This is a genomic window from Sphaerisporangium corydalis (assembly GCF_025506355.1).
Taxonomy (GTDB): Bacteria; Actinomycetota; Actinomycetes; order Streptosporangiales; family Streptosporangiaceae; genus Sphaerisporangium; species Sphaerisporangium corydalis.
This window is the reverse complement of sequence record NZ_JANZYP010000074.1, coordinates 1-50,917: the sequence shown is the minus strand read 5'-3', so window position 1 is coordinate 50,917 and position 50,917 is coordinate 1. Positions and strand designations below refer to the sequence as shown.

Below are 50,917 nucleotides of genomic sequence, written 5' to 3'. Positions count from 1 at the left end.
CCCACCCCACCGGCCCCCGCCGCCTCGCGACGAGGGGACGGGACCTCACGTTCGTCCCCGGGTCCACTGACCACCCCCACCCACCACCGGCGTCTTGTGATGGGGGATCGGGGTCTCGCGTCCGTCCCCGGGTCCGCTGACCCGCACCCCGCCAATGCCGGCCGCCTCGCGGTGGGGGGTTCAGGGGGAGGTGAGGAGGGTTAGGAGGTGGGTTACTTCTTGGGTGACGGCGTCTCGGGCGGGGGTTAGGTATTTGCGGGAGTCGACGGTTTTGGGGTCGGCGGTCAGGTAGGCGCGTACGGCGCCGGTGAAGGCCTTGTTGAGGTGCGTGGCGATGTTGATCTTCTTCATGCCGCGCCGCACGGCCTCGCGGAGGACGTCGTCCGGGACGCCCGACGATCCGTGCAGCACCAGCGGCACCGGCACCGCGCCGCGCAGCTCGCCGATCAGGTCAAGGTCGAGCACGGCGTCCTTGGTCGTCATGGCGTGCGAGCTGCCCACGGCCACGGCCAGGGCGTCCACTCCCGTCGCGGACACGTAGGAGACGGCCTCCGACGGCTTGGTGCGCGCGCCAGGAGCGTGCACGCCGTCCTTGCCGCCGATCTCGCCCAGCTCTGCCTCGACCCAGACGCCCCGCTCGTGGCACCAGGCCGCCACGTCGGCGGTCGCCGCCACGTTCGCGGCGTCCGACAGCGCCGAGGCGTCGAACATCACCGAGCCGAGGCCCAGGCGCACCGCCTCCTCGACCAGGTCCCGGTCGGTGGCGTGGTCGAGATGCACGGCCACCGGGACGGCCGACGCCTCCGCGACGGCCAGGCACGCGAGGGCGAGCGGCTTCAGCGCCCGGTGGTACCGGACGCAGTTCTCGCTGATCTGCAGGACCACGGGCACGCCCGCCGCCTCGGCACCGGTCACGATGGCCTCGGCGTGCTCCAACTGGATCACGTTGAAGGCCCCCACGGCCGCGGGGGCCTGGTGCACGATGGCGCCGGTGGTCACGACGGGCATGGTTCCAACTCCGATCTCAGTACGGACGCCGCGCCGGGGAGGCGGCCACGGCGGGGTGGTCCAGGGTCCGTGGTGTTCGACGTGGCGGGGAGGCGGTCATGGGGAGGTGAGCCAGGAGCCGTGGCGCATGACGCCCTGGAGGGTGAGGTCGTCGTTGAGGACGAGCAGGTCGGCGGTTTTGCCGACCGTGATCGAGCCCACGCGGTCGTCCACGCCGAGGACACGGGCGGGGGTGAGCGAGGCCATCTCGGCGGCCACGGCCACCGGCAGCCCCGCGTCGAGCACGGCGCGCCGGAAGGCGACGTCCATGGTCAGCGTGCTGCCCGCGATGGCGCCGCCTTCGGTGAGCCGGGCGGTGCCGCCGGTCACGGTGACCTCCATGGACCCCAGCCGGTAGGTCCCGTCGCCCATCCCGGCCGCCCCCATCGCGTCGGTGATCAGCGCCGTGCGGGCGGGGCCGGCGACGGCGGTCGCCAGCCGAACCATCGCCGGGTGGACGTGCACCCCGTCGTTGATCAGCTCGACGGTCACCCGCTCGTCCTCCAGCAGCGCGGCCATCGGCCCGGGCTCGCGGTGGTGCAGCGGGGGCAGGGCGTTGTACAGGTGGGTGGCGACGGTGCAGCCCGCCTCGATGGCCTCGATGGCCTGCTCGTAGGTGGCGTCGCTGTGCCCGAGGGCCGCGATCACGCCTTCGGCGGCGGCCGCGCGCACGGTGTCCAGGCCGCCGGGCAGCTCGGACGCGACGGTGACCATCCGCACGTGCCCGCGCCCGGCCTTGAGCAGGCCGGACAGCTCGCCGGGGGAGGGGTCGCGCAGCTTGGCCGGGTCGTGCGCGCCGCAGCGCGACCGGGCGATGTAGGGCCCCTCGAAGTGGATCCCGGCGAGCAGCCCGTCGTCGCACAGGTCCGCGAGTGAGGCCGTGGCGCGGGCCAGGTCGGGCAGCGACGCGGTGACGAGGCTCGCCATGATCGTCGTGGTGCCGTGCGCGGCGTGGAAGGCCGCGGCCCTGCGAGCCTGGTCCTGGTCGCCCGAGGGGAACGAACCCCCGGCCCCGCCGTGGGTGTGGATGTCGACGAAGCCGGGGACGACGTACCGCCCGGCCAGCCCGTGCCCGTCGCGGGGGGCCTGGCCCTGGCCGATGTGGGTGAACCGGCCGTCCTCGATGGTGATCCAGCCCTCGTGCACACCATCGGGGGTCACGATGCGGGCGTCGGCGAGTGTGATGCTCATGGGGACAGGATCACAGGTCGCACCGGACTGGTCCCCGGGACGGCCCCCACCACGCGCACGCGGAGTGGGGAGTCGCCACCCACGTCCCCACTACGTGCGTGGGCGGGGGTGGCGACCGTGTGTGGGTGGGGGGTGGTCATGAGGAGAGGATCACTGAGCGGGTCAGGTGGAGGGGGTGGTCGGGGTCCAGGTTCCGGGCGTGGGCGCGGGCCACGGCGAGCCGCTGTACCCGGACCAGTTCGGCCATCGGGTCGGCGCCGCCGGCGACGAACGTGCCCCCGGTGTCGCGCACGTCCTCGGCCAGGCCCTCGGGGGCGGTGCCGAGCGCCCACGTGACGCGGCCGGGGCCGGCGATGCTGATCGGGCCGTGGCGATACTCCATGGCCGGGTACGCCTCGGTCCACGAGCGCGAGGCCTCGCGCATCTTCAGCGCCGCCTCCTGGGCCAGGCCGTACGTCCAGCCCCGGCCGAGGAAGGAGAACTGCTCGGCGCCGATCAGCTCCGCGGGGACCGGCTCGGAGATCGCCGCCGTCACGTCGGCGACGGCCCGGGTCAGGTCCTCGCCGAGGTGGGCGCGGAGCAGCGCGAGCTGCGTGGTGGCGAAGCGGGTCTGCACCACGGACCTCTCGTCGGCGAAGTCGAGCACGACGACCTCGTCCGCGAGCGCCATGACGGGCGTGTGCGGGTCGGCGGTGACGGCCGTGGTCCTGGTGCCCTCGACGCGGCGCAGCACGTCCAGCACCTCGGTCGTGGTCCCTGAGCGGGTCAGCGCCAGCACCCGGTCGTACGCGCGGCCGAGCGGGAACTCCGAGGCGGCGAACGCGTCGGTCTCGCCGTGCCCCGCGGCCTCGCGCAGGGCGGCGTAGGACTGGGCGATGAACCAGGAGGTGCCGCAGCCGATCACGGCCACGCGCTCGCCCGGCCGGGGGAGCGCCGCGGTGCCGGCCAGCTCCGCCGCGCGGCTCCAGCAGGCCGGCTGAGAAGCGATCTCGGTCTCGGTGTGCGTCGTCACGGGCCGGTTCCTCCTGTTTGATTTGTTCTGCACTTTTTATAGCAGAACTGAGCACGATTGTGCATCGAGTGGCCGATGCGTTGGTGTACGGGGCCGGGGACTGTGCCACGCTTTGGGACCATGAGCCGGTATGAACGGTGGAACACCCTGCTGGAGCTGCTGGCTCAGCACGGACGCCTGACGGTCGAGGAGGCCGCCGAGACGCTCGAGGTCTCGACGGCGACCATCCGCCGCGACTTCGACGAGCTCTCCCAGCAGCAGATGCTCATGCGCACGCGCGGCGGGGCCGTCGCCCAGAGTGTCAGCTACGACCTGCCGCTCCGCTACAAGACCGCGAGGCACGCCGGGGAGAAGCAGCGCATCGCCGAGGCGGCGGCCGAACTGGTCCCGCCCGGGGCCATCGTCGGCATGAACGGCGGCACGACGACGTCCGAGGTGGCCCGGACGCTGGCCCTGCGAGCCGACCCCGGCACCCGGCTGACCGTCGTGACCAACGCGCTCAACATCGCCGCCGAGCTGACCGTGCGGCAGAACGTGAAGCTGGTCGTGACCGGCGGCGTCGCCCGGCCGCAGTCGTACGAGCTGATCGGCCCGCTCGCCAACGGGGTGCTGGAACAGGTCACCCTGGACATCGCCTTCCTCGGGGTCGACGGCATCGACGCCGCGGCGGGCGCGTCCGCCAACCACGAGGGCGAGGCCAGCGTGAACGACCTGCTGATCGGCCGGGCCGCCCGCGTCGTGGCCGTGGCGGACGCGTCCAAGGCCGGGCGCCGCGCCTTCGCCAAGATCTGCGACATCCAGCGCATCGGCATGCTGATCACCGACGTCGGCCTGTCCGACGACGCGGCGGCGGAGTTCACGGCCGCGGGCGTCGAGGTGGTCCGCGTCTGAGGCCGGATGGTCTTGCGAACCTGGATGGTCTTGCGAACCTGGATGGCCCTGAGCGCCTGGGTGGTCCGGTGCCGGATCTCCATGGTCCGCGACATCCTCGCCGACCGGCCACCCCCCGACCGGCGCCCCCTGGCGGGCCGGAAAGATCTCCGGTTCGGTGGGCGTGGCGAAAATCTACCTCGGCCGGCCGGTGAAGCCGGTGACGGAGGGGCACCCCTGTGACGGCGCGCGGCACGTGAGTCGACGGCCGTGCGGAGCGTGGTCCCCGGCCCGGTCCGCTCAGGGCATGCGGCTATCTACTCGCGGGTAGAAATAGGACACAATGCGACAAGCCAACCCGAGGGGGGTCACGATGCCGGTTCACGCGGTCAACGGGGTTGGACCGGGCGACACCGGTCAGGGGACCCGGCGGGTCAGGTCCGGGGATGAGGCGCTCAGGCCTCAGGATGAGCCCGGGACCGCGAAGAGGCGGACACGGTGATGGCGATGGCGGTTTCAGGCGGGACGGTGTGATCGTGGACATCCAGCACGGTGACGGTCAGGTTCGGGATGGCGCCGACGCGGAGTCCCGAGGCGGTGGGATGCATTCGGCACGCATCGGACCCGCCCAGCGGGCCGCGGCGCTCGCCCGGATGTCCGCCCCCGACCACGAGCTCGACGTGATCGTGGTCGGCGGCGGGGTGGTCGGCTCGGGCGTCGCGCTCGACGCCGTGACCCGGGGGCTCTCCGTCGGCCTGGTCGAGGCGCGCGACTTCGCCTCAGGGACCTCCTCACGCTCCTCCAAGCTGATCCACGGCGGCCTCCGCTACCTGGAGCAGCTCAACTTCGACCTCGTACGCGAGGCGCTCCAGGAGCGGGCGCTGCTCCTGCAACGGCTCGCCCCGCACCTCGTGCGCCCGGTCCCGTTCCTGTTCCCGCTCACCCACCACATCTGGGAACGGCCGTACGTCGGCGCGGGACTCACGCTGTACGACTCGCTGGGCTTCTCGACCGGCCTGTCCAGGGGCGTACCCGGGCACCGGCACCTGTCGCGGCGGCGCGCCCTGCGGCTGGCCCCCGCGCTGCGCCGGTCCTCGCTCACCGGCGCGGTGCAGTACTGGGACGCCCAGGTGGACGACGCGCGGCACGTCACGACGATGCTGCGGACCGCCGCCGCCTACGGGGCGCACGTCGTGTCGCGCACCAAGGTCGTCAGCTTCCTGCGCGAGGGCGAGCGGGTGACCGGCGTGCGGGTGCGTGACCTGGAGACCGGCGCGGAGTTCGACATCCGCGCCCGCCAGGTCGTCAACGCCACCGGCGTGTGGACCGACGAGATCCAGGAGATGGTCGGCGGGCGCGGGCAGATCCACGTGCGCGCGTCCAAGGGCGTCCACCTCGTCGTGCCGCGCGACCGCATCCACTCGCTCACCGGCATCATCCTGCGCACCGAGAAGTCGGTGCTGTTCGTGATCCCGTGGGGGCGCCACTGGATCGTCGGCACCACCGACACGCAGTGGTCGCTCGACAAGGCGCACCCGGCCGCCTCGCGCCAGGACATCGACTACGTCCTCGACCACGTCAACGCGGTCCTGTCGGTGCCGCTGACCCGTGACGACGTGGAGGGCGTGTACGCGGGGCTGCGCCCGCTGCTGGCCGGCGAGTCCGAGGAGACCTCCAAGCTGTCGCGCGAGCACGTCGTCACCCACCCGGTCCCGGGCCTGGTGATGATCGCGGGCGGGAAGTACACGACGTACCGCCTCATGGCCAAGGACGCGGTCGACGCGGTCGCGCACGGCCTGGACCAGCGCGTGCCGCCGTCCTGCACCGACAGGATCCCGCTGGTGGGCGCCGAGGGCTACCAGGCGCTGTGGAACTCGCGCCACCGGCTGGCCCGCTCCTCGGGCCTGCACGTCGCCCGCATCGAGCACCTGCTGCAGAGGTACGGGTCGCTGATCGACGAGGTGCTGGCGCTGATCGAGCGCGACCCGTCGCTGGCCCGCCCGCTGACCGGCGCCGACGACTACCTGCGGGCCGAGATCGTCTACGCGGCCACGCACGAGGGGGCGCGTCATCTCAACGACGCGCTCACCCGCCGCACGCGCATCTCGATCGAGACCTTCCACCGGGGCACGGCCGTCGCCCAGGAGGCCGCCGAGCTGATGGCCGGGCCGCTCGGATGGGACGCCGAGCAGGTCAAGCGCGAGGTCGAGTACTACGCCAAGCGGGTCGAGGCCGAGCGGGCCTCACAGGAGCAGGACACCGACCAGGAGGCGGACGCCATCCGCCTCGGCGCCCCCGAGATCGTCCCGGTGGGGGAACCCGAGACGATCTGACCCCGCGCCCGGCGGACGTTCAGACGCCGAGCCCGGACCCGTGCGCGCGGGTCCGGGCTCGGCGTGTCCGTGGGGCGTCCGTCCCGGCCTTTCGCCGAGGCTCGTACGGACGCCCGGGAGGCGGGCGGGCTCAGGTGGTGAAGGGGACCCAGCCCTGGTCGTCCAGGGAGGTCGCGTCACTGGCCTTGAGCCCCTGGTCGGAGACCGTCCACAGCGTGCCGCCGATGACCAGGCTGCGGCGGATCATCGAGTCGTCCGGCGCGAAGCCTCCGCCACCGCCGCCGTCCTGCTTGGGATGGGTGATCAGCCCGGTCCTGGTGATCGAGGTGTCCCCGACCTTCAGCACCAGCGCGGCCGACTCCGGGCTGTCGGTCCTGCCGCCGTAGCTGTTGAGCGGTACCACCGCGATGCCGGCCGAGGGCCAGTACAGGAACGCGTGCGGGTCCCACTCGGCCTCGGAACCGGCGTCCTTCTGGTGGAACCGGGACAGCCGGGCCGGCTTGGCCGGGTCGCTGACGTCGAACAGCGAGACCTGGGTGCCCTGCGTCCTGCCCTCCTCGCTCGCCTCCTGCCCGATGCCGATGAGCCGCCCGTCGCCGGCCGGGTGCAGGTAGGCGGAGTAGCCGGTGATCTTCAGCTCGCCGGTGACCTTCGGCCGGGCCGGGTCGCGCAGGTCCAGCGTGTACAGCGGGTCCACCTGCCGGAACGTCACGACGTACCCCACCGGGCCGATGAAGCGCACCGAGTAGATCCGCTCCCCGGAGCCGAGGCCGGAGACCTCGCCGACCTTCGCGAGCGTGTCGGCGTTCAGCACGTAGACGGCGCTCGAAGCCTTGGCCTGGTCGAGCTTCTCACCCAGGGAGGTCGTGGCGACCCTCAGGTTCCCCTCGTAGTCCGACAGGGAGTACTGGTTGAGCAGGCGTCCGGGGACCGCCCCGGAGGCGACGTACCTGGGCGCGCCCGGCTTGGTGATGTCGAACCGGTGCACTTCGGTACGCTCCGGCGGCGAGGGCTCGGCCGTCGGGGTCCCGGCCGGGCTCGGCGGTACGGCCGTCGGGGTGTCCACCGCGCTCGGCGGCACGACTGTCGGGGTGTCCACCGGCGCCGGGGACTCGGGCAGCAGGGACGGCATCGCCGGGTCGTCGCTCGGCTCGACCTTCTCGGCGGGCGCCGAGCTGACCGGGTCCTTGGGCGCGACGACCGTGGCGCTCGGGGACGCCTCGGTGTTCCCCGCGGCCGGGCCGGTGCTCGTGGCTGACGCACTCGCCACCGGCGTGGAGATGGGGTCGGTCAGCGTCGGCGTGGGGGAGGTGATGGCGGGGGTCGTCTCCGTCGTGGGCGTGTCGTCGATCATGCGCCGGAACCACCAGCGGGGGTTGCTGGTGACGTACAGGCTGGACGGGGTGGCGTACACGGTGTCGCCGTCGGCGGCCACGCTGATCGGGTCACCGGCGTCGAGCGTGCCCTCGAGGTCGATCGTGTGCACGGTCAGCATCGAGGTCCCGGTGTACTCCTCGGGATGGCTGACCTGCTCGCACTTCACCTTCTCCTTGTGGGGCGCCCCGTCGGGCCCGGTGACCTCGTAGGAGGGGAGCCAGGCGTCGACCGGCGCGGCGCGCACGACGTCCTGGTTGCGCTTGAGGAGGATCTTCTCGGTGTCGCCGTCGCGGCCAGGGGGGAAGGTGATCTCGGGCTGCGACCTGACGACGATGCGCACGGTGGAGCCGACGAGGCGGGCGTCGACGTGCGAGCCCATCGGGATGATCGATCCCAGCGACTTCATGTCCTTCAGGTCGACCAGCACGTACTTCGGGCCGGGGCTCGCGGCGCGCTTGGCCGTCGCGCCCAGCGGCAGGATGCCGCCGCCGCCGAAGATCACCAGGGCCCGGTCGCCGTGCACCAGCAGTTCGCCGGGGGCCCACCGCTGCTGGGACGGCACGAGCCGCAGGCTGCCGGTGACCTTCTTGGACGCCACGTCCACGACGCGCAGCACGCCCCGGCTGTAGCTGATGATCCGTTTTCCGTCGGTCTTGACCAGGTCGGGCTCGTCGACGCCGGCCTCGTTCACGTTCGTCGTGGAGTAGGCGGGCTCGGAGGTCTGCCCGACGGATTTCGCCACGGCGTCGCGCCGCGAGCCGAGGTCGGTGTAGATCATGTCCCCGCCGAGGCCCCACGGGCCGACGTTGCGCGCCGTGGCCCCGCGCAGGGCCTCCAGCATGTCGTCGCATCCGGAGTAGGAGACCAGCTTGATGTCACCCAGCGTCACGGGCTCGCCGGCCTTGGGCACGGTGGCGACGCCGCCACCGTCCGTGCACGCCGTCGCCACCAGCCCAGCGGCGAGCGCGACGAGCGCGGCCGTACCGATCGAAGTCCTCATGCCCCTACGACGCATCTCAGGAGGCCGAGGTTCATCCCCGCCGGTAGATCAACACGCGGCGTCCCGCCGTACGCGGGCGCCGATAGACTGGGGGACCGCGGCAGCTCTTGGGGGGTCTTTTCGGTGTCAGAGTTCGACACGGTCCTGGTCGTCGACTTCGGCGCGCAATACGCGCAGTTGATCGCCCGGCGGGTCCGTGAGTGCCACGTGTACTCCGAGATCGTCCCCTCCAGCATGCCGGTGAGCGAGATGCTCGCCCGGAACCCGAAGGCGATCATCCTGTCCGGCGGCCCCGCGTCGGTGTACGCCGAGGGTGCCCCGGCCGCCCCCGAGGGGCTGTTCGACACCGGCGTGCCGACCTTCGGCATCTGCTACGGGTTCCAGGAGATGGCCCGCGTCCTCGGCGGCCAGGTCGCCCAGACGGGCATCGCCGAGTACGGCGGCACACCGCTCGCGGTCGGGAGCGAGGGCGTGCTCTTCGCCGGCCTCCCCGCCGCCCAGTCGGTCTGGATGTCCCACGGTGACAGCGTGGCCGCCGCCCCTCCGGGCTTCGAGGTCACCGCCTGGACGCGCGACACCCCGGTCGCGGCGATGGAGTGCCGCGAGCGGGGCCTGTACGGGGTGCAGTTCCACCCCGAGGTGATGCACTCCGAGCACGGCCAGGCCGTCATGCGCCACTTCCTGGACGCCGCCGGCTGCCTCCCCACCTGGACCATGCTCAACATCGTCGAGGACGCCGTCGAGGCGGTGCGCCAGCAGGTCGGGCCCGAGGGGCGGGCGATCTGCGGGCTGTCGGGCGGCGTCGACTCCGCCGTGGCCGCCGCGATCGTCCAGCGGGCGATCGGCGACCGCCTCACCTGCGTCTTCGTGGACCACGGGCTGCTGCGCAAGGGCGAGGCCGAGCAGGTCGAGCGCGACTTCGTGGCCGCCACGGGCGTCAAGCTGCGGGTGGTGGACGCGGCCGAGCGGTTCCTCAAGGCCCTGAACGGGGTGTCCGACCCCGAGGAGAAGCGCAAGATCATCGGCCGGGAGTTCATCCGGGTCTTCGAGGACGAGCAGCGGGCGATCCTGGCCGCCGGGCCCGTCGACTTCCTGGTCCAGGGCACGCTCTACCCCGACGTCGTCGAGTCCGGCGGCGGCACGGGCACCGCCAACATCAAGTCACACCACAACGTGGGCGGCCTGCCGGACGACCTGAAGTTCTCCCTGGTCGAGCCGCTGCGCACCCTGTTCAAGGACGAGGTGCGCCGCGCGGGCGAGGAGCTCGGCCTGCCGGCGGCGATGGTGTGGCGCCAGCCGTTCCCCGGCCCCGGCCTCGCCATCCGCATCGTCGGCGAGGTCACCCAGGACCGGCTGACCGTCCTGCGCGAGGCCGACGCCATCGCCCGCGAGGAGCTGTCCAGGGCCGGGCTCGACCGCGAGATCTGGCAGTGCCCGGTGGTGCTGCTGTCGGAGGTCCGCTCGGTCGGCGTCCAGGGCGACGGCCGCACCTACGGTCACCCCGTCGTGCTCCGCCCGGTCACCAGCGAGGACGCGATGACCGCCGACTGGGCCCGCGTCCCCTACGACGTGCTGGCCCGCATCTCCACGCGCATCACCAACGAGGTCCGGGACATCAACCGCGTGACCCTCGACATCACCAGCAAGCCCCCCGGCACCATCGAGTGGGAGTGACCGGGGCCGTCCACGGCTGAGACCCGCGATCGGGTGGGTTGAGCCGCCGGCGGGTGCGGCCGTGATCCGGCCGGGCCGGGCGGTCGGGGTGATCGGGCAAACCCAGTGAAAAGTCTGGTTCACGGTTTTGAAAGCCGGGAGCCGGTAAGTTTTGTCGAATGCTTACGACCTCGACGGTCGACCCGGCGACGACGGCGTCCTCCGATTCCCCCGGCCCGAGGCTGGCCTGGCTGGACGCCGTCCGGGGAGTGGGGTCGACGGCGGTCCTGATGGAGCACATGCTCTACCGGTTCCTGCCGGGGTTACGGCCCTACTGGTTCAACCTCGGCATGTACGGGGTGCTGGTGTTCTTCCTGGTCAGCGGGTACATCATCCCGGCCTCGCTGGAGCACCGCGGTGACGTCAGGGCGTTCTGGGTCGGCCGGTTCTTCCGCCTCTACCCGCTGTACCTCCTGGTCGTCGCGCTCGTCCTCGGGTTGGTCGCGCTCGTGCCGCTGCGCGAGGCGGTCGTGCCCGACCTCGGCACCGCCGCCGCGCACGCCACGATGCTCGTCGACGTGGTCGGGGCCGCGGGGGTGGCCGACACGATGTGGACCCTGTCGTACGAGATGGTGTTCTACCTGCTGGTCACGGCGCTGTTCGTGGCCGGGTTCCACCGGCGCAGCGGCGCCTGGGCGGTCGGGTTCGCCCTCGCCTCGCTGGCCGTCGGGCTGCTGCTCGCGGCCCCCGCCCTCACCCGCGCCCCGGCCGCGTTCGTCGCCCTCGGCGTCTTCGTCGCCGGCCTCGGCTGCGTGGTCGCCGGTTCCGGGCGGGTGCGCATGGCGGGCGCACTGCTCATCGGGGGCCTCGCGGTGACGCTCGTGCTCCTCGGCAGCCGCACGCCCTGGCTGGGCCCGGCGATCCTGTCGGTGATGTTCACCGGGACCGTGCTGTACCGCTGGGAGCGGGGGCAGATCTCCGGCCTGCGGACGGTGGCGGTCGTGACCGTCGTGCTGGCGCTCGTCCCCGTCTTCGCCTTCCCCTCAGGCTGGTGGGCGTACCCGCGCGTGTGGATCACCACGATCGCGCTGGCCGGGGCGACGTTCGCGATCGGCATGGTCTTCCGCCGCCGGGAGATGCCGCGCGTGCTGGTCTGGCTGGGCGTGATCAGCTACTCCGTCTACCTGCTGCACCACCCGCTGCTGAAGCTCTACCTCACCCTGTTCGGCGACCCCCGGGAGCGGCCCCTGGCCGCCCAGGCGCTGCTCGCCGCCGCGTTCGTGTCCGTGGTGCTCGGGGTGAGCTGGCTGACCTACCGGTATGTGGAGTGCCCGATGCGGCGCCTGGGCCGCCGCGTCGCCCACGCCCTGCCGTCGTCCGCCCGGTAGCCCGCCCGCGCCACCCCTCCGAGGAGGTCCCGGCCGTCGCGGGGTGGGTCAGTCGTCGAACTCGCCGTCCCGGACGCCTAGGACGAAGGCTTCCCACTCGGCGGCGGTGTAGCGCAGCACGGTGCCGTTGGGGTCGGCCGGGTTGCGGAGCGCGACCGCGCCACCGGGGAGGTAGGCGATCTCGATGCGGTCCTCCGAGTTGCTCCCGGGCGCGCTGAGCCAGGTCACGTCCGAGATGTCAAGCGCGTACAGTTCGGCCTTTTCGTGCACGTCGCTCATCTTCCTCGTCTTCTTAATGGGCCTTGTGAGGGTCATCGGCGAGTAACCTTGTCGGGAGCCGTGGACAACGTTAGCAGCCCTCCCGCCTGCGACGGGATGGGAATCCGGCGGAGCCGGGCTACCGGCGAGAATGCGCCCCATACGGGGAAATCAGAGGGAATTGCCGGAATTGTCCGAGTCCCGGGGAATTTCAAGTTCGTCGCGAATGGAGTAGCCGGGATCGCGCGGTCGTGGTTCCTTGTAGCATCGCCATCGGCGGGTCACCACCCTCACCGAGAGCACCATCTGGGACTCGGCTCCGGCCGGCACCGAAGGCATCACCTGGGACTGGACGAGGACACGACACAATGCTGGTCGAGCTCACGATGCACACCACTCCGTCGCACCCGTCGGCCGACTCGCCGATCGACGGCATCCGGATCCTCGCCCTGCTGCCCGAGCAGTGGCGCAAGGACCTCAGCCAGGCCAACGGAGAGATCATCATCCGCGTCGACACCCAGGACGACACCACCGGCGAGCAGGTCGAGGAGACCATCACGGCGGTGCTCGACGACCCGGCCATCAGTCACTGGAGCCTGCGCGCCTGCCAGACCCTCTCGCCGAGCCCGCCCGAGCCGCCGGCGCAGGACCCGCCGGGGTCACCAGGTCAGGAACCGCCGGGTCAGTTCCAGCCGCCGACCGGGTAGACCTCGCCCGCGCCGAGCTCCCGGCCGCGCAGCAGCTTGCTGACCGGTACGACGTGATACCCGCGCTTCTCCAGCGTGGCCAGGATCTTCGGCATGGCCTTGACCGTCTCGGGCCAGACGTCGTGCATCAGCACGACGCGGTCCCGCTTGGCCAGCCCGAGCACCTTCTTGGTGACGGCCACGGTGTTTCGCAGCTCCCAGTCGCGCGAGGTCCCGTTCCACACGATCTGCGCCAGCCCCATCTCGGCCGCGACGGACCCCACGCGGTCGTCGGTGTCGCCGTACGGCGGGCGCAGGAGGCCGGGGGCCTTGCCGGTGGCGTGCTCGATGGCGTCCTGGGTCCGGCCGATCTCCTCGCGGATCTCGTCGTCGGAGAGCGAGGTCAGGTGCGGGTGCGACCAGGTGTGGTTGCCGATCTCGTGGCCCTCGCGGGCCATCCTGAGCGCGGTCTTGCGGTACTTCTCCACGCGCGCGCCGACCAGGAAGAACGTCACCTTCGTGTGGTGCTTGCGCAGCAGGTCGAGCAGCTTTCCGGTGTAGGGGCCGGGGCCGTCGTCGAAGGTCAGGGCGATGCATTTCACCTTCGCGCAGTTCACGGCGCGGCTCGTACGGGCCGAGGCCGGCGGCGCCGCCACCAGCGTCACCATGACCGCCGCGAGCACGATCGGAATCCATCGCCGCATCGTCCGTCTCCTTTACCGTCAGCGCCGCGCCACCTTATCCCAACCCCCCTATAGACGGATAAATCGTGCAATATCGGTATCGAATTGGGGTGGCATGGCGAACGGACGGTCCCCGGAGAATCACGGGCCGTCAGACGATCGGCCGGTGCTCCGCCGGAAACAGGGTGGCCATGGTCCGCGGATTCCGTACCCGGATCGCCAGCTCGTCGGCCGCGGTCCGGTACAGCGTGATCTCACGGTCCTTGGTGGTGTAACGCGCCCTGGCCTTCGGGCCGGCCATCGTGACCGCGATCGGCTCGGATATCGCGTCCCCCACCACATGCGCCCGCCATTCGGACGGACGCCCGGTCACGCTCCGCCGTAACGGGCCGGCCGGGACCCGGACGCCGAACGTGCCCGGCCGCTCGCCAGGGACGAGCGGATGGTGGTGGGCGACGCCGCCCGGGCGGGGGGTCAGCCGCAGCCGGGCCCCGCCGCCGAGCCGGACCGGCACCGCGAGCGACAGCTCCAGGTCGTCGCCGGCCAGGCGGTGGCCGCTCAGGCGGGCCTGGGACGGGCCGACCGTGATGCGCAGCGTCTTCTGGTCCGACCAGTGCGGGCGCGCCCACACCCCCTCCTCGACCTGCCTGCTCACCAGGCCGCGCGCCTTGACGTTGGACGGCGGCCCGAGCTCGGCCCGGTGGAAGACGCCGTGGTTGTGCACCCACAGCTCGACCGTCCACGTCGCCGGCCCGGACGCCCGCCGGGGGCGCAGCCGCCGAGGGTCGACGGTGAACCGGTAGCGGCCCCGCGACCCGAGGACGATGCCCAGCGGCAGGCGGCGCAACGTCCCCTTCCGCACCAGCCAGGCCACCATCTGCTGGTCGCGGCGCCGCGCCGCGCGCAGGTGGAGCACGCGGGCCCGCCCCGACAACTGGAGGTTGCCTGCGCTCCAGGTCACCGACCGCACCTCCTGGGCCAGCACGAGGTCCTCCCGCATCCGGTACACCTCCCTCGGCACCGCGTAGCGGGGGTCGTCGAGGAAGGGGAGCCTGCCGTAGTGGCGCAGCCCGTGCCGGACGGCCCGCGCGTGGTCGTCCTGGGTCGTCCGCTCGAAGCCCAGCGTCTCGAGCAGCTCCGGCAGCATCCGGTTGCCCGCGAGGTGCCACTGGAGCCGCCGTACGGCGGTGAGGCGGTCGGTCGAGGCGCGGTGGACGCGGGCGAGGTAGCCGCCCGCGAGATCGAGGAAGCGTTCCTGGAACGGCTCGTCCGCCCGGTCGAGCAGGTGCATGAAGATCCGCAGGTCGGAGTCGAGCGCCACGCGGTCCCATTCGCGAAGGTGCCGCCGGGAACCGTGCTCCGCCAGGAAGCGGCGGACGGACTCCACCGCCGCGAAGCGGTCCTCCATACTCCTGATGTTCACCCGGTTGCGGGTGATGGAGCTGGCGTGCCGCCGCCACACGTACACCGGGGCCGCCAGCACGTCGACCTTCCCGGCCAGGAAATGGGCCGGGATCGCCACCTGGATGTCCTCGTACAGGACGCCTTCGGGGAAGCGCAGGCCGTGGCGGTCCCAGAAGGACCGGCGCCACACCTTGTTCGTCACGAGCCGGTCGTACAGCAGCACCGGCCGGCGGGTCACGTGGGTCCCGGCCGCCGACCCCCGGAAGATCGGGCGGTGCATCGGGGACCGCTTGCGTCCCCGCGAGGTCAGCACGTCGACGTTGCCGGTCGCGAAGTCCGAGCCGGTCGCGCGCAGGCTCGCCAGGAGGTACTCCAGGGCGTACTCCGGGACGAGGTCGTCGCTGTCCACGAAGGCCAGGTACTCTCCTCGGGCGTGCAGGACGCCGGTGTTGCGCGCGGCGCCGAGGCCGGCGTTCGGCTGCCTGACCAGCCGGAACCTCCGATCGCGCGCGGCGAAGCGCTCGGCGATGGCGGCGCTGCCGTCGGGGGAGCCGTCGTCGACCATGACGACCTCGATGTCGCGCCAGGTCTGCGACGCCAGCGAGTCCAGGCACGCCGCGAGGTACGGCTCGACGTTGTAGATCGGGACGACGACGCTGAGTTCCGTCACGTGCCCCCTCCCGCACGGGTCATGACCACTACGATAGGCGCCCGGCCGTGTGCGAAGCGTGGTCGTCGCCTCCGGCGGCGGGTCACGGGCCCTCGCGGCGGCCGGCGTCGCGAGGGCGCTGGTCAAGACGCCCGAGGAGAGTCGCCAAGGCCGGTCAAGAAAGCGCCTAGAGATCTCATGTTAGTTACAGACGGTGAGTTTTCGGTGGCTTCACGTGGCCATGCTGGCAGCTATGAGGTCCTATTCGCTGGATGACGTCCGCGCGACGCGCAAACGCAGAGACTCATGGTGGACGGTGTTCATGGTCGACCCGGTGGCCTGCCGGGTGGCACTGTTCGTAGCGAATCGCACCGAGATCACGCCGAACGCCCTGACCCGCTTCTCGCTGATCCTCGGCATGGTGTCGGCGGCCTGCTTCGCGGCGAACCGGCTCGTGCTGGGCGCGGTGGTGTTCTACGTCAGCTTCATGATCGACTGCGTGGACGGCAAGATCGCCCGCCTCAAGGGCACCGGGACGCCGTTCGGGCTCTGGCTCGACTACGTGGGCGACCGGTTCCGCGTCGTCTGCTGCGCGTTCGGCCTCGCCTACGGCCAGTACGTCGCGACCGGGCGCATGGCCTACGTCCTGCTCGGCGCCGGGATCGCCATCCTCGACCTGTTCCGCTACGTCAACGCCCCGCAGATGAAGCGGGTGCGCCAGACGGTGAAGTCGCGCAGGCGGGCCGCGCGCCGCGAGGAGCTCGCGGCGGTCCGGGACGCCATGGCCGTCGAGTCGCTGGACCAGGGCGCCGGGTACGCCATGTGCGGCTCGCTGCTCCCCGAGCCGCACGACTTCCCCGACTACACCTCGCGGGCCCACGAGCCGCCCGACCACGGGTACGGGTCCGGCGAGCCCTTCGACCAGATGGCCGAGGCGTACGACCAGGCCGGCGAGGAGGGGGGCTTCGACTCCGCCACCCGCAGGGACGCCGCCCACGGCCAGGCGGCCCACCAGCCTGGTGACCGGGAGGCGGCCCCCTGGCCCACGGACCCGGACGCGGCCCACTGGCCCATCGGCCAGGACGCGGCCCCCTGGCCCGTTGGCCAGGACGCGGCCCGCCGGCCCGGGGAGCGGGAGGCCGCCGACCGGCAGGGCGAGCGGGAGACCGACGGCGCGCGGCCCGGCGACCGGGACGACACCGGCCCCCTGCTGCGCGACTACGGGGCCACGATCCCGAGGCAGGGGTCGATCCCCGGCGACTCCCTCGCCTTCACCCGGCCCCTCACCCCCGAGAGCCTCTCCTACGCGCCGCCCTCGCCGTCCTCGGGCCCGTACGACCAGGCGGCGGCCTGGGAGGCCGAGGCCCCGGTGGGCGCGCGGCAGCGCCTCGGCCACTTCCTCGCCCGGCACCGGGTGCGCACCCACCTGATGAGTGGGATCGAGTTCCACGCGGCCGTGTTCGTGATCGCGCCGCTGGGCGGGCCCGCCGCGCTGCTGCCCGTCACGACCTGCGCCGGCGCCCTGCTGGTCCTCAACGAGATCTTCCTCGTCTACCGCATGTGGCTGTCCACCCGCGCGCTCGCGGGCCGCGCCGAGCCGAGGACCGCCGGCGCGGACGACCAGCACGTGCGGACCGACCCGTTCTTCACAGGGGTGTAGGGCGATGGGACACGGAGGTGCAGGACGATGAGTCCAGACAGGCCGATCTTCGTCATCGGGTGCCCCCGATCGGGCACCACACTGCTCCAGCTCATGCTGCACTCGCACCCGAGGATCGCGGTGCCGCCGGAGACCCGCTTCCTGCTCGCCGCCTACCTGCGCAGGCGCGCGTACGGGGACATGCGCGACGCCGAGAACCGGCGGCGGCTGGCCGAATGGATCGCGACCGACCGGGCGACCCGGTTCCGCGAGCTGGGCGTCGACCGCGTGACCTACGTCCGCAGGGCCGTCGAGGGGCCCGGGTCGCTGGGCTCGGTGCTCGGCGAGGCGTTCCGGGCGTACGCCGAGCGGTTCGGCAAGCCGCGCTGGGGCGACAAGCGGCCCGCCTACGTCAAGCACGTCGGGACGCTGCTCCGGCTGTTCCCCGACGCGCAGTTCGTCCACCTCGTGCGGGACGGGCGCGACTGCGTGGCCTCGCTCAAGGAGATGCCGTGGTTCCGGCTCGACGTGTACCACGCCATCTCCGTCTGGGCCGACTCGGTCGACCGTGGGCGGCGGTACGCCAGGCGCCTGCCCGCCGGCAGTTACCACGAGATGCGCTACGAGGACCTGACCGCCGACCCCGAGGCGGAGCTCACCAAGCTGTGCGAATTCATCGGCGAGGAGTTCGACCCGGCGATGTGCGACCCCCGGCGGGTGGCGACGGTGGCGGTGCCCGCGCGCAAGGTCTGGCACGGCAACACCCACAAGGACATCACCCGGGCGCGGGTGGGGAGCTGGGCCACCCGGCTCGCGCCCTGGGAGATCGCGCTCTGCGAGGAGGTGCTGGGCGACCGTCTCCAGGCGCGCGGCTACGAGCTGTCCGGCGGGCCCGGGGCCTCGGCCGAGCACCTGCTCACCTACCGGGGGACGGCCGCGCGGCGCGGGCTGTCCTGGAGCAAACAGCGGGGACGCGAGTGGCTCGACCGGCTGCGCGAGCCCGGCCCGCTCCCGGCGATGCTCACCTCCGGCCAGCTCTCGCTCGCCCGCGTCCCGAGGCCACGCGAGTCGTCCCAGCTCATCAAGGGCTGACCACCCGGGCGTCCCAGCTCATCTGGAGCTGACACCCGGGCGGCCCGTCCCGTCAAGGGCTGACACCCGGGCGTCCCGGCTCGTCCAAGGGCACGCCGTCCAGGGCGGGCGGCCGGGGTTCAGCGGCGGGTGCGGGCGAACAGGTCCTCCCAGCGGTCGAGGACCCGGTCGGCGCGGAACGACTCCGCGTGCACACGCCCCGCCGCCCCGAGCCGCCGCCGCCGTGCCGGGTCCGCCATCAGGCCGCCCAGCGCGCCGGTGAACGCGTCCACGTCCGAGGGCGGCACGAGCACGCCCGTCGTCCCGTCCAGGACCAGCGAGCGCACGCCGCCGGACACGTCGAAGGCGACCGACGGCATGCCGTACGAGGCGGCCTCGCCCACGACCAGCGGGAACCCCTCGTGCTCGCTGGACAGGCCGAGGATCGAGCCGTTCAGGTACTCCTGGCCGATCTCCGCCGCCGGGACCCGGCCGCGGAACACCACGCGGCCGGCCACACCCGCGGACGCGGCGTGCGTGCGCAGGCGGGACAGCTCGGGGCCGTCGCCGATCAGGTGGAGCTCCCACTGCGTCTGCGTGCGGGACGCGCGGGCGAAGGCCGTGATCAGCCGGTCGAACCGCTTGACGGCGGCCAGGCGGCCGATCCCGAGCACGCGCGGCACGTCCAGGAAGGACGTGCGCTCCGGCCACGCCCGCAGCGGGTTGGGCAGGTCGGTGACGTTCGGCAGCAGCGCCTCCTCGGCGAACCGCCACGCGTCCTCGGGGCTGAGGAAGACGGCCTGGTCCAGGTGCCGGTAGTCGCGGCGCACGGCCGCGAAGTGCGGGGTGCCCCGGGCGTGGTCGAACGAGCCGTGGTACTGGCCGATCGCGCGCAGCCGGGGCGGCAGCAGGTCCGCGACCCACGACACCACCCCGGGCGAGGTCAGCACCGCGTACCCGGGCCCGAGGGAGGAGAGCAGCCGGGACACCCCCCGCCGCGCGGCCCGCCGGCTGCCGTCGCCGAGGTGGCGCCGTTGCACCACGTGGTGCTCGTACAGGGGCCGTTCGACGTATTTGAACGGGTCGGGGGCCCGGTGCAGGCCGACCACGTGGACCTCGTGGCCGCGCAGGGCGAGACCCTGGGCGACCGTGTGGGTCACCTGCTGGATGCCGCCGAGCGTGTCGGCGTCCATGCAGGCGAAGACGACCGTGTTCACGCGTCCCATCCCGTCGTCATGCGCGAGGCCCCGCGCTCGGCGGCGCGCATGACCCCGCTGTGGGTCCCGGCGTCACGGACGTGCGGCCCGGTTCCGGCGTCACGGGTGCGTTCCCAGGCCGTGGAAGAAGGCGTCGACCACCCGGGGGGCGGCCTTGCCGCTCTCCTCCGAGCAGAACAGGCCGGCGAAGTCGGCGTACCGCTCGGCGTACTCCTCGGTGACCGCCGCCAGCCCGCGCACGGCCGCGACCAGCTCGCCGGTCGTCGACAGCATCGGGCCGGGGGCGATCTCCCGAAGGTCGTAGTTGAGACCGCGCTCCACCCGGACGTACTCGTCGTAGTCGTCGGCGTACAGCAGGATGGGCCGCCCGGTGCAGGCGTAGTCGCAGATGATCGACGAGTAGTCGCTGAGCAGGGCGTCCGAGGCCAGGATGAGATCGTTGACCTCGGGATAGGACCCGGCGGGCCGGACGAAGTGCCGCATCCGCTGGGGCACTTTGTACCGTTCGGCCGGGTGGGTGCGCAGTACCACGACCCACTCGTCCGCGAGCGCGGCGGCCAGCGCGTCCAGGTCGACCCGCACCGAGGCGCCGCTCCGTTTGGACCGGTCGCGGTAGGTGGGCGCGTACAGCATGATCTTTCGGTCCTCGGGGATCTCCAGGGCCGCCCGCACGCGGGCCAGGGCGCCAGGGTCGCCGTTGACGAGCACGTCGCAGCGCGGCGAGCCGAAGCCCAGCACCGCGCCGGTGTACTCGTTCGACGGGACGAAGACCCGCTCGAACTCCGGCCCCGGCGACACCAGGGCGTCCCACCGGGCCACCGCCGACCGCCACTGCTCCCGGGGGCCGGGGAAGTCGCCGCGCAGGTCGGGGGAGTCGAACCCCACCGTCTTGAGCGTCTGCCCGTGCCAGGTCTGCAGGTAGCGCGTCCCCTTGGGCTTGGGGAAGTCCAGCGGGAAGCCGTGCGTGTCCACCCAGTACCCGGCTCTGGCCAGCGTCCAGACGTACCGCCAGCTCATCCGCCGGACGAGCGGCACGCTCGCCGGGAAGCCCCTGCGGTCGCCGCGCACCGACCAGCGCACCTGGAGCGGCAGCCCGCGCCGCAGGATCTCCTCGTGGATGTACTTCGGGTTGCCGGTGTAGGCGGCGCCGATGTCGGACTCGAACAACGCCAGGTCACGGCGCTGCGGGACGATCTTGATCAGCCGCCGGTACACCCACAGCTTAAGGTCGGTGCGGGCGACCAGCGTGCGGAGCCGGCGCAATCGCGACATCCGGCGCAGCGTGCTCGCCGGCCGCCAGCGGACCCGCAGGAACGCGCTGTCCCCCTCGGGGCCGACCATGACCTCGTGCCGGCCGATCGTGAACGTCAGCGGGGGCGTGGCCGGGTCGATCAGCAGCCGGTCGCTCGTCCGGTGCCCGTCGGGGCGGGTGAACCCGATGCGCACGTCGCGGCGGCCGTCGAAGCCCAGGCGGCCGAGGCTCGCCCCGGCGAGGTCCATCTCGATCTGGGTGAGGTAGCTGCCGTCCGCCTGGCGTCGCGGCGTCAGCGGCACCTTCAGCCCCTTGACCGTCAGGTCGGCCACCGTCTTCCAGCGGCGCAGCACCGCGAACGGGTCGTAGGTGCGCACGGTCATCGACACGACCGTCCCCTCGGCCGACATCTCGCAGATCTCGTGCCGGATCCTGGTCGCGGTGTACGGCAGCTCGGCCAGGCGCAGCTCGGTGATCTCCATCCCGGGGTCGGCGCGCGTCCCCCAGTACGTCCGGCCGTCCACCAGCATGGCGTGACGCGGGGCGGCCTTCGGGGCGGTCAGCGACCGGGCCGCGACCACCAGGTCCTCGAACCGGTCGGTGCGGATGAGATGGCAGCACACCCTGGTCATCGGCTCGGCGCGGGCGAGCACGCCCGGTTCGAGCTCGTCGAGGTACGGGCGCACCACCGACGCGAAGTCCTTGGTCCAGACCGAGGTGTGGTGCGGCAGCTTGTTCAGGTAGACGCGCAGGTCCTGGACCAGGAAACGCTGCTGCCGGTCGCCGACCAGGTCCGAGCAGCCGTTGTCCCGCAGGATCGCGTCACTGGTCTGCGCCGCGCGCACCCGGTGCCGGATGTTCTCCATCTCCCGCAGGTTCAGCGAGATGGACGTCGACTCGACCGCGCGGTGCCACAGGTAGACCACCCACGGCACGACGGCGAAGCGGCGGGACGCGCAGAACAGGGCGGCGGTGAAGACGTGGTCCTCGTAATGGATGTTCTCGGCGAAACGCAGGCCGTGGTCGCGCAGGAAGGCGGTACGGAACAGCTTGTTGGTGGCGAAGCCGTCGAGGAACAGGCGGGGCTCGGTACGGATCCCCTCGACCACCCGGCGCGGCTGGTACAGGGACGGGTAGTACCGCTGCACGCGCCCGGTGGCCTCGAACAGGCGGGCGATCTGACCGGCGGCGAAGTCCGCGTCGGTCCCCTCCACCTCGCTCAGCAGGCTCTTGCAGGCGTGCTTGGTCAGCTCGTCGTCGCTGTCCAGGAACATGATGTACGGGGCGCGGGCCGCGTCCATCCCGGTGTTGCGCGGCGCCCCGCAGCCTCCGCTGTTGGTCTCCCTGCGTATGTACCTGAGCCGTGGATCATCGAAGCGGGCGAGGACACGGGCGGTGTCGTCGGTGCTCGCGTCGTCCACGACGATCACTTCGAGGTTGCGGAGCGACTGGTTCAGCACGGAGGCGAGAGCGCGTGGCAACCGGGCGGAATCGTTGAACGTTATGAGCACAACGCTGACATCCGGCTGCATACTTCATCCCCTGAGTCGGCATTGGCGCTGACTCGGGTATTCCCCCGCATCCCACCATCCCGCCGCCCCCAGCCGACTGCTGACCCTCTCTTGCCCGACTTTTACGCTTATCCCCAACCCCCACCGGCAACCAAGGACGTGGCCAGGCCCTGACGGCGGGTGAGGAGCGACCGAGCCTCAGCGGCGGGTGAGGAGTGGCCGAGGCTCAGCGGCGGGTGAGGAGTGGCCGAGGCTCAGCGGCGGGTGAGGAAGCGGCGGAGGAACCAGGCGGCGACGATCAGGGCGGCGATGCCGGCGACGATGGGGGCGGCACGCTTGAGCAGAGGCAGTCCGGCGATCTCCAGCAGGTCGAGCGCCTCCTCCTCGGGGCTCCTGGACGTACGAGCGGTCCCGGCAGGGTGCGCCTCCCGCCCGGCGGCCTCCTCCGAGATCGGCGCGTCGTAGTCATCCGGCACGGCACTCAGATGCCGCGCGGCATGCCCCACATGCGCCGGCGCCCCACCGGCCCCGGCCCCGTCCCCACCACCCGGCAAAACCTGCGTAGGCCCTCCCCGCACCCCAGACCCCTCCGCCTGATCCGGCTCAACCGAAGCGGGTCCCCCCACTGGGCCCGACCCGGCCGTACCTCGCTGCGGAACCTCCTCTTCAGGGGGCCCCACCAGGGAGGGTTCGTCTCCCTTGCCCACGGAACCGTCGGCCTGATCCGGCTCGGCCGAAATGGCACCCCCCGCTGGAACCGACCCGGCCGCTGGAACTAGGCCGCCCGCCCGTTGCGGGCTTCCCTCCGCATGGGGCCCAGCCAGGGAGGGTTCGTCTCCCTTGAGGGGGACTTCCGGTTCCGCGGGCAATGTCTCCAGAGGGGGTTCCGGCTGGAGGGGGGAGTCGAGGGTGGGGGTGCCTGTTTCGCTCAGGGGGCTGGTGGCGGGCTGGTTGAAGGGGGTGGCGGCGGGTTCGCCGGACAGCGGCGGGATGGACCCCTCCGCCCTGGCGGCCGGGGTGACCTCCTCCGGTGCCTCGCGCAGCAGCGCCGAAAGATTGGCGGCGAAGCGGTCGATGAGCTTGGCTCCCACCTCGGCCATCACCCCCCGCCCGAACTGCGCCGGACGCCCGGTCACGGTGAACGTGGTCTCGACCGTGACCTTGGTCTGGGCGCCATCACCGGACAGCTTCGCGCTGACGACCGCCTTGGCGGTGCCCGTCCCGCGCGCCTCCTTGCCCGAGGCGACCAGGCTCAGGGAGTGGGCGTCCTTGTCGACGGCCTCGAAAGAGGCCTTCCCCCGGTAGGTGACCGTGATGGGCCCGACCTTCACCTTCATCCGCCCGGAGAAGACGTCGCCGTCGACGGTGTCGACCGTCGCCCCCGGAAGGCAGGGAGCCACCCGCTCGACGTCGAGAAGCACCGACCACGCCTGCTCGATCGGCACGGGGACCGTGAAGTCGTGCTCGAACCGCATCGTCATCGATCCGCTCCTCCTCCAGGGTGACGACCCACCGAGTGAACGGCTGGGCGGCCCTTGTCGCTCTTGCGACACTATGACCGCTCAGGGTGCCCTCGCTACCCTCGTACCCCTCATGCGAGGGTCATGCGGATCCCTTTCAGGGGGATGTGCCGTCAGGTCCGGGTGCCTTCTTTGATCACCCGGTACGTGAGGTGCTGGGCGGCCGACGTCGAAACCGACTCCAGGAGCTCCAGCCGCACCGCGGCGGACGCCGCCGCCGGGAACAGCCGGGTGCCCTCCCCAAGGACCATGGGGGCGAGATGGATCAGCAGGACGTCGGCCAGCCCCGCCTCCAGGAACTCGTGCGCGACGTTCCCGCCCCCCATGACCACGACGTCCCTGCCGCCCGCCGCCGCCCGGGCCTGGGCCAGCGCGCTGTGCGGCCCGTCGGTGACGAAGGCGAATCTTCCGGTCAGCCGCACCTTCTCCGGCACAGAGTGGGTCAGCACGAAGATCGGCGGCGCGTCGGACTGGTCGCGCTCCGCGCCGTACCCCAGCTCGTCGTTCCACCCGTTCGGCCCGTCGACCACGTCGAAGAGGTTCCTTCCCATGATCACGGCCCCGGACCGGGCGTAGGAGGCTTCCAGGATCTCGGCGTTTCGCGGGTCCTCGCCGCTGAAGACCCATTCGTGCAGGGGCTCCCCGCCCACACCGAGCCCGGCGTCGGGACCGGCGCCCGCAGCCGTGACGTACCCGTCCAGCGACATGGTGATGTCGACGAACACCTGTCCCGACCTCTGCGTCTCACCCCCGGCGGCGAGCACCTCCGACAGCCGGTCCATCGAGTCGTTGAGGCCGTGCTCCATGCCGCTGGCGAGCATCGCGTCCCGCGCCTCCACGGACGGGTACACGGTGTGGCCGTGCACCCGGGTGCGCCCGCCCAGGTCCTCGAAGGTCGTGGACTCCAGGCTGACCACGCCGGGACTGCCCTCGTACTCGAAGGTCTGGATGATCCGCGCCCCGGCGGCGACGGTGTGGAAGACGCCGCGGAAGCCGTATTCCCCGCCGTCGGGGCTGCGGTGGATGTACCGGTATGCCCCGCCGGGCCGGGCGTCGTACTCGAGCAGGTCCATCTCGACCTCACGCGGCCCGAGCCACTGGGGGACCAGACCAGGATCGGTCATGGCCCGGAACACCTTCGCGGGCGGCGCGTCGAACTCGCGGACGATCTCGATGAACGGGCTACCCGAAGGCGCCGTGATGACCGTGGGATTGATGCGATCGCTCATATCTCCTGCTCTCCTTCTGACGTGCTCCTACTTGTCCCGAACGTGCTCCTACTTGTCCCGAACGTGCTCGTACTCATCCCGGACGTGCTCGTACCTGTCCCGGCCGGCTCGTCCGCCATGGTCTCCAGCACGGCGTCCAACCGGCGGTGGCGTCGCTCGGCGGCCAGCCGGTAGCCGTCGATCCAGCTCGTCAGCGCTTCGAGCGCCGCCGGGTCGAGATGGCACGGACGACGCTGGCCGTCGCGGCTACGGGTGATCAGCCCGGCGGCCTCCAGCACCTGGATGTGCCGCGACACCGCCTGCTTGGTGATCGGAAACGGCTCGGCGAGCTCGTTCACGGTCGCCTCGCCCCGCGACAGCCGCGCCACCATCGCCCGCCGCACCGGATCCCCCAGCGCCGCGAACGCCCGATCCAGCCACTCCTCGGCCTCGCCGTCCATCATCAACCAATCTCTTTATAAACCATTTGGTTGACTATAGGAACCCACCCCAGTCGCCGTCAAGAGGCCGACGTCTCCTCCACCGCCGGGCCCCCGAACAACGCCCACACGAGATGGCCACCGTCCGGGCTTCCCCGGTACCCGACTCGCGTGGCCAGCAGCCTGACGATCTCCAGCCCACGGCCGTACTCGCGAAGCGCCTCGTCCGGACGACCCTCCGATGCCCTCATCTGCGGATCATCGAGACCGGGTGCGCCACCTCCGCCGAGGTCGTACACCCCGACGCGTACGCTGCGCGGGCATCTCGTGACCTCGACCACGAAGTAGCCGCCGGGGTCGCCCGAACGGCTGTGGAACAGGGCGTTGTTGACGAGCTCCGCGACGGCGAGTTCGGCGTCGTCCATCCAGCGGGTGCCGGCCAGCAGGCACCGCACGAAGGCACGGGCGCTGGGGGCCTCCTCGGCGAGCCCGGCGAACGCTCGCCGCCACACCATCCTCCCCACCGGCACCAGGCCGCTTTTCGTCCCCTCCACCAAGCCGGGACGATCATCTGTGGCGGGGCGGCCTTCTGGAACACCCGCTCCTTGGCCGTCGCCGGGACGCCCGATGCCGGGCAGGATGTCGGTGCTGGGATCGGCCATCGGGCCACCTCCTCGACGCTGGGCACGGGGCCGTCCCGCGCTGAGCAGTACTGTCACCCGGCGCGCGACCAGGCCCCACCCCCGCGACCTCGGACGGGAGGACGCGAGTGGCGGTCTTCCCACCTGGCCGCACTCCTCGCCACGAGTCGCGGATCACCATCGCCTCCACCTGGCAATGACCCCCCGGACCCCGGAAATCGTCACCGTGCGGGCACTCTGCGTGAGTAGGGTGGCCGTGTCATGTGAGGTCGTGAGCGCTGTGCTCGATCTTCATGGAGGGGGTTGGTCGTGACGGAGGGGCATCGGATTCTGGTCGTCTGCCGCAGGCGCGGGGCGGCGTTGCGAGCGAAGGGGTTCACGTTCGAGCAGATCGCCGACGTGATGAGCCTCGATCTGGACGACAGCCCGCTGCTGCTGCACCGGTACGCGCATGGGTTGACGGCCGCGCAGGTGGTGGCGGTGTTCAACGATCTGGACCCTGCGGGCACGGCCTCGATGCGTACGGCCCGGTTGTACGACCTGGAGGGGTGGCCGCAGGGCAGGCGTCGTCCCTCGCCGCGTGTGCTCGATCTGCTGGCCCGTATCTACCAGACCACCGCGCGCCGCCTGGTCACCGACACCACATACGCCACCTACGGCCCCTACGACCGCGAACTGATCGACGCCACCGACCATCGTCACCTTGACCCCTGCCAGCACACCCATCTCATGCCTGCCATATCCGGAATTCCGCATGCGAGCATGGAATCGGCGGCGGGCAGTGGGTGGCCGGTGACGGACGCGCCCTCGGCCGGGAACGCCGGGTTGCGGCCCGGCGACTGTGCTGCTTTGTTTCGCGCCCTCACCGCCGAGGAGGCCGATGTGAAGCGACGTGAGTTGCTCTTCCAGTTGGCCGTGGCGCTCGGCGGGGTCCCGGCCCTGCGCCTGCTGCGTCACCTCACCCCGGACGAAGAGGTCCACCTCGCCCAGGCCGTCCAGGGCTCCGGCCGCGTCGACGCCCACACCGTCACCGCGATCGAGAAGCTCATCGCCCACTGCTGGCAGCTCGACGAGTCGCTCGGCCCCCAGAGACTGCTTCCCATCGCGGACGCTCACCGAGACCTGGTGGGCCGGCTTCTCCACCGCGAATCGCTCACACCCGCTCTGCGCGACCGCCTTCTCCGCGCCTACTGGGCGGTGTCACACCTGGGCGGCTGGCTGCACTACGACGTACTGGACCACGAGGGCGCCGTCACCCGCTACGAGGACGGCCTTAAAGCCGCCCACCAGTTAGAGGACGCGACCCTCCTCGCCCACATGCACGGACTCCTCGCCGAAGCGGCCGGTTTCAAGGGGGAGCACTCCAGAGCGCGTGATCACGCATTCGCCGCGCAAGGATGGGTGAGAAGTAGCCTCAGCCCGCTCCAGCATGCCGCTACGTCGCTGGTCCTGGCGCGTGTGCTCGCCCACTCGGGAGACGGCAACGCCAGCTTGCGGGCTATTGATCACGCATACGACATCGCCGGGAAACCGCGCAGTGAGACCGACCCCGCCCACCTTTACTGGTGTACGCCTGCTCGGGTACAACGCCATTCGCTCTACTGCTACGTCACGCTCAAAAGGCCGGATCAAGCGCTCGCGGCAGCGGAGAAGTCACTCACCCTTGACGAGAACTGGGTACGCCAACGCGGCTTCGTCCTCGTCGAGTACGCGAGTGCCCTGACCCAGAAGCGGGAGATCCCGGAGGTCGCCCGCCAGTTGGGCGAAGTCGCGATCATCGCCACCCGCCACAGCTCGGCCCGCCTGCTCCACACCCTCCGAACCGCCCGCCAAGCCCTCCACCCCTGGTCCACCAACACCCACATCCGCACCCTGGACGAAAAACTCCACCCTCTCGGCCTCGCCACCACCCCGACGTCGGCCCAGAGGTAGCAAACGATCTACCAGTGTGGCGCCAAATGGCAGCAACTGGCAGTTGCGTCGCTCCGCTGGTGCCGGAGACGCATGGTCATGTCCCTGGGCGGCGTTAGCCGGTTGGTCTGGTGCTTGTTCGTACTGTGGTGGTCCAGGTGGGTTCGGGGGGTGGGGCGGGGTCGCCGAGGGCGATCTGGGCGCAGGTTCGGCCCTGGTCGTGGAGGGACTGGGCGATCGTGGTGAGGCCCTTCCGGCTCGCGTCCGGGTCGTCGTCCCAGCCGGCGACCGCGACGTCGCCGGGCACGCGGAGGCCTCGGCGGCGGGCGGCATCGAGGGCGGCGAAGGCCAGTTGGTCGCTCATGGCGACCACCGCGTCGGTTTCGCAGGAGTCGAGCAGCACGTCGGCCATGGCCGCGGCCTCGTCGCGGTCGTTGCGGGCCACGACGGCCACGGGCAGGTGGCGCGGGTCGAGACCCGTTTCCCGGCAGTGGTCGTAGATGCCGAGGAGGCGGTCGCGGGTGACCGGGAACTCCACGAGGCCGGGGTCCGGTCCGGTCTCCAGCCGAGGCCGGCGGTCGCGGCCGAAGGGAAAGCTGAGCACGGTGGGACGGCGGGCCCCGGGGAAGGTGTGTGCGGCCAGATCGCGGGCGGAGGCGCGGTTGTCGATGCCGACCACCTGGGCGCCGGGGACGGCGGGACCGCCGTGTACGGCGACGGGCCTGCCGATCCCGCTCAGGACGGCGAGCACCGGGTCGGAGTCGACGGTGGTCCAGACGATGTAGCCGTCGACGGACGCCGACCTCACGCGGTCGACGTCCCTGTCCGCACCGGTGGTCGGAATGAGGTTCAGCCCGATCCCGCGCTCGCGGCAGACCTCGGCGACGCCGGCCAGGAAGCGGCGGGCCTGCGGGTCCTCGAAGGCGTAAGCGAGGTGCTCGCCGAGCACGACGCCGATCGCGTCGTTGTGACGACGGCGCAGGGACCGTGCGGTCGGGTCCGGTCCTCGGTAGCCCAGCTCGGCGGCGACCTCCCGTACGCGGCGCAACGTGTCCGGGGCGACCCGATCCGGCTGGTTGTAGCAGTACGACACCGTCATCAGTGAGACGCCGCAGCGGTGCGCCACCTTGGCCATGGTGACGCGCGAAGACCCGGGGCCGGACATGGGCCAAGCCTATCTGTGTATCGTTACACAATGCTCCTTCGGAGGTCATCTCGCACGGGCTTGGCCCTCGGGGCGCTCAGCGCCGCCTGCTTCGTGTCTGTGACATCGGAGAACCTTCCGGTCGCCCTGCTGCCCCAGCTCGCGCCCGGCTTCGGCGTGTCCGAGCAGGCCATCGGCCTTCTGGTCACCGGCTACGCGGTCGTCGTCGCGGTCACCGTGGTGCCGCTGGTCGCCGTGACGGCTCGCTGGGACCGTCGTACGACCGCACTGGCCACGGTGGCGGCGATCGCGGTGTCCAACCTGCTGCTGGCCGCCGCGCCCGGTTACGGCGTCGCCGTGGTCGCCCGGCTGGTCTCGGCCGTCGGCCACGGGGTGTTCTGGTCGGTCGTCGCGCCGATGGCCGCACGACTGCTCGGACCACAGCGGGTCGGCCGTGCCACCGCGGTGGTCTTCGCCGGGAACTCACTCGCCTTCCTCCTCGGGCTGCCGCTGAGCTCATGGCTCGGCGCGACGGTCGGCTGGCGACCCGCCGTCCTCGCCATGGCCGGCGTCGCGGCGCTGTCGGCAGTGGTGATCCGCCTCACGATCCATCCAATGCCACCCGAGCACTCGGCGCGACGGCAAGGACGGTCAGCGGTCCGGCGCGTCGTGACCGACCGGTCCCTCGCCGCGGTCAACCTGGTCACGGTGATCGTGGTGTCAGGTCATTTCGCGGCGTTCACCTACATCACCGCGATCATCGCCGACTACGTCCACCTCACCGGCCCCGCGACATCGAGTCTTCTCCTCGCGTACGGGGCGGCGGGGCTGGTCGGCCTGACGCTGATCGGCCGGCAGGTGGACGGTCGTCCACAGGCCACCGCCCTGGTCGTCACCGGAGGAACCGCCGCGTGCATGCTCGTGCTGCTGGTCGCCGGCCCGGGTTCCGGTTCCATCGCGGGAGCCGCCGTAGTGCTGTGGGCCGTACCGGCCGGCGGGCTGGCCGTGGTGCTGCAGGCCGCGGTCCTGCGCGTCGCGGGCGCCCAGCAGGACCTCGCGTCCGCCGTCTACATCGTCGCCTTCCAACTCGGCATCGCCCTCGGAGCCTGGATCGGAGGCGCCTGTCTCGACCACGGCACCCTGCCCGTCGCGGTGGCGACCGCGATGACCTGCGGCCTCATCGCCGCCACCATCGTCCGCCGAACCACCGCCTTCACATCCCCCGACAACGTCCCGGCCGCCGCGGCCCCAACACATGGGGCGCGGCGGCCGGGGCGGGGGTCAGGGGGTGGTGGCGGCGGTGAGGAGGGCTCGGTGGGTTAGGACTTGGGCCAGGTGGCGGCGGTAGTCGGGGGCGGCGTGGAGGTCGGAGGGGGGTGAGGTGTTCTCGTCCGCCCTGGCGGCGGCCTCACGTACGGGGTCGGTGCCGGGCGGGCCGTGGGGGTCGGGGAGGTCGGTGCCCTGGATGGCGGATTCGACGGCGGTGGCGCGGATGGGGGTCGGGCCCATGTTGGTCAGGGCGACGCGGGCCTCCTCGATGCGGCGGGTGCCGCCGTTCGCGCCGGAGACCCGGACGGCCGCCGCGACGCCGACGGTCGCCCAGGCCTGGGCGGTGCGGTGGAACTTCTCGTAGTGGTAGCCCCATCCCGGGCCGAGCTTGGGCACCCGGATCCCGGTGAGGATCTCGCCGGGCCCGAGGGCCGTCTCCAGGTAGTCGAGGAAGAAGTCGCGCGCCGCCACGACCCGCTCGCCGGACGTGGAGTAGATCACGAACTCCATGTCCAGCGCGACGGCCACCGCCGGCAGGTCGCCGGCCGGGTCGGCGTGCGCGAGCGAGCCGCCGAGCGTGCCCCGGTGCCGTACGGCCGGGTCGGCGACGGTCGCGGTGGCGAGCGCCAGCAGCGGGCACTCGGCGTTGACGAGCGGCGACCTGACCACCTCGTCGTGCGTGGTGGTGGCACCGATGTGCAGGTGGCCGCCCTCGTCGCGGATGCCGTGCAGCTCGCCCAGCCGGCCGACGTCGACGAGCAGGCTCGGGTAGGCGAGCCGCAGCCGGAGCAGCGGCAGCAGCGACTGCCCTCCGGACAGCACCTTCGCCTCCTCCCCGCCCTGCGTGAGCACCTGGACGGCCTCGGCGAGCGACGCCGGGCGGACATAGTCGAAGGACGCCGGGATCATGAGGTGGTCTCCTGGATCGCTCGCCACACCCGCTCGGGGGTGCAGGGCATTCGCACGTCGTGCACGCCGTAGGGACGGAGCGCGTCGACGACCGCGTTGACCACGGCGGGCGTCGAGGCGATCGTCCCGGCCTCGCCGACGCCCTTGACGCCGAGCCGGTTGGAGGTGGCCGCGGTCTCGGTGCGGTCGGTCACGAAGTCGGGCAGGTCGGCCGCCGAGGGCACCAGGTAGTCGGCCATGGTCGTGGTCAGCAGGTTGCCCTCGGGGTCGTAGACGGCCTCCTCGAACAGCGCCTGCGCGATGCCCTGGGCGAGCCCGCCGTGGACCTGGCCCTCCACGATCAGCGGGTTGACCACCTTGCCCACGTCGTCGACCGCGACGTACGACCTGATCCTGGTGGCGCCGGTCTCGGTGTCGACCTCGATCGCGCACAGGTGCGTCCCGTGGGGGAAGGAGAAGTTGTCGGGGTCGTAGGTGGCGTCGGAGTCCAGGCTCGCCTCCACCCCGTCGGGCAGGTCGTGGGCGGCGAACGTCGCGAGCGCGATCTCCTGGATCGTCTTGCCCGCGCCGGTGCCGCGCACGGTGAACGAGCCCCCGGTGAACTCGATGTCGTCGGGGGAGGCCTCCAGCAGGTGCGCGGCGATGTGCCTGGCCTTCTCCTGGACCTTGTCGCACGCCTGGAGCACGGCGATCCCGCCGACGACCAGCGACCGGGAGCCGTAGGTGTCCATGCCCTTGTGCGAGACGGCCGTGTCGCCGTGGACGACCGAGATGTCGTCGAACGGCACGCCGAGGGCGTCGGCGACGATCTGGCTCCAGGCCGTCTCGTGGCCCTGCCCGTGCGGGCTTGAGCCCGTGACCACCTCCACCTTCCCGGTCGGCAGCATCCGCACGGACGCGTGCTCCCACCCGCCGGCGCCGTAGCTGAGCGAGCCGAGCACCCGGCTGGGCGCCAGGCCGCACATCTCGGTGAAGGTCGAGACACCGATCCCGAGCTGGACGGGGTCGCCCCGATCGCGCCGGTCGGACTGTTCGGCCCTGAGCTTGTCGTACCCGAACAGCGACAGCGCCCTGTCGGTGGCCGCCTCGTAGTTGCCCGAGTCGTAGGTCAGGTTGGCGATCGTGGTGTACGGGAACTCCTCGTGGGCGATCCAGTTGCGCCGCCGCACCTCGATCGGGTCCAGGGACAGCTCGTGCGCCAGTTCGTCCATGAGCCGCTCGATCGCGAACGTCGCCTCGGGACGGCCCGCGCCACGGTAGGCGTCGGTGGGCATCTTGGTGGTGAACACGCCCGTACAGGTGAAGTCGTAGGCGTCCATCTTGTAGATGCCGTTGTACATGAAGGCGCCGAGGATCGGGATGCCCGGCGTGACCAGCATCAGGTAGGCGCCCATGTCGGCCAGCAGGTCGACCCGCAGCCCCTTGACGTGCCCTTCGGCGTCGGCGGCCAGCGAGAGGCGCTGGAGCTGGTCGCGGCCGTGGTGCACCGTCAGGTTGCCCTCCGAGCGGGACTCGGTCCACTTGACCGGCTTGCCGAGCCGCCTGGTCAGCAGGAGCAGCAGCACCTCCTCGGCGGTCACCTGCAGCTTGGAGCCGAACCCGCCGCCCACGTCGGGCGCGATCACGCGCAGCTTGTGCTCGGGGATCCCGGTGACCTGCGCGAGCATGATCCGCAGGATGTGCGGGATCTGCGTGGCGGAGTGCAGCGTGAACGACTCGCCGTCGGTCTGCGCGACCACCGATCGCGGCTCCATCGCCGTCGGGATGAGCCGCTGCTGGACGTAGGTCCGCTCGATGACCACGGGCGCTTCGCGGAAGGCCGCGTCGATGTCGCCCTCGGCGAACTTCCAGACGTACGCCTGGTTGCCCGCCTCGTGGACCTTCGGGCCGTCCTCCTTGAGCGCCTCGGTCATGTCGAGCACGGCGGGCAGGGGGTCGTAGTCGACCTCGATGGCCTCCAGCGCGTCGATGGCCTTGTACCGGTCGGTGGAGACGACGCAGGCCACGGCCTCGCCCACGTACCGGACCATGTCCACCGCCATCGGCGGGTGCTCGGGGATGACCATGCCGTCGTTGACGGGCCACGCGCACGGCAGGCTGCCCTGCTCGGCGGCCAGGTCCGCGCCGGAGAACGCCGCGACGATCCCCGGACGGCGCAGCGCGGCGGAGACGTCGACGCGGGTGACGCGGGCGTGCGCCATCGGGCTGCGCAGGAAGGCGACGTGCAGCATGCCGGGGAGCTGGATGTTGTCGGTCCACTGGGTGCGGCCGGTGACCAGCCGCGCGTCCTCCTTGCGCCTGCGGGCGGCGCCCACCTCGTGCCCGCCGGGGGCCGGCTCTCCGGTCACGACGCGGTCACCTCCTGGTGGCCGCTCATCTCGGCCGCGCCGCGCCGTACGGCCCTGACGATGTTGCAGTAGCCGGTGCACCGGCACAGGTTGCCCTCCAGGCCGTGCCGGATCGCCTCGTCGGAGGGGTCGGGGTCGTCCTTCAGCAGGTCGATGGCGGCCATGATCATGCCGGGGGTGCAGTAGCCGCACTGGAGCGCGTGCTCCTCGTGGAAGGCCCGCTGCATGGGGTGCCATCCACCGCCGCCCGCCAGGCCCTCGACGGTGAGGACGTCGCCCTCGTCGGCCTGGACGGCGAGCACGGAGCAGCTCTTCACGCTGGTGCCGTCCAGCATGACCGTGCAGGCGCCGCAGTTGCTGGTGTCGCAGCCGATCGGTGTGCCCGTCTTGCCCAGTCGTTCACGGAGGAGATGGACGAGGAGCAGGCGTGGCTCCACCTCCTCCTCGTACGTGACGCCGTCGACGGTGACGGTGATACGGGTCATTGGCCCTCCATGCGCGCAGGCTGGCAGCTATGGCCGTGCGCCGACCAGACGACCAGACGACCAGTGCGGACCTCGTTGGAGGTGACCTCCGGCAGGGTGACGGTGATGTGGCGAGCGCACTAACGGTGAGTGGAGTGGATGGAGTGAGAACCGACAAATGCGAAAGTACGCCCCTGGTCGGCCGGGTCAACCCCCCGTGGCGGCAGAACACGCGCCGGAGACCTCCCGCACCCCACCCGTCTCGCCGGACCCACGCCCGCCGGGCCCGTCACGCGAGGGGGAACGGGACGCCGTGCTCCTCGCGGGGGCGTGATCCGAAGATCCGCCGATCGCGCTCGTCGATCGGCAGGTCGTTGATGCTGGCCTCGCGCCGCCGCATCAGGCCGTCCTCGTCGAACTCCCACAGCTCGTTGCCGTAGCTGCGCCACCACTGGCCGTCGAGGTCGCGGCACTCGTACTGGAAACGCACCGCGATGTGGTCGCCGGTGAAGGCCCACAGCTCCTTGCGCAGCGCGTAGTCGAGCTCCTTGGCCCACTTGCGGGTGAGGAACTCGGTGATCTGGTCGCGCCCGGTCACGAACTCCGACCGGTTGCGCCAGACCGAGCCGGGCGTGTAGGCGAGGGCCACGTGGTGCGGGTCGCGGGTGTTCCACGCGTCCTCGGCCCCCTGGACCTTCACCCGTGCGGTGTCCTCCGTGAACGGTGGTACCGGCGGTGCCATGGAGATCCCTTTCCTCGGTATCGGTATCGGTATCGGTATCGGTCCGGGCGCGGGACGGAATCCCGCCGGGGACCGACACCGGTCCAGGTGCGTGGGCGAACGTCCCCCAGGAAGATCGATACCGGTCCGGGCGCGCTACGAAACCTCGCGCGAGCGATCCACCGGCGGGTTGACCGGCGAGAACTCCAGGAACCGCCAGTGCGCCGGCAGCTCTCCGGCCACCTCGACGACCTCGTCCACGTCGAACGTCACCCCGTCGCCGCCGATCTCCGCGCGGCCGGTGAGGTGCAGGCCCCGGCCGTTCTCCCAGTCGGGGAACAGCAGACCGCAGGCGGGGTTGAGCAGCAGGTTCCCGAGGGTCATGAACATGAAGTTGCCGGGGTACTCCGGCCACTCCAGGCGCCGCTCGCCGGTGACCCGGACGAACCCCGGGTTCCCGCCACGATGGGAGACGTCGGTGCCAGCGCCGTCCACGTGGGTGGCGACGAAGAACGTGTCCGCCTCGCGGATCCAGTTGCGCTGGGCCTGGGTGAGGGCGGTCCCCGTCGTGACCTCGCCCCCGGCCGCCGCGCCGCCGGTGGACGGCTCGCGCCTCTGGATGTACTTCGGGCAGTTGGAGTAGACCTGCTCGGTGTGGACGAGCAGGCGGTCGCCGTCGCGGCGCGCCCGGCCGTTCACCCGCATGCGGCGGCGGGTCGCGGGCTCGATGGCCAGGATCCCGATGTCGTGGTCCTCCTCGAACAGGCCCGCGAGCGGCGCGCCGGGCAGGGCGGCGATGGCGATCGTGCGCTCGCCGATCGGGTCGGCGAACCCCTCGGGCCCGGTGAGGGCGCCCGCCCAGACCCTGCCCCCGTCGCCGGGGGCGCCGATGACCAGCATGCGCTGGGCCCGCAGGAACTCGGCCGCCACGGGAGGGATCTCCGCTCGCGCGCGGGCCGAGCCGAGCGGCCTGGTCATCCCGGCGCGGCGTTGCAGCAGGGCCTCCCCTGGGTGCTCCATCAGAAGAACCCGCAGGTCGGGGCGTCGCTCACCGGCGCCGTGAGCGACTCGGCGCCGGAGGGGGCGAAGATCTCCACCCGGATGCCGTCGGGGTCGGTGAAGAAGACGCCGCCGGAGGTCCGGTCCTTCCCGTGCGGGACGATGCCCTCGTAGGCGAACTCGACGCCGATCTCCTTGAGCGTGGCCTCGGCCCGCCGTACGGCGTCCAGGTCGGCGACGCGGAACGCGAAGTGGTGCAGGCCGGGCACGGCGCCGGAGAAGCGGCCCTCGCTCTGCTGCCAGAGGGTCACCATGGTGGCGCCGTCGTACCCGAGGGAGGCGTACCGGCGGTCGCCGTCCGCCGACTCGTGGTGGACGGCGAAGCCGAAGACGCGCTGGTAGAACCGCTTGCTCTGGTCGAGGTCGGTCACATTGAGGCCGACGTGCCCGATCTGGAAAGCCATGCCGCCACCCTTCGCCACTCACTTATAACGGAATCAAGGCCGATGGTCCGTTAGAACTCCTGGCGAGCTTAACCTAACGGGTGGCTCCGAATCAATCCGTTAGAAGTTCTGTGGGGCGGCGGGTCCGGATCGGCGGCAGGCTGGTGGGATCGGACCGCCGGGGGAGGGGTCAGCCGGCGCGGTGCTGCCGGTAGTGGCGGGCGGCGCGTGCCCGGTTGCCGCAGGTGACCGAGCACCACTCCTGCCGGGTGTGCTCCTTGACGAAATAGATGACGCAGCGCGGCGCCGGGCAGGCCCGCAGCCGCTCCCGGTCGGGGCCGGCCAGGAACTCCACCGCCGCCGAAGCCAGCGCCGCACGCAGCCGCGCCGACCCGCTCACCGCGACGGCCGGCTCGCTCGTCGCCACCGGGCCCGAGTCCGCCGGCCAGTCGAGCCGCGGGGCCGTCGGGACGGCCATCGCCGTCGCGTTCACGGCGGCGAGCGCCTCGGTGAACCTCGGGAGGCGGGCCGCGTCGGCCGAACTGGGCTCTCCGGGGGCGACCGCCCTGGCGAACAGTGCCCGTACGGCCTGGCGGAGCGCGACGACCTCCTCGCGCAGGGACTCGCTAGGGGTGAACGTGGCGGCGTCCACGCCGAGGTCCCCGGCGTTGGCGGCGACCCAGGCGGCCAGGCCGGCCGTGTCGGCGAGGGCGTCGGCGGGCCCGTCGCGGCTCGCGCGGACGGTCTGGGTGAACCGCAGGGCCAAGGGGTCGGACATCACGCCATTCTAACGCCATTTCCATCGCACTGCCGTTAGAAGCGGGCCGGGTGATCCCGCCGGCCCGGGTCAGCGTTTGCGTACGGCCTTGGCGATGATGCCGACGAATCCGGCGAAGCCGATCCCGAAGACCAGGACCAGGGCCATGATCAGCGTGTCCGGCTCGGGCCGGACCAGGTAGCGGATGCCGATGCCGATGAACAGCAGGCCCGCGAGCAGCGACAGCCAGTCCGTCCTATGCCGCACGGTTCACCTCCACGTCGCCGATGCCCGCCTTGACGTGCAGCTCGATCACGGGCGTGCTCCCGGAGGAGGCGACGTCCGGTTCGAGGACCTTGTCGTGGTGGACGTCCGCGCCACCCTGGACGGTGTGCTCGATCTTCACGTCGCCCAGCCTGGTGTACCCGAACACCTCCACCCGGGCCGTGCGCGGCACGATGATCTTGAGTTCGCCGATGGACACCGAGGCGTCGAACCGGGTGCGCGACCCGGGCACGAGCTTGGTGCCCGTCAGGTCGAGCGTTCCGTCCCCGATGCCCACGGAGTACGAGCGGATGGTCTGGGAGCTGTCCAGCGGCTCCCACGTGTAGCTGCCGATCTTTCTCGGAATACCGTTCACCGTCGACCCCGCCACCAGAAGAAGAGACATGATCGTGCCTGTCGCCACCAGCCCCGCGCCCCGGCCGAACCAGGTCGTGACGAGCAGGCCCGCGCCGATCGTGATCAGAACCACCCCGCCGATCAACGGCAGGTTTCCGGGCGTCCCTGAGGGTGACTGCGCGGCGAACATGATCCCCCCGGTCAGGAGCGCGACGAACATCGTGACCGCGCCCACGTAGGACTTCGGCCGTTTGGGACGGGCCGCGCGGGCGGCGCCCGCGCCTCCCCTGCCGTAGCCCCAGTCGTGGGGCTCGTAGGCGCGGGACGGCGTGTACCGGCTGTACGGCCCGTGCGGGGCGAAGGGCTCGCCCGACGAGTCGAACCCGGTCGAACCGGATCCCGTGCCACTGCGGCGCACCGGCCCGTAGCGCGAGGAGACCGCGCCCCCGGGCGCCACGCGAGGCGGTCCCGCCGACTCGGGCGAGGCGCCGCGCGCCTCCCTGGCGAGGTCGGCCAGGCGGCGGTACTCCTGCGCGACGCCGGCCCCCGCCGGCGCCTCCGCGCCGCTCCCCGCCCCCGCGACGGGAGCGTCCGCGACGGGTACGTCCGCCACCGGAACCCCTGAAACCCCTGGGACCGCGCCCGGCACCGCGCCCGGCACCGTGCCCCCGTCCCTGACCGGCGCCGCGTCCGCGACCTGCTCGGTCACGGCCCCCGTGGCGCGCTCGGTCACCGGCCCCGCGTCCGGTGCCCGATCGGCGAGCGGCACCGCCCCCGCCCACGTCTCCTGGACCGGTGCCGCTCCCGCGTTCGGGCCGGTGACGGTCTCGGCGGCCGCGGCCGGCATGCCGTCCGGCCTCGCGTCGGCGAAGGGGCCGGCGGGAGTGTCGCGCAGAGGGGAGAAGGGGCGGGCGCCCGGCGGGTAGCCCGCCCACTGCTCGGGGACCGGCCGGGTGCCGCGCCGTCCCCTGGCCCGCTCGGGCAGGGTCCTCGCCAGGCCCAGCAGGTCGACGCCACGGGCGTGCGCCGCGAGGAGCGCGATCGCCAGCAGCGTGCCGACGACGACCGTCGAGGTGCTGATGCCGTCGGCCGCCAGGTTGATGATCAGCCCGAGCGCGAAGATCGCGGCCAGCAGCGCCATCACGGTCTCGGTGTCGAAGACCCTGCGGCTCCACTGCTCGGCGTACCCCGGCCCGCCGTTCGGGCTCCTCATCAGCAGGAACGCCCCGACGTACAGCATGATGCCGATGCCGGAGCCGACGACGAGCGCGGCGAAGCCCACCCGGAAGATCACGGGGTCCATCCCCGTGTACCGGCCGAGCCCGGCGCACACGCCGGTGAGCATGCGTCCCTCGTCACTGCGCTTGAGCACACGCTCTTCGTCCACGGGTGCGAAGCTACCTGGCTCCTGCGTCGTGTCGGGAATGCCTGCTTCGGTCATGGGTCCATCGTGGCCGGACGACCGCCCGCTCACCATCCGGGACACCCCTGACTCGTCCCCGAGCCCTCAGGGGAGGAGTCAGGGGGCGCCCTGATGCACGGAGGGCCCTCGACGTGTGACGATGCTCGGGAGATGTCTGAGACCCCCACCATTCCCGAGGCGTACCCGCGCATGGTCCGGCCCATGAAAGGCCGGCTCGTGGCGGGCGTCGCCCAAGGCGCCGCCGCCCAGTTACGGCTCGACCCGGTCGTGCTGCGACTGGCCTTCGTGCTGCTCAGTGTCCTGGACGGGCTGGGCGTCCTCGCCTACGCCGCCCTGTGGATGTTCACTCCGCGCGAACAGTACGAGGGGGAGCCGCCCGGTCGCGACTGGGGCCAGGCCGCCGCGTACGGCGCGCTCGGCATGGCGCTGACGGCGTTCGGCTGGATCACCGGCGCGTCGACCGGCGGCGTCGGCACCTGGTCGATCGCCGTGGGCGGCATCGGCACCCTGATCCTGTGGCAGCAGGCGGAACCCGGGCGCCGCCAGCGCTGGATGACCGACGCGGTCCGCCAGGTACGGCGATCATGGATACGCACCGCCATCGGCCTCCTTCTGGTGGTCACCGGCGCGATCGGCTTCCTGGCCGCCCAGGGCAAGCTCGCCGAGGCCCGTCCCGGCCTGGTGTTCACCGCTGTCGTGGTCGGCGGCATCGCGCTGATCGCGGCGCCCTGGCTGACCGGGCTGTGGAAGGAACTGCAGAAGGAGCGCCGGGAGCGCATCCGGCAGGAGGAGCGCGCCGAGATGGCCGCGCACGTCCACGACTCGGTGCTGCACACCCTCACGCTCATCCAGCGCAACTCGGGCGATCCGTTCGAGGTCACCCGGCTGGCCCGGTCGCAGGAACGCGAGCTCCGCAACTGGCTGTACCAGCCCAAGGCGGACGCCGACGCGTCGATGGCCGCGGCCGTGCGCCGGGTGGCCGCCGAGATCGAGGACGAGCACGGCATACCGATCGAGATCGTCTGCGTCGGTGACTGCGACCTGGACGACGGGCTGCGCGCCCTGCTGCAGGCCGCCCGGCAGGCGATGGTGAACGCGGCCAAATATGCTGAGGCGCCGGTCATATCCGTGTACGCGGAGGTGGAGGCGGACGAGGTCACCGTGTTCGTCAGGGACCGGGGCAAGGGCTTCGACATGGACGACGTCCCCGACGACCGCATGGGCATCCGCCAGTCGATCATCGGCCGGATGGAGCGCCACGGCGGAAGCGCCAGGGTCAAGACTGGACCTGGCGAGGGGACGGAAGTAATGCTGACGGTAAAGCGGGAGCAGTCGTGAACCACGGCCTGCCCCGATGCTCTGAGGGAGCCCTGTGATGGTCAAGGTACTGATCGTGGACGACCACCGGCTCTTCCGGTCGGGAGTGCGCGCCGAGCTGGGCCCCCAGATCGAGGTGGTCGGCGAGGCGGAGGACGTCGAGTCGGCGGTCACGGCCATCGAGGCGCTCAAGCCGGACGTGATCCTCCTCGACGTCCACATGCCCGGGGGCGGCGGCCAGGAGGTGCTGCGCCGGGTGCTCGGCTCGGGGTCCCAGGTCCGCTTCCTCGCGCTGTCGGTCTCCGACGCGGCCGAGGACGTGATCGGCGTCATCCGCGGCGGCGCGCGGGGGTACGTCACCAAGACCATCAGCGGCAGGGAGCTGACCGACGCGATCGTCCGGGTCTCCGAGGGCGACGCGGTCTTCTCGCCGCGGCTGGCCGGGTTCGTGCTGGACGCCTTCGCCTCCACCGAGGCGCCGTCCATCGACCCCGAGCTGGACTCGCTGACCACCCGCGAGCGCGAGGTGCTGCGGCTGATCGCGCGCGGGTACGCGTACAAGGAGATCGCCAAGGAGCTGTTCATCTCGGTGAAGACGGTCGAGACGCACGTCTCCTCCGTCCTGCGCAAACTTCAGCTCTCCAACAGGCACGAACTGTCTCGCTGGGCTACCGCCCGGCGCCTCGTCTGACGATTGCCCGCGCGGGAGGGCTCCGGGTCGGCCAAGATTGACGGTGTGACCCCTCGCACAGTCCTGCCGCTCGTGCTCGCAGCCGTTCTCGCGGCGGGCTGCTCGTCGGTCGACTTCTGGAAGGACCAGTTCTCCGCGCCGACCCCGCCGCCCGGCCTACGGACCTCCGACCGGCAGGGCGAACCCGCCCAGTCCGCCAAGCCGGCCGAGCCCGCAGGGCAGACGTTCGACGAGGACGTTGAGCTCGCGCGCACCTTCACCGAGCGCTACTGGCGGCAGGAGTTCCAGGCGGCGGGCAAGACCTACCGCCCCCTGCAGAAGTTCGTCGGGTACTCAGGGGACGGCGGCCCCGACTGCGGCGGCCAGCCCGCCCTCCCGGAGAACGCCTTCTACTGCCCGGTCGGGCATTTCGTCGCCTACGACAAGGACTGGCTGCGCTCGCTCTACGACGAGAGCGGCGACGGCGCGGTCTACGTGATCATCCCGCACGAGATCGGGCACGCCGTCCAGGCCCAGCTCATGAGCGACTTCAGCCTCAACGTCCAGCGTGAGCTCCAGGCCGACTGCTACGGCGGGGGCGCGCTGAAGGGCCTGATCGACGAGAAGCAGCTCGAGGCCGAGAACGGCGACGACGAGGAGCTGCTGGCCAACCTCGCGGCGGCCGGCGACCCCACCGACGCGTGGTGGCGCCCCGACGCTCACGGCACCCCCGTCCAGCGCCAGCAGGCCTTCGCCTCCGGCTTCACCAAGGGGGTCGGCGCCTGCTGAAGTACCCCCGCCGGGGCGACCGGCGAGGTGATCGGATACACCGAGAGGTGGACGTGCCGCCGGGGACAGACCCCAGCCCGGCGGGTAGGAGCGGGGTCTGGGAGGTGGTCATGGATACGGAGACCGTCCGCGAGGCGGGCTGGGCTTCCAGGGGGTCCTGCCGCGGTTCCGATCCGGAGCTGTTCTTCCCCGAGACCCCCTACCCCGAGCAGGAGGCGCGGGCCAAGGCGGTCTGCGCCACGTGCCCGGTGATCGCCGAGTGCCGGGCCTACGCCCTGCGCGCGGGCGAGCCCGAGGGCATCTGGGGCGGCCTCACCACGGCCGAGCGCCGCCGCCTGCGCTTCCCTCCTGGCTGGCGGCAGCGCACCGCCTCATGACCCCCACTCCTCCGCCCAGGTCAGGTGACGGCGCGCCGCTCCTGCCGGCGGTCCTCGGCGTGCTGGTGGCGGCCAACGTGCTCAACAACCGGGCCGCCCGGCGCCAGGCGCCCGTGACGTCGGTGGTCGCGGCGGGCACGCTCGTGGCCCTGGCCCGGCGGTCCGGCCTGTCCTGGCCTGAGCTGGGCTTCACGGACGCCCGCCGGGGTGCGGCGATCGGCGGCGCGCTGGCCGGCGCGGTCGCGGTGGTCTACGCCGGAGGCGTCCTCTTCCCGCCGGCCCGCCGTTTCCTCCGCGACGAGCGGGCGCTCGGGCTGTCGCGCGCCCGCCTGCTGGAGGAGATCGCCGTCCAGGTCCCGCTGGGCACGGTCCTGCTGGAGGAGGTCGCCTTCCGCGGGGTGCTGCCGGCGGTGCTGCGCCGCTCGTACGGGCCGGTCGCGGCCGTCGGGGTCTCCTCGGCGGTCTTCGGGCTGTGGCACGTCCTGCCGGCCCTCGACATGGCGGCGGCCAACCCGGCCCTCGGCCACCTCGCCTCGGCCATACCTCCCGAGGCGGCGGCCTCTCCCGAGTCGGACACCCCTCCCGAGTCGGGCACCCCTCCCGAGTCGGACGCCCTTCCCGAATCGGGCACCCCTCCCGAGGCGACCGCACTTCCCGAGTCGCACGCCCTTCCCGGGCAGGGCGTCAAGGATGCCGAGGAGCCCCCCGGCCGCGCGGGGTCCGGCGGGGAGGCCGTGCGCCTGGTCGCGGGGTCCGTCGTCGCGACCGGCCTGGCCGGGGTGTTCTTCCACGAGCTGCGCCGGCGCGGCGGGCTGGTGGCCCCGGCCCTGGTCCACCTGGCCACCAACTCGCTCGGCTTCGTCGCCGCCCGCGCCGCCCGGCGCCTGGACCGCCGGGCGTCCGCCAGAGCCCCCCGGCCCGGCCGCGCGCCGTCCGACGGGGCGGCTCAGGCGGTGGGGACGACCTGGAAGCCCTCCGCGTAACTGCCCTCGGGCAGGCCCGCCGTCGCGGCGTTCGTGGCCAGCCAGCCCTTGACGAACTCCTCCAGCGTGTCCATGTGGCCGGTCTGGCTCACATGGGCGCGCAGGGCCGCGATCTTACGGTCGACCACGGCGGTGACGTCCACGTAGTGGTTGTTGGCCATGCCGCCGGTCAGCCACACCTCGCGGACCGTCCACGCCTCAAGGCCCTCCTCGGTGAGCAGCTCGGGGAAGGCGTACGGGTTGCGCGCGTCGGGGTAGACCGCGTCGAGCGTGGCCCCGCCGACGGCGCGGTGGTCGGGATGGCTCGGCCCGACGCGGGCGTAGTTGCGCTCGGGGGTCGAGGTGAGGACCCGGTCGGGGCGGACCTGCCGGATGACCCGCGTGATGTCGCGGCGCAGGGGCAGGGTCGGCTCCACGGTGCCGTCGCGGTACCCGAGGAAGTGGAGCTCGTGGACGCCCACCCGCTTGGCGGCCTCGGTCTGCTCGTCGCGCCGCAGCGCGGCCATGCCGCCGTTGTCGGTCTCGCGGTCGAACCCTCCGGCGTCCCCGTCGGTGACGACGCAGTACACGACACGCACGCCCCTGTCGGTGAACGTCGCCACGGTGCCGGCGGCGCCGAAGTCCACGTCGTCCGGGTGGGCGGTCACCACCAGAATCGTGCTGATGCCGTCGTCGTCAAGTGCGGTCACGATCGTCCTCCTAGGTTCACTGCGCGGTGAACACGATCGTCCTCCTCGGTTCACTGGGCGGTGAACACGGGGACTTCGTTCGATATTTCCGCCTCTGGGCCATCTTTCGGCCGTCCCGTGGCACGGCGGGGCCGGTCGGACGGGTCCCGGGCCGGTCCGGTGGCTCCGGCCGTGCCGGAAGGGGCGCCCAATGTCGGTGGGCGGCCATAATCTAAAGGCGTGTCGACCCGAGCCGTTAACCCCACTGTTGATCATCCGCTGCTCGACGGGCTCAACCCGCAGCAGCGCGACGCCGTCGTGCACGAGGGCACCCCGCTTCTGATCGTCGCGGGCGCCGGCTCGGGGAAGACACGGGTGCTCACGCACCGCATCGCCTACCTGCTCTCCGAGCGTGACGTCCAGCCCCAGGAGATCCTGGCGATCACCTTCACCAACAAGGCCGCCAAGGAGATGAAGGAGCGGGTCGACAAGCTCGTCGGCCCGAGGTCGAGGGCCATGTGGGTGATGACCTTCCACAGCGCCTGCGTCCGCATCCTGCGCAGGGAGGCCAAGCGGCTCGGTTTCACCTCCAGCTTCTCGATCTACGACCAGGCCGACTCCCAGCGGCTGATGGCGATGGTGTGCCGCGAGCTCGACCTGGACCCCAAGCGCTACCCGCCGCGTTCGTTCTCCGCCCAGGTCAGCAACCTCAAGAACGAGCTGATCGACTACGAGTCGGCCGCGGACAAGGCGCAGACCCACCTGGAGCGCACGCTCGCCGAGGCCTACCGGGGCTACCAGCGCAGGCTCACCGAGGCCGGCGCCATGGACTTCGACGACATCATCATGCTGACGGTCACCTTGCTCCAGCTCTTCCCCGACGTGGCCGAGCACTACCGGCGCCGGTTCCGCCACGTCATGGTCGACGAGTACCAGGACACCAACCACGCGCAGTACACGCTGATCAGGGAGCTGGTCGGCCGTCCCGAGGCGCGCACCGCCGACGGCGACCTGGTCCGGGGGGTCGAGGGCGGGGTCGAGCCGGCCGAGCTGTGCGTGGTCGGCGACGCCGACCAGTCGATCTACGCCTTCCGGGGCGCGACCATCCGCAACATCCTGGAGTTCGAGCGCGACTACCCCGACGCGCGCACGATCCTGCTGGAGCAGAACTACCGCTCCACCCAGACGATCCTGTCGGCCGCCAACGCCGTGATCTCGCGCAACGAGAGCCGCAAGCCCAAGAACCTCTGGTCCGACCAGGGCGCCGGGCCGAAGATCATCGGTTACGTCGCCGACAACGAGCACGACGAGGCCATGTTCGTCGCGCAGGAGGTCGACCGGCTCTCCGACGAGGACGACGTGACACCTGGCCACGTCGCGGTCTTCTACCGCACCAACGCGGCCTCCCGCGTCTTCGAGGAGATCTTCATCCGCACCGGCCTGCCGTACAAGGTCGTCGGCGGGGTGCGCTTCTACGAGCGCAGGGAGGTCCGCGACCTGCTGGCCTACCTGCGGGTCCTCGCCAACCCCAGCGACACGGTGTCGCTGCGCCGGGTGCTGAACGTCCCCAAGCGCGGCATCGGCGACCGGGCCGAGTCCATGGTCGAGGCGTTCGCCAACCGCGAGCGCGTCAGCTTCTGGGACGGCCTCCGGCGCGCCGAGGAGGCCCCCGGCCTCGCCACCCGCTCGCTCAACGCGATCAAGGAGTTCGTCGCGCTGCTCGACGACCTGCGGACCAAGGAGCTGGCGATCTCCGAGCTCGCCGAGGAGATCCTCGCCTCCACGGGCTACCGCACCGAGCTGGAGACCTCGGGCGACCCGCAGGACGAGAGCCGGCTGGAGAACCTCAACGAGCTCATCTCGGTGGCCCAGGAGTTCGAGGAGGCCAACCCCGAGGGCACGCTCGTGGACTTCCTCGAGCAGGTCTCGCTGGTGGCCGACGCCGACCAGATCCCCGAGGGCGAGGACCACCAAGGCGTCGTCACACTGATGACCCTGCACACCGCCAAGGGCCTGGAGTTCCCCGTGGTGTTCCTCACCGGCCTGGAGGACGGGGTCTTCCCCCACATGCGGTCGCTGGGCGAGCCGAGGGAGCTGGAGGAGGAGCGGCGCCTGGCCTACGTCGGCATCACCCGCGCCCAGCAGCGGCTCTACGTCTCGCGTGCCGCCGTCCGCAGCTCGTGGGGCTCGCCCGCGTTCAACCCCGCGTCCCGGTTCCTCGCCGAGGTGCCGGCCGACCTGCTCGACTGGCGCGGCGACCCGCAGAAGAGCGCCTGGACGGCCGCCACCTCCCGCAGGACCCGCGCCGCCGCCGCCCCCAAGAAGGCCGGCGGGCGGGAGATCCCGAACCTCAGCCCGGGTGACCGGGTGACGCACGACACCTTCGGGCTCGGCACGGTGGTCACCGTCGACGGCTTCGCCGAGAAGACCAACGTGAAGATCGACTTCGGCTCCGGCGGAGAGAAGACCCTCCGCCTCGCCTACGCCCCGATCGAAAAGCTCTGACCGTTCCCGTACCCGTTCCCGGCGGAGAGAAGGATTCCCTCCGCCGGACGCTTGGACGGTTCCCGGTTCCCGGTTCCGGCGCGAGGACTCATCGGCCTCGCCCGCGCCGAATCGGAGACCCTGGCCTTCGGGCCCTGGTGATCAGCGTTCGCGGGCCGCCAGTTTGGTGATGGTCGTGGTGAAGTCGTCCGGCACCGGGATGTCGGTCTCGATGTCCTCTTCGTCGATCACCAGGTCGGCGGGGGGCGCCGTGATGGCGACCTTGCCGCCCCACGCGGCGAACCGGCTGTCGGTCGCGGTCGACAGGTTGGGGGCCTTCGCGCTGAACGTCAGCGGGAACGTCGACGCGAAGCGGCGGGGGAGCTGGTCGGCGCCGATCCACAGCTTCCAGGGCAGCTTGACGGTCTTCTTGACCTTGTACATCTTGGCCACGGCGCCGGCGTCAGGCGACACCTTGGCGAGCTGCGCCAAGGTGATCGAGCCCTGGAGCAGGACGGTCGGGGAACCGCCGATCCGGCCGGCGGGGGACTTGGACTTCGTGGTCGCCAGGACGGCCGCGAGGACCTTCGGACGCAGCACGTCGATCATGCTGCTGGTGACGCCGTCGCCGTCCGTGCTGGTGCGGATCCACGTCCGTCCCGCGGGCAGCAGGTCGTCGTACAGCGCGCTCTTCAGGTAGACCTTGCCGTCCACCTTGATCGTGCGCAGGACGGTGCTGTTCCCCGACCCGGTCACACCCGAGGTCCGCAGGTCGTAGGCGTCGACGCCGGTCTTCCCGAAGCGCACGACGCCGGACTGCCGGTAGGAGAGCAGGTCGTCGTGGTCCAGGATCAGGCGCGCCACCTCGTCGACACGCACGGTCGTCCTCTTCGCGAACTGCCGCCGCAGCGCGTCGACCGGGCCGCTGGGGACGGCCCGCGGGGCGGCGGCGGTCGCGTGCGCGGTGGCGGGGGCCGCCTGTGCGGGGGCCGGCGTGGCCATCGCCAGCGCCGGTGCGATCAGGGCCGTTGCGGCTAGGGCGATCCGTCGCCTCATTGAGGGGTTCCTCCAGTTATGTAACGCTCGCCCCGCTTTGGGGGCCCGGATATTCTCGCCAGTCAAGATCACATTCGAATCACGAACCCCTGGACAACTCGCCTTTCCCGCCATAAGGTTCGTACACGAAATATCAGGTACGAACTGTTTGGGGCCAATGGAGGAGAAAGAGGCGGCAGACGAGATCGCCCGGCTCTACCCGGCGGTCTACCGCAGGTTCAAGGCGTCCGCCCGGCCCGTCGACGGCTCCGGCCTGACCTCCCGGATGCACGCCGTCCTCGCCCACCTGACCGCCTCGGGCCCGCTCACCGTGGGAGAGCTGGCCGAGCACCTGCGCCTGTCCAAGGCCGCGACGACCGAGCTGGCCGACCGCGTCGAGGAGCGCGGGCTGGTCGCCCGCATCCGGGACGAGCGAGACCGGCGCCGGGTCTTCCTCTGGGTCACCGACGAGGGGCGCGCGGCGGCGGCCGCCGTACGGCCGAAGGTCCTCGCCGACGACGCGCTCGCGCGGGCGGTGCGGCGGATGACCACGCGGGAAAGGCAGGGGCTGGTGGAGGGGCTACGGGCACTACTCAGAGAGGAAGAAAAAGGATGAGCGTGGATACCTGCGAGAGCTGCGGAATGCCGTTGGCGACCGCCGAGGACCGTGCGCCGGGCCATCCGGACGGCGTCTGGTGCCGCCACTGCGCGCCCGACGGCGCGCTCCAGTCCTTCGAGGAGCGGTTCGAGCGGATGGTGCAGTGGCAGACCCAGCGCGCCGGTCAGGCCCGCGCCGACGCCGAGGAGGCCACCAAGGCGTACATGCGCACGCTGCCGGCCTGGCGCGACCACCCGGCCCTGCGGCCGGAGGCGTGATGCGGGTCAAGGGCGTGGACAACGTCCTGGTCGGCGTCGGCGACCTCGACGAGGCGCGCCGCTTCTACGGGGACCGGCTCGGGCTGCCGGTGCGGTTCGCCGTGGGGCAGATGGCCCTGTTCGCGATCGGCGACGAGGCCCCCGGCCTGCTCGTCCGCGTGGGGCACGTCGCGGACGGCGGGTCGATGCGGGTGTGGCTGGAGGTGGCCGACGCCCGGGCGGCCGGGGCCGAACTGGTGGCGGCCGGGGTGAGGCTCCTGGCGGAGCCGTTCGAGGTCCACACCGGCTGGACGGTCGAGGTCGCCGACCCGTGGGGGAACGTGATCGGCCTGACGGACTACACCAAGCGACCGGCGATGGCCCGGACCTGACGAAGCGAGCGGGTCCGTCCTGGACGCGGGAACCGGCGGACGGGACGGGAATCGGCGGCCGGACGCGCCGACAAATGCGGATCAGAAGGGGGCTTTGTGAAATTTGTGAAAATTTGCCGTATCCCAGTACCGGACGGCGGAGGGTAAAGCACCCCCGGCGAGCGTCACATGTCCTGATGAGGGCTAGGCTTCTCAGGCCAGGCTTGCGGCAGAACGCGGGTGTCCCCAGGTCTGGTCCCTCAACGTAGAGAAGAAGTCAGCCGGACAAGCAAGGACGGACCCTCGTGGACCTGTTCGAACATCAGGCGAAGGAGCTCTTCGCGGAGTATGGCATCCCGGTGCCGCGCGGCGTCGTCGCGCACACCGTGGAGGAGGCACGCGCGGCAGCCGAGCGGCTGACCGGTCGCGTTGTCGTCAAGGCCCAGGTCAAGACCGGGGGCCGGGGCAAGGCGGGAGGCGTCAAGGTCGCCGCCGACGCCGCCGACGCCCAGCAGAAGGCCACCGACATCCTCGGCATGGACATCAAGGGCCACACGGTCCACAAGGTCCTCGTCGAGGAGGCCAGCGCGATCGCGGAGGAGTACTACTTCTCCTTCCTGCTCGACCGCGCCAACCGCACCTTCCTCGCCATCTGCTCCGCCGCGGGCGGCATGGAGATCGAAGAGGTCGCTCACACGTCGCCCGACAAGGTCGCCCAGATCCCGGTCTCCCCGCTGACCGGTGTCGACCGCGCCCGGGCCCGTGAGATCGCCCAGGCGGGCGGGCTGCCCGAGGCCGCGCTCGACGGCGCCGCGGACATCATCGAGAAGATCTGGGCCGTCTTCGTCGACGAGGACGCCACCCTGGTCGAGGTCAACCCGATGATCCTGACCGAGGACGGCCAGGTGAAGGCCCTCGACGGCAAGGTCACCCTCGACGACAACGCCTCCTTCCGCCAGGCCGAGCACGAGTCCTACGCCGACAAGGCCGCCGAGGACCCGCTGGAGGCCAGGGCCAAGGAGAAGGACCTCAACTACGTCAAGCTGGAGGGGTCCGTCGGGATCATCGGCAACGGCGCGGGCCTGGTGATGTCCACCCTGGACGTCGTCGCCTACGCGGGTGAGCAGTACGGCGGGCAGAAGCCGGCCAACTTCCTCGACATCGGCGGCGGCGCCTCGGCGGAGGTCATGGCCAACGGCCTGGAGATCGTCCTGTCCGACCCGAGCGTCAAGTCGGTGTTCGTGAACGTCTTCGGCGGCATCACCGCGTGCGACGCGGTCGCCAACGGCATCGTCTCGGCGTTCAAGCTGCTCGACTCCCGGGGCGAGACCGTGACGCACCCGCTGGTCGTCCGGCTGGACGGCAACAACGCCACCCTCGGGCGGCAGATCCTCTCCGACGCGGGGCTGGCCCGCGTCGAACTCGTCGACACGATGGACGAAGCGGCCAAGCGCGCCGCCGAGCTCGCTGCGGTAGGTGCGTAATGGCAATCTGGCTGACCGAGAACAGCAAGATCATCGTCCAGGGCATGACGGGCTCCGAGGGGTCGAAGCACACCCGCCGGATGCTCAAGGCCGGTGCGCAGGTCGTCGGCGGTACCAACCCCCGCAAGGCGGGCACGACCGTCGACTTCGACGGCGTGCAGCTCCCGGTGTTCGCGACCGTGTCCGACGCCGTGGCCGCGACCGGCGCGGACGTCACCGTGATCTTCGTACCGCCGGCGCGCACCAAGGCCGCCGTCATCGAGGCGATCGACGCGGAGATCCCGCTGGCCGTCGTCATCACCGAGGGCGTGCCGGTCCACGACAGCACCGAGTTCTGGGCGTACGCGATCTCCAAGGGCGCCAGGACCCGCATCATCGGCCCGAACTGCCCCGGCATCGCCTCGCCTGGCGCGTCCAACGCGGGCATCATCCCGGCGGACATCACCACGGCGGGTCGTATCGGGTTGGTGAGCAAGTCGGGGACGTTGACGTACCAGTTGATGTACGAGCTGCGTGACGTCGGCTTTTCGACGGCGGTGGGCATCGGTGGTGACCCGGTGATCGGGACGACGCACATCGATGCGCTGGAGGCGTTCCAGGCGGATCCGGGTACCGAGGCGATCGTGATGATCGGTGAGATCGGCGGGGACGCGGAGGAGCGTGCGGCGGCTTACATCGAGGAGCACGTGACCAAGCCGGTGGTGGCCTATGTGGCGGGGTTCACCGCGCCTGAGGGTAAGACGATGGGTCATGCCGGGGCGATCGTGTCGGGTTCCGCGGGGACGGCGCAGGCCAAGAAGGAGGCGCTGGAGAAGGTCGGTGTGC

45 protein-coding genes are annotated in these 50,917 nt (G+C 71.7%); 20 read left to right on the top strand and 25 right to left on the bottom strand.

Going from position 1 to position 50,917, the window contains the following annotated elements:
* Window positions 1-180 precede the first annotated feature (180 nt).
* The 3 genes from NYZ98_RS35360 to NYZ98_RS35350 all read right to left on the bottom strand — a co-directional run bounded on the left by NYZ98_RS35360 (window position 181) and on the right by NYZ98_RS35350 (window position 3,250).
* Window positions 181-1,008: a class II fructose-bisphosphate aldolase gene (locus NYZ98_RS35360; RefSeq protein WP_262848527.1), complete on the bottom strand. Its 828-nt coding sequence runs from the start codon at window positions 1,006-1,008 to the stop codon at window positions 181-183.
* Window positions 1,009-1,104: 96 nt separating this feature from the next.
* Window positions 1,105-2,238, bottom strand: a complete 1,134-nt coding sequence (gene nagA / locus NYZ98_RS35355) for an N-acetylglucosamine-6-phosphate deacetylase (RefSeq protein WP_262848525.1) — start codon at window positions 2,236-2,238, stop codon at window positions 1,105-1,107.
* A 136-nt stretch (window positions 2,239-2,374) separates the two neighbouring features.
* Window positions 2,375-3,250, bottom strand: a complete 876-nt coding sequence (locus NYZ98_RS35350) for an SIS domain-containing protein (protein ID WP_262848523.1) — start codon at window positions 3,248-3,250, stop codon at window positions 2,375-2,377.
* Window positions 3,251-3,370: 120 nt separating this feature from the next.
* Here NYZ98_RS35350 and NYZ98_RS35345 point away from each other — a divergent pair, with 120 nt between their 5' ends.
* Both NYZ98_RS35345 and NYZ98_RS35340 read left to right on the top strand, forming a co-directional pair.
* The gene (locus NYZ98_RS35345; protein ID WP_262848521.1) at window positions 3,371-4,141 is read left to right on the top strand and encodes a DeoR/GlpR family DNA-binding transcription regulator; all 771 of its coding nucleotides are present in this window, start codon (window positions 3,371-3,373) and stop codon (window positions 4,139-4,141) included.
* 581 nt (window positions 4,142-4,722) lie between these two features.
* A complete protein-coding gene (locus tag NYZ98_RS35340) occupies window positions 4,723-6,453 on the top strand; it encodes a glycerol-3-phosphate dehydrogenase/oxidase (protein ID WP_262848519.1) in 1,731 nt (576 codons plus the stop codon).
* Between the two features lie 130 nt (window positions 6,454-6,583).
* Here the strand turns inward: NYZ98_RS35340 and NYZ98_RS35335 are convergent, their stop codons facing one another.
* The gene (locus tag NYZ98_RS35335; protein WP_262848517.1) at window positions 6,584-8,830 is read right to left on the bottom strand and encodes a beta-propeller domain-containing protein; all 2,247 of its coding nucleotides are present in this window, start codon (window positions 8,828-8,830) and stop codon (window positions 6,584-6,586) included.
* A 123-nt stretch (window positions 8,831-8,953) separates the two neighbouring features.
* On the opposite strand from NYZ98_RS35335, the gene guaA reads away from it, so the two are divergent.
* Together guaA and NYZ98_RS35325 are read left to right on the top strand one after the other, a co-directional pair.
* Window positions 8,954-10,504: a glutamine-hydrolyzing GMP synthase gene (guaA, locus tag NYZ98_RS35330; protein WP_262848515.1), complete on the top strand. Its 1,551-nt coding sequence runs from the start codon at window positions 8,954-8,956 to the stop codon at window positions 10,502-10,504.
* 158 nt (window positions 10,505-10,662) lie between these two features.
* On the top strand, window positions 10,663-11,871 hold the full coding sequence (locus NYZ98_RS35325) for an acyltransferase family protein (protein WP_262848513.1): 1,209 nt from the start codon (window positions 10,663-10,665) through the stop codon (window positions 11,869-11,871).
* A gap of 48 nt (window positions 11,872-11,919) precedes the next feature.
* Here NYZ98_RS35325 and NYZ98_RS35320 read toward each other — a convergent pair whose 3' ends face one another.
* A complete protein-coding gene (locus NYZ98_RS35320; RefSeq protein WP_262848511.1) occupies window positions 11,920-12,150 on the bottom strand; it encodes a DUF397 domain-containing protein in 231 nt (76 codons plus the stop codon).
* A 347-nt stretch (window positions 12,151-12,497) separates the two neighbouring features.
* Here NYZ98_RS35320 and NYZ98_RS35315 point away from each other — a divergent pair, with 347 nt between their 5' ends.
* Window positions 12,498-12,836, top strand: coding sequence for a hypothetical protein (locus NYZ98_RS35315; RefSeq protein WP_262848509.1), 339 nt, complete (start codon window positions 12,498-12,500; stop codon window positions 12,834-12,836).
* Here NYZ98_RS35315 and NYZ98_RS35310 read toward each other — a convergent pair.
* Both NYZ98_RS35310 and NYZ98_RS35305 read right to left on the bottom strand, forming a co-directional pair.
* Window positions 12,812-13,519 carry a polysaccharide deacetylase family protein gene (locus tag NYZ98_RS35310; RefSeq protein ID WP_262848507.1) on the bottom strand — a complete coding sequence of 236 codons (708 nt, stop codon included), beginning with the start codon at window positions 13,517-13,519 and terminating at the stop codon, window positions 12,812-12,814. The genes NYZ98_RS35315 and NYZ98_RS35310 overlap by 25 nt on opposite strands.
* A gap of 130 nt (window positions 13,520-13,649) precedes the next feature.
* Window positions 13,650-15,572, bottom strand: coding sequence for a glycosyltransferase (locus tag NYZ98_RS35305; RefSeq protein WP_262848505.1), 1,923 nt, complete (start codon window positions 15,570-15,572; stop codon window positions 13,650-13,652).
* A gap of 232 nt (window positions 15,573-15,804) precedes the next feature.
* Here NYZ98_RS35305 and NYZ98_RS35300 point away from each other — a divergent pair, with 232 nt between their 5' ends.
* On the top strand, window positions 15,805-17,211 hold the full coding sequence (locus NYZ98_RS35300; protein ID WP_262848503.1) for a CDP-alcohol phosphatidyltransferase family protein: 1,407 nt from the start codon (window positions 15,805-15,807) through the stop codon (window positions 17,209-17,211).
* A 27-nt stretch (window positions 17,212-17,238) separates the two neighbouring features.
* Window positions 17,239-18,282: a sulfotransferase family protein gene (locus tag NYZ98_RS35295; protein WP_262848501.1), complete on the top strand. Its 1,044-nt coding sequence runs from the start codon at window positions 17,239-17,241 to the stop codon at window positions 18,280-18,282.
* 119 nt (window positions 18,283-18,401) lie between these two features.
* On the opposite strand, the gene NYZ98_RS35290 is transcribed toward NYZ98_RS35295, so the two are convergent.
* From NYZ98_RS35290 to NYZ98_RS35260, 6 genes are all read right to left on the bottom strand, one after another.
* Window positions 18,402-19,487 carry a glycosyltransferase gene (locus NYZ98_RS35290; protein WP_262848499.1) on the bottom strand — a complete coding sequence of 362 codons (1,086 nt, stop codon included), beginning with the start codon at window positions 19,485-19,487 and terminating at the stop codon, window positions 18,402-18,404.
* A 90-nt stretch (window positions 19,488-19,577) separates the two neighbouring features.
* Window positions 19,578-22,262 (bottom strand): bifunctional glycosyltransferase/CDP-glycerol:glycerophosphate glycerophosphotransferase, encoded by a 2,685-nt coding sequence (locus tag NYZ98_RS35285; RefSeq protein ID WP_262848497.1) that lies wholly within the window; start codon window positions 22,260-22,262, stop codon window positions 19,578-19,580.
* Between the two features lie 233 nt (window positions 22,263-22,495).
* Window positions 22,496-23,722 carry an SRPBCC domain-containing protein gene (locus tag NYZ98_RS35280; protein ID WP_262848495.1) on the bottom strand — a complete coding sequence of 409 codons (1,227 nt, stop codon included), beginning with the start codon at window positions 23,720-23,722 and terminating at the stop codon, window positions 22,496-22,498.
* Window positions 23,723-23,874: 152 nt separating this feature from the next.
* Window positions 23,875-24,990, bottom strand: a complete 1,116-nt coding sequence (locus NYZ98_RS41435) for an SRPBCC domain-containing protein (RefSeq protein ID WP_316249639.1) — start codon at window positions 24,988-24,990, stop codon at window positions 23,875-23,877.
* Window positions 24,987-25,433, bottom strand: a complete 447-nt coding sequence (locus NYZ98_RS35265; RefSeq protein WP_380707977.1) for an ArsR/SmtB family transcription factor — start codon at window positions 25,431-25,433, stop codon at window positions 24,987-24,989. Before NYZ98_RS35265 ends, NYZ98_RS41435 begins: the two co-directional genes overlap by 4 nt.
* A 56-nt stretch (window positions 25,434-25,489) precedes the next feature.
* A complete protein-coding gene (locus NYZ98_RS35260; protein ID WP_262848493.1) occupies window positions 25,490-26,071 on the bottom strand; it encodes an ATP-binding protein in 582 nt (193 codons plus the stop codon).
* A gap of 282 nt (window positions 26,072-26,353) precedes the next feature.
* Between NYZ98_RS35260 and NYZ98_RS35255 the strand changes: the two genes are divergently transcribed.
* On the top strand, window positions 26,354-27,982 hold the full coding sequence (locus tag NYZ98_RS35255; protein ID WP_262848491.1) for a hypothetical protein: 1,629 nt from the start codon (window positions 26,354-26,356) through the stop codon (window positions 27,980-27,982).
* Between the two features lie 94 nt (window positions 27,983-28,076).
* On the opposite strand, the gene NYZ98_RS35250 is transcribed toward NYZ98_RS35255, so the two are convergent.
* Window positions 28,077-29,126 carry a LacI family DNA-binding transcriptional regulator gene (locus tag NYZ98_RS35250; RefSeq protein WP_262848489.1) on the bottom strand — a complete coding sequence of 350 codons (1,050 nt, stop codon included), beginning with the start codon at window positions 29,124-29,126 and terminating at the stop codon, window positions 28,077-28,079.
* Window positions 29,127-29,156: 30 nt separating this feature from the next.
* On the opposite strand from NYZ98_RS35250, the gene NYZ98_RS35245 reads away from it, so the two are divergent.
* Window positions 29,157-30,428, top strand: coding sequence for an MFS transporter (locus tag NYZ98_RS35245; RefSeq protein WP_262848487.1), 1,272 nt, complete (start codon window positions 29,157-29,159; stop codon window positions 30,426-30,428).
* Here the strand turns inward: NYZ98_RS35245 and NYZ98_RS35240 are convergent.
* The 9 genes from NYZ98_RS35240 to NYZ98_RS35200 form a co-directional block, all read right to left on the bottom strand.
* On the bottom strand, window positions 30,387-31,283 hold the full coding sequence (locus tag NYZ98_RS35240; protein WP_262848485.1) for an FAD binding domain-containing protein: 897 nt from the start codon (window positions 31,281-31,283) through the stop codon (window positions 30,387-30,389). The two genes, NYZ98_RS35245 and NYZ98_RS35240, sit on opposite strands and share 42 nt — an antisense overlap.
* Window positions 31,280-33,631 (bottom strand): xanthine dehydrogenase family protein molybdopterin-binding subunit, encoded by a 2,352-nt coding sequence (locus NYZ98_RS35235; protein WP_262848483.1) that lies wholly within the window; start codon window positions 33,629-33,631, stop codon window positions 31,280-31,282. The genes NYZ98_RS35240 and NYZ98_RS35235 overlap by 4 nt, the downstream gene beginning before the upstream one ends.
* A complete protein-coding gene (locus NYZ98_RS35230) occupies window positions 33,628-34,116 on the bottom strand; it encodes a (2Fe-2S)-binding protein (protein WP_262848481.1) in 489 nt (162 codons plus the stop codon). The genes NYZ98_RS35235 and NYZ98_RS35230 overlap by 4 nt, the downstream gene beginning before the upstream one ends.
* Window positions 34,117-34,384: 268 nt before the next feature.
* Complete coding sequence (locus tag NYZ98_RS35225; protein ID WP_262848479.1) at window positions 34,385-34,837, bottom strand: nuclear transport factor 2 family protein; 453 nt, start codon at window positions 34,835-34,837, stop codon at window positions 34,385-34,387.
* Between the two features lie 135 nt (window positions 34,838-34,972).
* Window positions 34,973-35,836 carry a PNPOx family protein gene (locus NYZ98_RS35220; protein ID WP_262848477.1) on the bottom strand — a complete coding sequence of 288 codons (864 nt, stop codon included), beginning with the start codon at window positions 35,834-35,836 and terminating at the stop codon, window positions 34,973-34,975.
* Window positions 35,836-36,279, bottom strand: coding sequence for a VOC family protein (locus NYZ98_RS35215; protein WP_262848475.1), 444 nt, complete (start codon window positions 36,277-36,279; stop codon window positions 35,836-35,838). The genes NYZ98_RS35220 and NYZ98_RS35215 overlap by 1 nt, the downstream gene beginning before the upstream one ends.
* 169 nt (window positions 36,280-36,448) lie before the next feature.
* On the bottom strand, window positions 36,449-37,036 hold the full coding sequence (locus tag NYZ98_RS35210) for a CGNR zinc finger domain-containing protein (protein WP_262848473.1): 588 nt from the start codon (window positions 37,034-37,036) through the stop codon (window positions 36,449-36,451).
* A 69-nt stretch (window positions 37,037-37,105) separates the two neighbouring features.
* On the bottom strand, window positions 37,106-37,282 hold the full coding sequence (locus tag NYZ98_RS35205; RefSeq protein WP_262848471.1) for a hypothetical protein: 177 nt from the start codon (window positions 37,280-37,282) through the stop codon (window positions 37,106-37,108).
* Window positions 37,272-39,023, bottom strand: a complete 1,752-nt coding sequence (locus NYZ98_RS35200; RefSeq protein WP_262848469.1) for a PspC domain-containing protein — start codon at window positions 39,021-39,023, stop codon at window positions 37,272-37,274. Before NYZ98_RS35200 ends, NYZ98_RS35205 begins: the two co-directional genes overlap by 11 nt.
* A 186-nt stretch (window positions 39,024-39,209) precedes the next feature.
* Between NYZ98_RS35200 and NYZ98_RS35195 the strand changes: the two genes are divergently transcribed.
* The 5 genes from NYZ98_RS35195 (at window position 39,210) to NYZ98_RS35175 (ending at window position 43,195) form a co-directional block, all read left to right on the top strand.
* Entirely contained in the window at window positions 39,210-40,397 is a 1,188-nt protein-coding gene (locus NYZ98_RS35195; protein WP_262848467.1) for an ATP-binding protein, read from the top strand.
* Window positions 40,398-40,434: 37 nt separating this feature from the next.
* Entirely contained in the window at window positions 40,435-41,067 is a 633-nt protein-coding gene (locus tag NYZ98_RS35190) for a response regulator (protein ID WP_262848465.1), read from the top strand.
* Window positions 41,068-41,112: 45 nt separating this feature from the next.
* A complete protein-coding gene (locus NYZ98_RS35185; RefSeq protein ID WP_262848464.1) occupies window positions 41,113-41,835 on the top strand; it encodes a neutral zinc metallopeptidase in 723 nt (240 codons plus the stop codon).
* A 110-nt stretch (window positions 41,836-41,945) separates the two neighbouring features.
* Entirely contained in the window at window positions 41,946-42,212 is a 267-nt protein-coding gene (locus NYZ98_RS35180) for a WhiB family transcriptional regulator (protein ID WP_262848462.1), read from the top strand.
* On the top strand, window positions 42,209-43,195 hold the full coding sequence (locus NYZ98_RS35175; RefSeq protein ID WP_262848460.1) for a CPBP family intramembrane glutamic endopeptidase: 987 nt from the start codon (window positions 42,209-42,211) through the stop codon (window positions 43,193-43,195). Before NYZ98_RS35180 ends, NYZ98_RS35175 begins: the two co-directional genes overlap by 4 nt.
* On the opposite strand, the gene NYZ98_RS35170 is transcribed toward NYZ98_RS35175, so the two are convergent.
* Window positions 43,159-43,887, bottom strand: a complete 729-nt coding sequence (locus NYZ98_RS35170) for a PIG-L deacetylase family protein (protein WP_262848531.1) — start codon at window positions 43,885-43,887, stop codon at window positions 43,159-43,161. The two genes, NYZ98_RS35175 and NYZ98_RS35170, sit on opposite strands and share 37 nt — an antisense overlap.
* 255 nt (window positions 43,888-44,142) lie before the next feature.
* On the opposite strand from NYZ98_RS35170, the gene pcrA reads away from it, so the two are divergent.
* Window positions 44,143-46,368 (top strand): DNA helicase PcrA, encoded by a 2,226-nt coding sequence (gene pcrA, locus NYZ98_RS35165; RefSeq protein ID WP_262848529.1) that lies wholly within the window; start codon window positions 44,143-44,145, stop codon window positions 46,366-46,368.
* Window positions 46,369-46,509: 141 nt separating this feature from the next.
* On the opposite strand, the gene NYZ98_RS35160 is transcribed toward pcrA, so the two are convergent.
* Window positions 46,510-47,403: a hypothetical protein gene (locus tag NYZ98_RS35160; protein ID WP_262848458.1), complete on the bottom strand. Its 894-nt coding sequence runs from the start codon at window positions 47,401-47,403 to the stop codon at window positions 46,510-46,512.
* A 157-nt stretch (window positions 47,404-47,560) separates the two neighbouring features.
* On the opposite strand from NYZ98_RS35160, the gene NYZ98_RS35155 reads away from it, so the two are divergent.
* From NYZ98_RS35155 to sucD, 5 genes are all read left to right on the top strand, one after another.
* Window positions 47,561-47,998 (top strand): MarR family winged helix-turn-helix transcriptional regulator, encoded by a 438-nt coding sequence (locus NYZ98_RS35155; RefSeq protein WP_262848456.1) that lies wholly within the window; start codon window positions 47,561-47,563, stop codon window positions 47,996-47,998.
* Window positions 47,995-48,258: a zinc ribbon domain-containing protein gene (locus tag NYZ98_RS35150; RefSeq protein WP_262848442.1), complete on the top strand. Its 264-nt coding sequence runs from the start codon at window positions 47,995-47,997 to the stop codon at window positions 48,256-48,258. Before NYZ98_RS35155 ends, NYZ98_RS35150 begins: the two co-directional genes overlap by 4 nt.
* Entirely contained in the window at window positions 48,258-48,629 is a 372-nt protein-coding gene (locus NYZ98_RS35145; RefSeq protein WP_262848437.1) for a VOC family protein, read from the top strand. The genes NYZ98_RS35150 and NYZ98_RS35145 overlap by 1 nt, the downstream gene beginning before the upstream one ends.
* Before the next feature lie 284 nt (window positions 48,630-48,913).
* Window positions 48,914-50,092 (top strand): ADP-forming succinate--CoA ligase subunit beta, encoded by a 1,179-nt coding sequence (gene sucC / locus NYZ98_RS35140; protein WP_262848432.1) that lies wholly within the window; start codon window positions 48,914-48,916, stop codon window positions 50,090-50,092.
* On the top strand, window positions 50,092-50,917 hold an 826-nt coding region (sucD, locus tag NYZ98_RS35135), incomplete at its 3' end, for a succinate--CoA ligase subunit alpha (RefSeq protein WP_262848430.1). The genes sucC and sucD, both read left to right, overlap by 1 nt.

Coding starts and splice junctions, on each gene's coding strand:
- NYZ98_RS35360 (WP_262848527.1), bottom strand. CDS start 1,008: ATGCCCGTCGTGACCACCGGCGCCATCGTGCACCAGGCCCCCGCGGCC.
- nagA (WP_262848525.1), bottom strand. CDS start 2,238: ATGAGCATCACACTCGCCGACGCCCGCATCGTGACCCCCGATGGTGTG.
- NYZ98_RS35345 (WP_262848521.1), top strand. CDS start 3,371: ATGAGCCGGTATGAACGGTGGAACACCCTGCTGGAGCTGCTGGCTCAG.
- NYZ98_RS35340 (WP_262848519.1), top strand. CDS start 4,723: ATGCATTCGGCACGCATCGGACCCGCCCAGCGGGCCGCGGCGCTCGCC.
- NYZ98_RS35335 (WP_262848517.1), bottom strand. CDS start 8,830: ATGAGGACTTCGATCGGTACGGCCGCGCTCGTCGCGCTCGCCGCTGGG.
- NYZ98_RS35325 (WP_262848513.1), top strand. CDS start 10,663: ATGCTTACGACCTCGACGGTCGACCCGGCGACGACGGCGTCCTCCGAT.
- NYZ98_RS35320 (WP_262848511.1), bottom strand. CDS start 12,150: ATGAGCGACGTGCACGAAAAGGCCGAACTGTACGCGCTTGACATCTCG.
- NYZ98_RS35315 (WP_262848509.1), top strand. CDS start 12,498: ATGCTGGTCGAGCTCACGATGCACACCACTCCGTCGCACCCGTCGGCC.
- NYZ98_RS35310 (WP_262848507.1), bottom strand. CDS start 13,519: ATGCGGCGATGGATTCCGATCGTGCTCGCGGCGGTCATGGTGACGCTG.
- NYZ98_RS35300 (WP_262848503.1), top strand. CDS start 15,805: ATGAGGTCCTATTCGCTGGATGACGTCCGCGCGACGCGCAAACGCAGA.
- NYZ98_RS35295 (WP_262848501.1), top strand. CDS start 17,239: ATGAGTCCAGACAGGCCGATCTTCGTCATCGGGTGCCCCCGATCGGGC.
- NYZ98_RS35290 (WP_262848499.1), bottom strand. CDS start 19,487: ATGGGACGCGTGAACACGGTCGTCTTCGCCTGCATGGACGCCGACACG.
- NYZ98_RS35285 (WP_262848497.1), bottom strand. CDS start 22,262: ATGCAGCCGGATGTCAGCGTTGTGCTCATAACGTTCAACGATTCCGCC.
- NYZ98_RS35280 (WP_262848495.1), bottom strand. CDS start 23,722: ATGACGATGCGGTTCGAGCACGACTTCACGGTCCCCGTGCCGATCGAG.
- NYZ98_RS41435 (WP_316249639.1), bottom strand. CDS start 24,990: ATGAGCGATCGCATCAATCCCACGGTCATCACGGCGCCTTCGGGTAGC.
- NYZ98_RS35265 (WP_380707977.1), bottom strand. CDS start 25,433: ATGATGGACGGCGAGGCCGAGGAGTGGCTGGATCGGGCGTTCGCGGCG.
- NYZ98_RS35260 (WP_262848493.1), bottom strand. CDS start 26,071: ATGGCCGATCCCAGCACCGACATCCTGCCCGGCATCGGGCGTCCCGGC.
- NYZ98_RS35250 (WP_262848489.1), bottom strand. CDS start 29,126: ATGTCCGGCCCCGGGTCTTCGCGCGTCACCATGGCCAAGGTGGCGCAC.
- NYZ98_RS35245 (WP_262848487.1), top strand. CDS start 29,157: ATGCTCCTTCGGAGGTCATCTCGCACGGGCTTGGCCCTCGGGGCGCTC.
- NYZ98_RS35240 (WP_262848485.1), bottom strand. CDS start 31,283: ATGATCCCGGCGTCCTTCGACTATGTCCGCCCGGCGTCGCTCGCCGAG.
- NYZ98_RS35230 (WP_262848481.1), bottom strand. CDS start 34,116: ATGACCCGTATCACCGTCACCGTCGACGGCGTCACGTACGAGGAGGAG.
- NYZ98_RS35225 (WP_262848479.1), bottom strand. CDS start 34,837: ATGGCACCGCCGGTACCACCGTTCACGGAGGACACCGCACGGGTGAAG.
- NYZ98_RS35220 (WP_262848477.1), bottom strand. CDS start 35,836: ATGGAGCACCCAGGGGAGGCCCTGCTGCAACGCCGCGCCGGGATGACC.
- NYZ98_RS35215 (WP_262848475.1), bottom strand. CDS start 36,279: ATGGCTTTCCAGATCGGGCACGTCGGCCTCAATGTGACCGACCTCGAC.
- NYZ98_RS35210 (WP_262848473.1), bottom strand. CDS start 37,036: ATGTCCGACCCCTTGGCCCTGCGGTTCACCCAGACCGTCCGCGCGAGC.
- NYZ98_RS35195 (WP_262848467.1), top strand. CDS start 39,210: ATGTCTGAGACCCCCACCATTCCCGAGGCGTACCCGCGCATGGTCCGG.
- NYZ98_RS35190 (WP_262848465.1), top strand. CDS start 40,435: ATGGTCAAGGTACTGATCGTGGACGACCACCGGCTCTTCCGGTCGGGA.
- NYZ98_RS35180 (WP_262848462.1), top strand. CDS start 41,946: ATGGATACGGAGACCGTCCGCGAGGCGGGCTGGGCTTCCAGGGGGTCC.
- NYZ98_RS35175 (WP_262848460.1), top strand. CDS start 42,209: ATGACCCCCACTCCTCCGCCCAGGTCAGGTGACGGCGCGCCGCTCCTG.
- NYZ98_RS35160 (WP_262848458.1), bottom strand. CDS start 47,403: ATGAGGCGACGGATCGCCCTAGCCGCAACGGCCCTGATCGCACCGGCG.
- NYZ98_RS35155 (WP_262848456.1), top strand. CDS start 47,561: ATGGAGGAGAAAGAGGCGGCAGACGAGATCGCCCGGCTCTACCCGGCG.
- NYZ98_RS35150 (WP_262848442.1), top strand. CDS start 47,995: ATGAGCGTGGATACCTGCGAGAGCTGCGGAATGCCGTTGGCGACCGCC.
- NYZ98_RS35145 (WP_262848437.1), top strand. CDS start 48,258: ATGCGGGTCAAGGGCGTGGACAACGTCCTGGTCGGCGTCGGCGACCTC.